Annotated in this window: 46 protein-coding genes (2 of these 46 only partly in view); 26 read left to right on the top strand and 20 right to left on the bottom strand. The window is 63.2% G+C overall.

The genetic code is table 11. The annotated features are described in order from the left end of the window. A protein-coding gene (leuA, locus tag CCICO_RS00725; RefSeq protein ID WP_018018531.1) for a 2-isopropylmalate synthase crosses the window boundary here: on the bottom strand, positions 1 to 312 show its beginning. Its footprint begins 1,506 nt before the window's first position; 312 of the gene's 1,818 nt are visible here — the first part of the coding sequence; its start codon is at positions 310 to 312; its stop codon lies beyond the left edge, outside the window. A gap of 269 nt (positions 313 to 581) precedes the next feature. After that, entirely contained in the window at positions 582 to 1,421 is an 840-nt protein-coding gene (locus CCICO_RS00730; protein WP_018018532.1) for a DMT family transporter, read from the bottom strand. A gap of 226 nt (positions 1,422 to 1,647) precedes the next feature. Between CCICO_RS00730 and CCICO_RS00735 the strand changes: the two genes are divergently transcribed. Then, positions 1,648 to 2,913, top strand: a complete 1,266-nt coding sequence (locus CCICO_RS00735; RefSeq protein ID WP_018018533.1) for an aspartate kinase — start codon at positions 1,648 to 1,650, stop codon at positions 2,911 to 2,913. 167 nt (positions 2,914 to 3,080) lie between these two features. Beyond that, on the top strand, positions 3,081 to 3,944 hold the full coding sequence (locus tag CCICO_RS00740) for a GDSL-type esterase/lipase family protein (RefSeq protein WP_018018534.1): 864 nt from the start codon (positions 3,081 to 3,083) through the stop codon (positions 3,942 to 3,944). A gap of 143 nt (positions 3,945 to 4,087) precedes the next feature. Here the strand turns inward: CCICO_RS00740 and CCICO_RS00745 are convergent, their stop codons facing one another. Then, positions 4,088 to 4,687, bottom strand: a complete 600-nt coding sequence (locus tag CCICO_RS00745; RefSeq protein WP_018018535.1) for a superoxide dismutase — start codon at positions 4,685 to 4,687, stop codon at positions 4,088 to 4,090. A 232-nt stretch (positions 4,688 to 4,919) separates the two neighbouring features. On the opposite strand from CCICO_RS00745, the gene msrA reads away from it, so the two are divergent. Then, complete coding sequence (gene msrA / locus CCICO_RS00750) at positions 4,920 to 5,573, top strand: peptide-methionine (S)-S-oxide reductase MsrA (protein WP_018018536.1); 654 nt, start codon at positions 4,920 to 4,922, stop codon at positions 5,571 to 5,573. On the opposite strand, the gene CCICO_RS00755 is transcribed toward msrA, so the two are convergent. Together CCICO_RS00755 and CCICO_RS00760 are read right to left on the bottom strand one after the other, a co-directional pair. Further along, a complete protein-coding gene (locus tag CCICO_RS00755) occupies positions 5,570 to 6,160 on the bottom strand; it encodes a phosphatase PAP2 family protein (protein WP_018018537.1) in 591 nt (196 codons plus the stop codon). The two genes, msrA and CCICO_RS00755, sit on opposite strands and share 4 nt — an antisense overlap. Further along, positions 6,153 to 6,821, bottom strand: coding sequence for an HAD family hydrolase (locus tag CCICO_RS00760; RefSeq protein ID WP_018018538.1), 669 nt, complete (start codon positions 6,819 to 6,821; stop codon positions 6,153 to 6,155). Before CCICO_RS00760 ends, CCICO_RS00755 begins: the two co-directional genes overlap by 8 nt. A gap of 135 nt (positions 6,822 to 6,956) precedes the next feature. Here CCICO_RS00760 and CCICO_RS00765 point away from each other — a divergent pair, with 135 nt between their 5' ends. The 3 genes from CCICO_RS00765 (at position 6,957) to CCICO_RS00775 (ending at position 9,704) form a co-directional block, all read left to right on the top strand. Then, positions 6,957 to 7,901, top strand: a complete 945-nt coding sequence (locus CCICO_RS00765; protein WP_018018539.1) for an L-lactate dehydrogenase — start codon at positions 6,957 to 6,959, stop codon at positions 7,899 to 7,901. A 128-nt stretch (positions 7,902 to 8,029) separates the two neighbouring features. Next, on the top strand, positions 8,030 to 8,755 hold the full coding sequence (locus tag CCICO_RS00770; RefSeq protein ID WP_018018540.1) for a glycerophosphodiester phosphodiesterase family protein: 726 nt from the start codon (positions 8,030 to 8,032) through the stop codon (positions 8,753 to 8,755). A 34-nt stretch (positions 8,756 to 8,789) separates the two neighbouring features. After that, positions 8,790 to 9,704: a DUF5926 family protein gene (locus CCICO_RS00775; RefSeq protein WP_018018541.1), complete on the top strand. Its 915-nt coding sequence runs from the start codon at positions 8,790 to 8,792 to the stop codon at positions 9,702 to 9,704. Positions 9,705 to 9,761: 57 nt separating this feature from the next. Here CCICO_RS00775 and CCICO_RS00780 read toward each other — a convergent pair whose 3' ends face one another. The 4 genes from CCICO_RS00780 to CCICO_RS00795 all read right to left on the bottom strand — a co-directional run bounded on the left by CCICO_RS00780 (position 9,762) and on the right by CCICO_RS00795 (position 14,568). Beyond that, on the bottom strand, positions 9,762 to 11,153 hold the full coding sequence (locus CCICO_RS00780; protein WP_018018542.1) for an HNH endonuclease signature motif containing protein: 1,392 nt from the start codon (positions 11,151 to 11,153) through the stop codon (positions 9,762 to 9,764). A 115-nt stretch (positions 11,154 to 11,268) separates the two neighbouring features. Continuing rightward, a complete protein-coding gene (locus CCICO_RS00785) occupies positions 11,269 to 12,642 on the bottom strand; it encodes an LCP family protein (protein WP_083878212.1) in 1,374 nt (457 codons plus the stop codon). Positions 12,643 to 12,660: 18 nt separating this feature from the next. After that, on the bottom strand, positions 12,661 to 13,374 hold the full coding sequence (locus tag CCICO_RS00790; RefSeq protein WP_018018545.1) for a CPBP family intramembrane glutamic endopeptidase: 714 nt from the start codon (positions 13,372 to 13,374) through the stop codon (positions 12,661 to 12,663). 3 nt (positions 13,375 to 13,377) lie between these two features. Next, positions 13,378 to 14,568, bottom strand: coding sequence for an amidase (locus tag CCICO_RS00795; RefSeq protein WP_018018546.1), 1,191 nt, complete (start codon positions 14,566 to 14,568; stop codon positions 13,378 to 13,380). 94 nt (positions 14,569 to 14,662) lie between these two features. On the opposite strand from CCICO_RS00795, the gene pheA reads away from it, so the two are divergent. Further along, complete coding sequence (gene pheA, locus CCICO_RS00800) at positions 14,663 to 15,589, top strand: prephenate dehydratase (protein ID WP_026161249.1); 927 nt, start codon at positions 14,663 to 14,665, stop codon at positions 15,587 to 15,589. Further along, complete coding sequence (locus CCICO_RS00805) at positions 15,586 to 16,266, top strand: histidine phosphatase family protein (RefSeq protein WP_018018548.1); 681 nt, start codon at positions 15,586 to 15,588, stop codon at positions 16,264 to 16,266. The genes pheA and CCICO_RS00805 overlap by 4 nt, the downstream gene beginning before the upstream one ends. Positions 16,267 to 16,278: 12 nt before the next feature. On the opposite strand, the gene CCICO_RS00810 is transcribed toward CCICO_RS00805, so the two are convergent. From CCICO_RS00810 to CCICO_RS00820, 3 genes are all read right to left on the bottom strand, one after another. Further along, positions 16,279 to 16,626 (bottom strand): metallopeptidase family protein, encoded by a 348-nt coding sequence (locus CCICO_RS00810; RefSeq protein ID WP_018018549.1) that lies wholly within the window; start codon positions 16,624 to 16,626, stop codon positions 16,279 to 16,281. Positions 16,627 to 16,636: 10 nt separating this feature from the next. Continuing rightward, entirely contained in the window at positions 16,637 to 17,650 is a 1,014-nt protein-coding gene (locus CCICO_RS00815) for a septum formation family protein (protein WP_018018550.1), read from the bottom strand. A gap of 76 nt (positions 17,651 to 17,726) precedes the next feature. After that, positions 17,727 to 18,470, bottom strand: coding sequence for a GntR family transcriptional regulator (locus tag CCICO_RS00820; protein WP_018018551.1), 744 nt, complete (start codon positions 18,468 to 18,470; stop codon positions 17,727 to 17,729). Between the two features lie 116 nt (positions 18,471 to 18,586). Here CCICO_RS00820 and serS point away from each other — a divergent pair, with 116 nt between their 5' ends. The 3 genes from serS to CCICO_RS00835 all read left to right on the top strand — a co-directional run bounded on the left by serS (position 18,587) and on the right by CCICO_RS00835 (position 21,689). Next, the gene (gene serS / locus CCICO_RS00825; protein ID WP_026161250.1) at positions 18,587 to 19,846 is read left to right on the top strand and encodes a serine--tRNA ligase; all 1,260 of its coding nucleotides are present in this window, start codon (positions 18,587 to 18,589) and stop codon (positions 19,844 to 19,846) included. Between the two features lie 70 nt (positions 19,847 to 19,916). After that, positions 19,917 to 20,822 (top strand): lysophospholipid acyltransferase family protein, encoded by a 906-nt coding sequence (locus CCICO_RS00830; protein WP_156809779.1) that lies wholly within the window; start codon positions 19,917 to 19,919, stop codon positions 20,820 to 20,822. A 3-nt stretch (positions 20,823 to 20,825) separates the two neighbouring features. Continuing rightward, positions 20,826 to 21,689, top strand: coding sequence for a Cof-type HAD-IIB family hydrolase (locus CCICO_RS00835; RefSeq protein WP_018018554.1), 864 nt, complete (start codon positions 20,826 to 20,828; stop codon positions 21,687 to 21,689). A 144-nt stretch (positions 21,690 to 21,833) separates the two neighbouring features. On the opposite strand, the gene CCICO_RS00840 is transcribed toward CCICO_RS00835, so the two are convergent. Next, positions 21,834 to 24,014, bottom strand: coding sequence for an N-acetylmuramoyl-L-alanine amidase (locus CCICO_RS00840; protein WP_244263960.1), 2,181 nt, complete (start codon positions 24,012 to 24,014; stop codon positions 21,834 to 21,836). Positions 24,015 to 24,298: 284 nt separating this feature from the next. On the opposite strand from CCICO_RS00840, the gene glf reads away from it, so the two are divergent. Then, positions 24,299 to 25,444 (top strand): UDP-galactopyranose mutase, encoded by a 1,146-nt coding sequence (gene glf / locus CCICO_RS00845; RefSeq protein WP_018018556.1) that lies wholly within the window; start codon positions 24,299 to 24,301, stop codon positions 25,442 to 25,444. 409 nt (positions 25,445 to 25,853) lie between these two features. After that, positions 25,854 to 27,221 (top strand): MFS transporter, encoded by a 1,368-nt coding sequence (locus CCICO_RS00850; protein WP_026161252.1) that lies wholly within the window; start codon positions 25,854 to 25,856, stop codon positions 27,219 to 27,221. Here CCICO_RS00850 and CCICO_RS00855 read toward each other — a convergent pair. After that, on the bottom strand, positions 27,218 to 28,072 hold the full coding sequence (locus tag CCICO_RS00855) for a mechanosensitive ion channel family protein (protein ID WP_018018558.1): 855 nt from the start codon (positions 28,070 to 28,072) through the stop codon (positions 27,218 to 27,220). The two genes, CCICO_RS00850 and CCICO_RS00855, sit on opposite strands and share 4 nt — an antisense overlap. A 46-nt stretch (positions 28,073 to 28,118) precedes the next feature. Continuing rightward, on the bottom strand, positions 28,119 to 29,276 hold the full coding sequence (locus tag CCICO_RS00860; RefSeq protein ID WP_018018559.1) for a saccharopine dehydrogenase family protein: 1,158 nt from the start codon (positions 29,274 to 29,276) through the stop codon (positions 28,119 to 28,121). A 73-nt stretch (positions 29,277 to 29,349) separates the two neighbouring features. Here CCICO_RS00860 and CCICO_RS00865 point away from each other — a divergent pair, with 73 nt between their 5' ends. From CCICO_RS00865 to CCICO_RS00915, 11 genes are all read left to right on the top strand, one after another. Beyond that, on the top strand, positions 29,350 to 31,164 hold the full coding sequence (locus CCICO_RS00865; protein ID WP_018018560.1) for an arabinofuranosyltransferase AftB family protein: 1,815 nt from the start codon (positions 29,350 to 29,352) through the stop codon (positions 31,162 to 31,164). A 166-nt stretch (positions 31,165 to 31,330) separates the two neighbouring features. Then, a complete protein-coding gene (locus tag CCICO_RS00870; RefSeq protein WP_018018561.1) occupies positions 31,331 to 33,304 on the top strand; it encodes a glycosyltransferase in 1,974 nt (657 codons plus the stop codon). Beyond that, positions 33,297 to 33,815: a phosphatase PAP2 family protein gene (locus tag CCICO_RS00875; RefSeq protein WP_018018562.1), complete on the top strand. Its 519-nt coding sequence runs from the start codon at positions 33,297 to 33,299 to the stop codon at positions 33,813 to 33,815. The genes CCICO_RS00870 and CCICO_RS00875 overlap by 8 nt, the downstream gene beginning before the upstream one ends. Beyond that, positions 33,812 to 34,822: a decaprenyl-phosphate phosphoribosyltransferase gene (locus CCICO_RS00880; RefSeq protein ID WP_018018563.1), complete on the top strand. Its 1,011-nt coding sequence runs from the start codon at positions 33,812 to 33,814 to the stop codon at positions 34,820 to 34,822. Before CCICO_RS00875 ends, CCICO_RS00880 begins: the two co-directional genes overlap by 4 nt. 311 nt (positions 34,823 to 35,133) lie before the next feature. Continuing rightward, positions 35,134 to 36,162 (top strand): alpha/beta hydrolase, encoded by a 1,029-nt coding sequence (locus CCICO_RS00885; RefSeq protein WP_018018564.1) that lies wholly within the window; start codon positions 35,134 to 35,136, stop codon positions 36,160 to 36,162. 335 nt (positions 36,163 to 36,497) lie between these two features. Continuing rightward, positions 36,498 to 38,423: an alpha/beta hydrolase-fold protein gene (locus CCICO_RS00890; RefSeq protein WP_018018565.1), complete on the top strand. Its 1,926-nt coding sequence runs from the start codon at positions 36,498 to 36,500 to the stop codon at positions 38,421 to 38,423. Between the two features lie 26 nt (positions 38,424 to 38,449). Then, on the top strand, positions 38,450 to 38,926 hold the full coding sequence (locus CCICO_RS00895) for a hypothetical protein (RefSeq protein ID WP_018018566.1): 477 nt from the start codon (positions 38,450 to 38,452) through the stop codon (positions 38,924 to 38,926). A 5-nt stretch (positions 38,927 to 38,931) separates the two neighbouring features. Then, on the top strand, positions 38,932 to 39,843 hold the full coding sequence (locus tag CCICO_RS00900; RefSeq protein ID WP_018018567.1) for a cutinase family protein: 912 nt from the start codon (positions 38,932 to 38,934) through the stop codon (positions 39,841 to 39,843). Between the two features lie 161 nt (positions 39,844 to 40,004). Then, positions 40,005 to 41,834, top strand: coding sequence for a FadD32-like long-chain-fatty-acid--AMP ligase (locus tag CCICO_RS00905; protein ID WP_018018568.1), 1,830 nt, complete (start codon positions 40,005 to 40,007; stop codon positions 41,832 to 41,834). 146 nt (positions 41,835 to 41,980) lie between these two features. Beyond that, positions 41,981 to 46,816 (top strand): type I polyketide synthase, encoded by a 4,836-nt coding sequence (locus CCICO_RS00910; RefSeq protein ID WP_018018569.1) that lies wholly within the window; start codon positions 41,981 to 41,983, stop codon positions 46,814 to 46,816. Positions 46,817 to 46,842: 26 nt separating this feature from the next. Then, a complete protein-coding gene (locus CCICO_RS00915; protein WP_018018570.1) occupies positions 46,843 to 48,384 on the top strand; it encodes an acyl-CoA carboxylase subunit beta in 1,542 nt (513 codons plus the stop codon). An 87-nt stretch (positions 48,385 to 48,471) separates the two neighbouring features. Here CCICO_RS00915 and CCICO_RS00920 read toward each other — a convergent pair whose 3' ends face one another. The 5 genes from CCICO_RS00920 to trmB are packed head-to-tail and all read right to left on the bottom strand — an operon-like array spanning position 48,472 to position 53,746. After that, positions 48,472 to 48,843, bottom strand: a complete 372-nt coding sequence (locus CCICO_RS00920) for a DUF3054 domain-containing protein (protein WP_018018571.1) — start codon at positions 48,841 to 48,843, stop codon at positions 48,472 to 48,474. A gap of 5 nt (positions 48,844 to 48,848) precedes the next feature. Then, entirely contained in the window at positions 48,849 to 49,919 is a 1,071-nt protein-coding gene (locus CCICO_RS00925; RefSeq protein ID WP_018018572.1) for a lysylphosphatidylglycerol synthase transmembrane domain-containing protein, read from the bottom strand. Then, the gene (locus tag CCICO_RS00930) at positions 49,919 to 52,273 is read right to left on the bottom strand and encodes an MMPL family transporter (protein WP_018018573.1); all 2,355 of its coding nucleotides are present in this window, start codon (positions 52,271 to 52,273) and stop codon (positions 49,919 to 49,921) included. The genes CCICO_RS00925 and CCICO_RS00930 overlap by 1 nt, the downstream gene beginning before the upstream one ends. A gap of 28 nt (positions 52,274 to 52,301) precedes the next feature. After that, complete coding sequence (locus CCICO_RS00935; protein WP_018018574.1) at positions 52,302 to 52,967, bottom strand: NYN domain-containing protein; 666 nt, start codon at positions 52,965 to 52,967, stop codon at positions 52,302 to 52,304. A 2-nt stretch (positions 52,968 to 52,969) separates the two neighbouring features. Next, a complete protein-coding gene (trmB, locus tag CCICO_RS00940) occupies positions 52,970 to 53,746 on the bottom strand; it encodes a tRNA (guanosine(46)-N7)-methyltransferase TrmB (protein ID WP_026161255.1) in 777 nt (258 codons plus the stop codon). A 365-nt stretch (positions 53,747 to 54,111) separates the two neighbouring features. Between trmB and CCICO_RS00945 the strand changes: the two genes are divergently transcribed. Beyond that, a complete protein-coding gene (locus tag CCICO_RS00945; protein WP_020384491.1) occupies positions 54,112 to 55,935 on the top strand; it encodes a phosphoenolpyruvate carboxykinase (GTP) in 1,824 nt (607 codons plus the stop codon). Between the two features lie 303 nt (positions 55,936 to 56,238). Continuing rightward, positions 56,239 to 57,671, top strand: the 5' portion of a protein-coding gene (locus tag CCICO_RS00950) for a glycosyltransferase family 87 protein (RefSeq protein ID WP_083878214.1). Its footprint extends 106 nt past the window's final position; only the first 1,433 of its 1,539 coding nucleotides appear in the window; the start codon lies at positions 56,239 to 56,241; its stop codon lies beyond the right edge, outside the window.

A 57,671-nucleotide genomic window follows, 5' to 3' on the forward strand; every position in this document is an offset into this window, starting at 1 on the left:
CTCCTTGTAGCCCATGCGTACCAACAGGTCGAACATGCGGCGCTTGCGCTCCGGGCTCATGGGGTCGATCAGGGCCTGGTTGCCGTCGCGCAGATCCACGGCGCACCACTGCGGGGCCACGGTCATCTTCTTGTCTGGCCAGGTGCGATCCGGCAGGGAGAAGTCTTCGACTTCCACGTGGTAGGGCTGGTAGCGGTTGCTCGGCATGGTCGAGTTGCGCTGCTTATTCCACGCGGGCTGGCCTTCGGGGCGCGGGCCGTTCGGGGTGGTGATTTCGGTGGGGGCGGAGATGAACGTGTCGTTCATAGTCATAACTATAAGGGTGCTTTCTCGCTGTAAGTGGGTGAAGATGTTGGCCGCGCCGGAAACTCCGCGACGGGGCGGCCAACGTTCAACTTAAGCGCTAACACCCGCCGCGGCGACTAAGGAGGAGGAAACCCCGACTACCGCGAATCATGTGAGATACATTACCGCACCGGCGTCCAAATTCGGGCGTCAGCGTTCCATCTCCTGGGAAATTCCAGCTCGGCTTTCCCCTAATTGGGGGCCTATGTGCGCTTATCGACGCTTCCTCGCCGCCATCAATCAATACCCAGCCGCGAGAGCTGGAAGGTGGAGCCGATCATCGCCAGCAGCGCCACGGCCATCCATGCCCACTGCCAGCCGCTGGCCTGGAAGGATTCGCCCAGTACCGCGTATCCCAGAATGAAAGCCACAATCGGCTCGGAGACTTTCATAGCCGGCAAGGAATTCTTCAAGGCGCCGGCATTGAAAGAAACCTGCTGCACGAGGGTGCCGATGACGGCGCAGGCAAGGAGGGCATAGAGTTCCCACGAGGTGGCGATGCCGCGGACTCCGCCGCCGTGGACGAAGATGTCGGCGATGGCCTTGGAAAGCACGGCCACATAGCCGAAGACGGCGCCGGTCACGATACCGAGGAGCAGGGCTTTCTCACGGCGAATCTGGCGTTGCGCCCAGCGGTCGAGTGCCACCAACGCGACAACCCCGATGCTGATGGCCAGCACCCAGCGGTGCAGGGAGGGGTCAGGATTGCCTGAGGCAGGGCGGCCGAGGATCACCAGCACCGAGACGGAGACAGTCAAAATTCCCGCCCAGAACATTTCACCGACCGTGAGACGGTGCTTGTCGTAGTATGCCGATAGCGGCAGGGTAAACATCAACGACAACACCAAAATGGGCTGCACCACGAGCAGGGTGCCGAAGCCGAGTGCCACCACCTGCAGACCATAGGCGCCTAGTGCAGATAATGACCCTGCCCACCACAGGGGGCGTCGCATTGCCGTGGCGATGGAGTGACCCTCCGGCGCTTCTGCGGCGATGTTGTGCCGCACGACCGTGCCCCACGCGATCGTCAGTGCGGACGCGGTGGCAAAAATAATGGCAAGCAGGGTATTAGGCACGCCACTTAGAGTATCTCTCGGGGTGGGGCAGGGGCGTGGTGGCACGCGGGTTGTGCACCACTTGCGTGGCGCGCTCCTCACCGTGGGGGTGAATGTGAACTCGATAGTGTCCCAGTGTGGGTGCCATGTACGATGAGTGCGGAAAAACCGATACTTCGGCAGAAATTGCCTCGCTGACCCACAGCAGCATGGTGCGGGGCCCTACGCCAAGGAAAGGACGGCACCTGTGGCACTTGTTGTGCAGAAATATGGTGGATCATCTCTGGAGAGCGCGGAGCGCATCCGCAGCGTCGCTGAACGTATTGTGGCCACCAAGAAGCAGGGCCACGATGTGGTGGTGGTGTGCTCCGCTATGGGCGATACCACCGACGAGTTCCTCGATTTAGCGGCGCAGGTCAACCCCGTTCCGCCGGCCCGAGAAATGGATATGCTGCTCACCGCCGGCGAGCGTATCTCCAACGCCTTGGTGGCCATGGCTATCGAAAGCTTCGGAGCGAAGGCCCAGTCCTTCACCGGCTCCCAGGCGGGTGTGCTCACCACGGAGCGCCACGGCAATGCCCGGATTCTCGAGGTCACTCCGGGGCGAGTGCAGGAGGCGCTCGCCGAGGGCAAAATCTGTCTGGTCGCTGGCTTCCAGGGTGTGAATAAGGAAACGCGCGATGTCACCACCTTGGGTCGTGGCGGCTCCGATACCACCGCGGTGGCGCTGGCAGCAGCGCTGGAGGCGGATGTGTGCGAGATCTACTCAGACGTGGATGGGGTGTATACCGCCGACCCGCGCATCGTGCCCAATGCCCGCAAACTAGACAAGATCTCTTTCGAGGAGATGCTCGAGCTGGCAGCCGTGGGATCGAAGATCTTGGTGCTGCGCAGCGTCGAGTACGCCCGCGCGTTCAACGTGCCGCTGCGCGTGCGTTCGTCCTACAGTAATGACATTGGCACCCTCGTCGACGGATCAATGGAGGATATTCCCGTGGAAGAAGCAGTACTCACTGGCGTGGCAACCGATAGCTCGGAAGCAAAGATCACCGTGTTGGGGATCTCGGACTTGCCGGGCGAGTCCGCCCGCATCTTCCGCGTGATCGCGGATGCAGAGATTAACATCGACATGGTTCTGCAGAACGTCTCCTCCCTCGAGGATGGCAAGACCGACATCACCTTCACCTGCCCGCGCGCCGATGGACCGCGCGCCATGGAGCTGCTGAAGAAAATGCAGGTCGATGCCGGTTATGAGAATGTGCTCTACGACGACCAGGTGGGCAAGGTCTCCTTGGTGGGTGCCGGAATGAAGTCCCACCCCGGTGTCACCGCAGACTTCTGCGAAGCTCTGCGTGATGTGGGAGTCAATATCGAGCTCATCTCCACCTCCGAGATCCGTATCTCTGTGCTGGTTCGCGAGGCTGACCTGCCCGAGGCCGTGCGCGCTCTGCACGAGCGTTTCGAGCTCGGTGGCGAGGAAGAAGCTGTCGTCTACGCAGGCACCGGCCGCTAGAGGATGTAGCTGCGTCTTTAACCCGTCCCACCGCCCGAGGCATGTACTGCCGCGGGCGGTTTTGTGTGAGGTGGGTTAAAAAGTTTTGTGGCCAAGTGGTTTTCAGGATATTCTCATACGCATTGCATCCAACTGGGGTGAGCTGCGTGAAAGGTGAAATATAGCTGATGAGAATCTCGAAAAGCCTGAAGAAGGTCACTGCCATCGTGCTGGGCGCTGCCGCGGCGGCGGTGACCGCCGTGAGTGTCAGCCCAGCGGCTGAGGCCGCCCCGAATGGCAACATCGCCTATTTTGGTGATTCCTACTCTGCCAACCCGGACCAGATTCTCAATGCCTTGCGCGGGGTTAATCCGCAGATCTATCACGACTACCCCTCCCGCGAGGGCTGCCTGCAGGCCCCGAATAATGCGCCGCGTCTGCTCGGCCAGATCGCTGGTGCGCCGATTTCTGACTGGTCCTGCACCGCAGAGACCTCTCGCGTAGCGACCCAGCGCGTCACCCGCGCCATTCAGGTCGGCGATATCCACAGCGGTACCCGTGCCGTGGTCCTGGCCGCTGGCATGAACAACTATGGCGGCTTCGGTATTCGCGATGGTGTCAATATTCTTGATAACCAGGCCGTGCACAACGCCTACCTGAAGGACATCCGCGATGCCGTGAAGCAGATCCGCCGCGTCTCTCCGCGTATCCAGATCATCATTCCTGGCATGCTGCAGGTCACCGAGCCCACCTCCGGAATGCTGTGTGCGGTCAATGTGGTGCCGAATGCTCCGATGGGTGTGCCCGTACCGCTGCTGCGTGACGTGGAAAATTGGAACCGCGATAACCAGATTGCGGCAGCCCGCGAGACCGGTGCCACCTTCGTGGATATCAAGTCCGGTTCCGCCGGTCACCACACCTGCGTGCCCGATATGCAGCGCTGGGTCTCCGGCAGCATCGATACCACCACCCCGAAGTACAATATGGGCTTGCACCCCAGCGAGGCTGGTTCCCGCTACGTGGCCCAGCGCATCGCCGCTGTGTTGCGTTAAGTGCCAGCCCCTGGGGCATAGTTCCACTGCACGCCGCTTTTGGCGTGCAGTTTTTTGATTCCCGCCTCTCCTCGTGGAGATACACCTGTGGCCCCACCCTCGTTCCTTGGGGTGGGGCCACAAATTTTGGCGCTTATTCAGCCTTAGTGGGCTGCCTTGGCGTAACGCTCAGCCACATCGTCCCAGTTGAAGACGTTCCACACGGCCTCAACGTAGTCTGCCTTGACGTTCTTGTACTGGAGGTAGAAGGCGTGCTCCCACATGTCCAGCATGAGCAGCGGGGTGAGGTTAGCGGAGATGTTGCCCTGCTGGTCGGTGAGCTGCTCGATTACGAGGCGGCCACCGATGTGGTCGTAGCCCAGCACTGCCCAACCGGAGCCCTGCAGGCCCAGAGCAGCTGCGGAGAAGTGGGACTTGAAGTTCTCAAAGGAACCGAACTCGGCGTTGATAGCCTCGGCCAGCTCGCCGGTGGGCTCGCCGCCACCGTTGGGGGAGAGGTTCTTCCAGAAGATGGAGTGGTTGGTGTGGCCACCCAAGTTGAATGCCAGATCCTTGGACAGGGCGGTAACCACGGAAGCGATCTCACCGTTCTCGCGAGCAGCGGCCAGCTTCTCGAGGGCGGTGTTGGCGCCCTTGACGTAGTTGGCGTGGTGCTTGGAGTGGTGCAGCTCCATAATCTCGGCGGCGATGTGCGGCTCGAGAGCGTCGTAGGAATAATCCAGCTCGGGAAGGGTGTAAGTCATAATAGAAAGCCTTTCGTGGTGTTTCTTGTGACGTTTGCTGTCACGGCACGCTGCCGCAACATCGATACCCATGATAGGGGAGAATGCGAATTTCGCAACAAAAAGGTTGATAAAACCATGCCGGGTAGGGGGCGGCTGAGCTTTGTGTGCGCGGGTACTACATTGGTTCGAGTTCCCCCACTCGTTGCCCCGAGTGGATATCACCATTACCGCTTGAGGAAGTGCTAGCACCATGGGTTTTCTTTTTTCCCGCACCCCAGAGATGGTCACCGCAGAGCAAGCCTTAAAGGGTGGATCCGCGCCAGTGCTCGAGCAGCCGAAGCCCCACGCGGTTCTCGGAACCCCGATCACTGGGCCGTGGAAACCGAGCCAGCGGCGCCTCATCATCGGTATGGGTTGTTTTTGGGGTGCAGAGAAGCTGCTGTGGCAGCTCGAGGGAGTGGAGTCCACCTCGGTCGGCTACGCCGGTGGCTTTACCCCCAATCCCACATATCGCGAGGTGTGCACGGGGCGCACTGGCCACACCGAGGTCGTAGAGGTGGTCTACGACCCCGCCCGTGTCAGTGCCAGGGAGATTATCGCCGCCACCCTTGAGGCGCACGATCCCACTCAGGGTTTCCGCCAAGGCAATGATGTGGGCACGCAGTACCGTTCTGCTTATTTCCTCGACACAGCCGAGGATGAAGAATTGGTGCGAGAGCTCATCGCCGACTACGAGCCAAAGCTCGCCGCGGCCGGCTATGGCCCTATCACCACCGAGGTTGCCCAGCTCAGCGCAACACCCACGGGCTCTTACTATCTGGCTGAGGACTATCACCAGCAGTATTTGTGGAAAAACCCTGCGGGCTATTGTCCCGTGCACTCCACTGGGGTTGCCTGCGGCTAGCGGGCTGGATGGGGCGCTGCGAGCGGCACTGGCAGGTGGCCGCCTCGCCGAGTCAGCCCCTCTACGAGCGCGAGTGCCGCCCCAGCGATGATCGCGCCGAAAACCCACCCCGCCAACACATCGGTGCTCCAGTGGTGGGCGAGAAATATGCGCGATACTCCCATGCACAGCGCATAGCAGAGCGCCGCGGCCCATATCAGTCCGCGCACCCACCGGCGCTGCACTGCTCTGGCGCAGAAGTAGCCCAGAACGAGGGCGAGAACAGTGGCGTTGAGGGTGTGCCCTGAGGGAAAAGAAAAGGAGTGCTCATAGGGTGGCACCGCGAGGGAGTGTTCTGGACGAGCGCGCCCTACCATCGCTTTGATGATGGTGGTGGTGCTCGTTGATACTGCTGCCGCCATCGCTACGGTGAGTACGGGGGACCAGCTACGCAGGATGGCGGTGAGGAGAAACGCCATGGGGGTGGCAAGTGGAAGACTCAGCGCGGTCGTGCCGATATTGGTGAAGGCAGTGACGGCCGCGTCGAGTGCCGGGGAGCGGTGCTCCAGCCCCCAATGGAGATATGTGGTGTCGATGGAGTTAAGCACCCTCACAGGCTACTAGAACCTCTGTGTGCAGCAGTTCTAGCAGCTTTGCGGGGTCGCTCAGGTGCGCGGCGTGGAGTCCGGCGGCTCGGGCTGCCTGCACATCGTTGATGTAGTTATCGCCGATCATCACCGCCCGCTCCGGGCGCACCCCCATGAGCGCTAGCGCCTCATGATAGGCCTGCGGATTCGGTTTCGCGCAGCTGAGCTCCGCGGTAGGGATGAGGCGTATCGACGCCGACTCGAGGCCCGTAGCAGCCAGCTTGCCCGCCTGCATGTCACGGGCACCGTTAGTCATGATCGCCACCTGCGCTCCAGACTGCTCTGCGGCGGTCAAAGCGGCGGCAGCGTCGGGGTAGGCACGCCAGTGTGCGCGGTAGGCGGAGGCAAAAACCTCGAAGCGCTGGCGGGACTCGTCATCGCTGAGCGGGGTATCGAAGAAGCGAGACATGCGATTAAGCCGCTGTTGGGCGTGGCTGATTTCGCCGCGCTCGAAGCGGCTGAACTCCTCGTGTTCGATGATGAACCAGCGTTCGATCAGTGCGTTTTCGTTCCCAGCGAGTCCATACTGGCGTATCAGGCTGGCGGCGGCCTGGTGGGCGGCAGAGTCGTGATCGACTAGGGTGCCGTCGAGATCAAAAAGGATGGCGTCATAGCGGGGCATGCTGCCACAGTATAGGCGGTGTGGGGTTTCCCACTTTTGGCCACAGAACCGCCCCGAGTGCTAGCGAAAACAAAAACAAACGGGCACAATGGGCTGCGGAAAGCGAAAAAACCAACATCGCGAGGGACGAAAACAATGAAGGATATTGTTGGCAACAAGGTCGTGCTCATCGGCGCCGGTGACGTGGGAGTGGCCTATGCCTACGCTCTGGTGAACCAGGGCACGGTGGACCACTTGGCCATCATCGACATCGATGAGAAGAAGCTGGCCGGCAACGTCATGGACCTCAACCACGGCGTCGTGTGGGCTAGCTCCCGCACCCGTGTCACCAAGGGCACCTACGCGGACTGTGAGGATGCCGCCATGGTGGTCATCTGCGCAGGCGCTGCCCAGAAGCCGGGCGAGACCCGCCTGCAGCTGGTGGACAAGAACATGAAGATCATGAAGTCCATCGTGGACGAGGTGATGGCCAACAACTTCGACGGCATCATGCTGGTGGCCTCCAACCCGGTGGATGTGCTCTCCTACGCAGCCTGGAAGTACTCCGGCCTGCCGTGGCAGCGTGTGATCGGCTCCGGAACGGTGCTGGATTCCGCTCGTTTCCGCTATATGCTCGGTGAGCTTTACGAGTGCTCGCCCACCTCCATCCACGCCTACATTGTGGGTGAGCACGGCGATAGCGAACTGCCGGTGCTCTCCTCCGCCACGATCGCGGGTGTGTCCATGCGCATGAAGCTGGCCAAGGAGCCGGGCCTGGAGGAGCGGCTGGAGAAGATCTTCGAGGAAACCCGCGACGCCGCCTATCACATCATCGATGCCAAGGGCTCCACCTCTTATGGCATCGGTATGGGCCTGGCCCGTATCACCCGCGCTGTGCTGCAAAACCAGGATGTGGCGCTGCCGGTCTCTGCACTGCTGCAGGGCGAGTACGGTCAAGAGGACATCTACATTGGCACCCCGGCCATTGTGAACCGCAAGGGCATCAACCGTGTGGTGGAGCTGGAGCTCAATGAGCACGAGATGCACCGCTTCACCAAGTCTGCAGATGCTCTGCGCGAGGTGCAGAACAACTTCTTCTAAGGTGTAGCCCCACCGCCGGCCCCTCCCGCATGTCACGTGGAATGTGCGGGGCGGGGCCGGTTGTGTGTTGGGCGGGCGGCGTATCCTGAGAGCGTCCAATCGGCAGCGATGAGAAGAGGTAGCGAGAGATGTTTGTGATTGCGCATCGCGGCGCATCCGCCGACTATCCGGAGCTGACGGCCACAGCCTTCACCGAGGCTTTTCTACAGGGCGCCGATGGGGTGGAGTGCGATGTTCGGCTCACTCGCTGCGGGGAGCTTGTCTGTATCCATGATCCCATCGTGGATCGAGTGTCCGATGGTCGTGGCCGAGTATCCACGCACACAGTTGAGCAGCTGCGCGAATACAATTTCGGCACCGAGGAGGCCCCCTCGGCACCGTGCACGCTGGACGAGTTGCTCGACATCATGGACGATCATCCGGATAAGCACCTCTTTATCGAAAGCAAACACCCAATGCGTTATGGGCGAATGCTGGAAGAGGAATTGGTAAAAACGCTGCGCTACCGCGGCTTATTGGCCGACCCCCACATTCACGTCATTTCTTTTTCGGGCTCGGCGATCCACCGTATCCAACAGCTGGCGCCGGCACTGGATCGGATCTATCTGCGTAACGATCCCAATGCGTGGTACCACCGCATCCGCGAGCTCACCATTCAGCCCACGGCGGTGGGCTTATCGATGCGCACCGCCCGCGAACACATTCGTGATCACACGCTGCCGCCGTCGAGCTATGTGTGGACTGTGGATGATCCGGAGGACATGACCCTATGCCGCGATAGCGGGGTGCAGTGGCTGGCTACCAATCTGCCTGCCCTCGCCCGCGAAGTGGTAGATCGCGGCACGGGCCACTAGCATCGCCCGGGTAGCGGGCGGGTATGTTTGTGCCATGGGCAAAAAGAAGAAGAATCGTGAGAACCTGCCGGAGGGCATGAGCCGCAAGCAGGCTAAATTGGCTGCCCGCGCCGCAGAGCGCGCCGCACTGATGGGCGAAAACCGCCCCTTCGAGGGGCTGGCTGCCGAGCCGCAGCTGGTGGCGCTGCAGGAGTTCATCCCCTCCGCCTACGCCAAGGTCGAGGTCGCTGGAAGTGAGCGCGAGGTCTACATTTGCACCGTGCTGCCGGGTGCAGTTGCCGCTCTCGTGCGCGATAATGAGGCCGGTGGCGAGGCATTCGTGGCCATGCAGACCCAGCACCGCACCAAGACCCAGGGCAAGGATTTGGCCTACGCCCTCAACTGGGCTATTTCCGCCGCTCCCGGTTCCACGCTGGCACCTGGTCACCAGGATGGTTCCCAGCCCGCACTCACCGAGTTGCTCAGCGCCGATTCCGAGCTAGATGTGCAGGCTTTCGACACCTTCGACTGGTGGGTGCCCGAGGGGCAGACCAGTGACGAGCAGACTGGGCGTATGCTGCAGATGGCCAATGACACCATCATCCCCTCGCAGCAGGTGCACGCATCGGTTCCGGGCGCCTTGTGGTGGGTGGATCCCGGCGAGAAGGCCCACATTCGTTGGGTGCGCCAAGACGATGAGGACAAGCTTCTTGCCGCGTTGGCTCGGATCGGAGCGGCCGGCAAGCTGCACTTGGGTGAGGACACCAAGTTCGCCGGCACTTTCCGTACCCACGGCCTCGTGGTTCCGGTGTTCGATCTCGATCCCACCATCACCGCGCAGGAGTTTGTGCCCGCCATCGAGGAGCTCAACGCCGTCATCGAGGCAGAGCTCAACAATGATGCGCAGCTCACCGCCGAGGAGCGCAAAGCACTCAATAACATCAAGTCGCGGCAGCTGACCATTCGCTAAAGCCATATCGCGCACAGATCCCGTGGCCGGCTGGGTACTCAACCCAGCTGGCCTTTTCTAATGTCCGGGTTCGGGTGGTGGTTGCGGCCAGGCTTGGCGGCGGATCTTTGCACCGGCGGAGTGTCTGGCCGCAGTCGAGGTATTTGGCACCGGATCGTTCGGCCGCTCGGCGGTGGCTGAACCCACCACACCGGTGTCGGGATGCCGGGCCGCATGGGTTTTGGCGGGATGCTCCCAGGTGTCATCGTTGTCGCTGTGATGTTCTGGGCAGCGCAGTGTGAGGTTCGCCAGGTCGGTTGGTCCGCCATCATTCCACGAGGTGATGTGGTGGATGTCGCAGCGGCTGACCGGCTCCGAGCAGCCTGGGTGTGAGCAGACGAGTTCGGAGGCGAAAAGCGCAAGCCGCTGGTAGAAGTTCGCCAGCCGCGTGGTGCGCCGCAAGTCGAGGGCCTGACCGGTGCGGGGATCGTGCACGCAGACGAAACCGTATTTGGCCTCGGTCAGGGCGAGAACATCGGCGACGGTGAGTTCATTGCCGGTGTTGGTGGGAAAGAGCATCCCAGCGGCAGCACGATCGGCATCGTCGAAATCCTTGGCCGATACCGAAAACACCAAGGTGGGTTTGCCGGGGCTGCCGTGATCGAGAGCAGCGTCGAGGGCATCGGCATAGCGCTGTTGGGTACTGCGCGGATCATCCTTATTGGGGGTGCGATCCACGAAGGGCTCGAGCCATGCCCGCAGTTTTGCGGTAATACGCTCGGGCAAGTAGCCGAAGAGCCGGCTGCCGCCGTCATTATCGGCATCGGTGATGGTGAAGGCGCGGTTGCGTTCCGCACGGGCGGGCTCGGGGCTGAGCTCGCTGTTCGCTTCGTTCACGAGACGTTTCACATAGGCGCGCGTGTCATCGCAGCTGGCCTCGTAGGCGTAGCGCACGGCGTTGTGGCGCAGTGTTTCACGTAGCAGAGCGTTCTTTGTGCGCAGCCCAAGCAGGGCCTTATCAATGGCAGTGCGGGTCTCGCCGGAAATGCGGTGATCGCGTAGCTGCTGGCGCGTCTGGCCGCGAAGCATCTCCGCGGTGTCCCGGTTGATCTCGTTTTCGGTTTCGCTCAGCTGCTCGTCGGGCTCGTCCTTGAGCGTGCCGTAGAGGCAGCTGGCTTGGCCGATGGTGGAATTCGCCCGCTGATTCGACCACCCGAGATGCTCCTTGAGGATGCGGCGCGGCTTGGAGGTGCCCACTGCATCCATGAGATCCTCGGTGCTGGCGTGGTGGGCGATAAGCACATCGAGGTGTGCCTTGAGCGCCATGTGTTGTTCTAGCTCCGCCAACTGGGGGAGGGTAGCGCCGAGCGAGGTGAACCCGCCCGTGTCCACGTCATAGAGCGCCACGAGCTGAGCGAGATCCTCGCCAATACGATCAACGATCTGCTGTACGTGGTCGGTGACAGACATTGGGCCCCTCCTTTCTGTGTGAACGCGTGGCGCACACACTAGAGCAGGAAGGGCCCAGCCGACTAGCGGGGGCTGTGCATAACCTAGCTAGCGCGGAAGGTTATGCACAGAAAAGCTAGCGAAGGGAGCTGAAGAGTTGCTCAGCTTCGGTTTCATCCCATAGCACCACGGAGCCCACATCCACGTTGTCCATGCCACCGACTGGCACCACCTCGGTGTTAAAGCCGCCGAGCATGTGCAGCGCCGCCCACATCAAATGCCAAGTGTGGTCGCCGGAGTCCACCGTGAGCGATCCCGCGACGCCGTTAACCAGTGGGAAAGACCGGAAAGGGTTGAGGAAGGTAGTCGGGGAGGCCACCTTCTTGGCGAGGGCGGTGAGGAACTGTCGCTGACGAGCCGCGCGGTCAATATCTCCCTGCGCGGTGGAGCGGGTGCGCACAAAGCTCAAGGCTTGGGCGCCATTGAATTCTTGGCAACCGGCCTCGAGGTGGAAGTTGATGACATCGTCGTGGATGGGTTCGTCCACGCAGAGATCCACCCCGCCAACGGCGTCGACTGCGTTGGCAAAGCCGCCGAAGCCGACCTCGGCGTAGTGGTCGATCTTGAGTCCCGTGCTCTGTTCGACGGTCTCGATGAGCAAAGGTGGGCCGCCGAAGGAGAAGGCGGCGTTGATCTTGTCCATGCCGTAGCCGGGAATCGGCACATAGCTATCGCGCGGGATAGACAGCAGCGTGGGCTTGCCGAAGGTGGGCACGTGCAGCACCATGATCGTGTCTGTGCGGTTGCCTCCCACATCACCACCGGTCATGAGCTCGTGGTTTTGCTCAGGGCTAAGCCCTTCGCGGGAATCCGAGCCCACCAGCAGCCAATTCGAGCCACGCGTGTTGGAGATCTGCTGGGCTGGCATCGCGTCTACTCGTTCGAATTTGGTGTCGGCCCACAGCATGCCCACTACCGCGATGGTGACGATGATCGCCACAGCCCAGCGGAACATGGAGAAACAGCCCATGCGTGGCAAGCGCAGAGCCCGCCACGGGGCACGACGCCGCGGCGCGGCCGCCGGGCGTGGTGGGGCAGCTGCATGCTGCCTCGGCGAATACTGGCCGTGCTGACCCGGCTGCTGCACAGGGGCGTAATACTGGCGGGGGCGCTGCTGCGACGAGCGGGCCGCCTCGGGGTGCTCGCGGTAATAGGCCCGCCGCTGCTCTTCATAGCTGGGCTGGCGGTGCCGGGCAGGTGTGTCGCTGTCACGCCGGTGCCGCTGCGGCCGCTGGGGTTCACGGGGAGATTCATGACGGGGTTCGCGACGCGGCTCACGCCGGGGTTCCCGGCGAGGTTCGCGCCGGGGTTGCGGCTCACGAGGGGGGTGAGGTTCGCGTCGAGAAGCGGGAGAGCCCCCCGACCGGGGCGGCTGAGGGCGCCGCCTCACGGGGCGGCCGTAGCGATCGCGCAGAATGCGGCCGTCTTTGTCTCTCGCGAAATCGTCCATGTCTGGTTACTTTAGTGCCTAAGACAATCCGAGCCTCGATACATCGAGGAACTGGTAGCCGAGAAAAGCGACGGCATCGATGAAGAAATGCGCGAATACCAGCGGCCACACCCGCCGAATCTTAAGATAGACGGCGGCGAAGACGATACCCATCACAATATTGCCCGCCCCGGCGCTCACGCCCTGGTACAGGTGGTAGGAGCCGCGCAGCACCGCGGAGGCGGCAATGATCGCCACCGGCGCCCACCGCAGCTGCGCGAGCCGGGTGCTGAGCCACCACACCACCACGGTTTCTTCGGCGAAGGCATTGGCGAAGCTCCACAGCAGCAGGATCACGCCCGCCCACAGCCCCGAGTGATAGGCGGAGACCACCACCTCTTTACTCCAGCCAGCGTGCAGCGCCACAAGATACAGACCGAGCCCAGGGACACCAATGATCGCGGCGAGCCCAGCCCCGATCAGTCCATCGCGCAGCCGCGGCCGCGGTAGCAGGATGCGGTCGCGGGCAAGCAGATAGACCACCAGCAGCCCCCAGCCGCACAGTGCAGCCGCCGAGATCAATTGCAGGCCCAGATCGAGCCACAGCGCTGAGGATTGCGGGGCGTTGAGCGTGGTGCTTTGCTCGTTGAGTGCCTCCGGCGCGAGCAGCGCATCAATGAGGCGGAGACTCGACCGCAGCCCCGAGGTGCCGAAGGTGATAAGAAGCACCACAATAATTTCCGCGAGGATCATGGCTTAATCCTTCTCTCCTGGTGTCTCCAGCTCCTCGGCCACCCCCAGCAGTGCGGCTGGGTCTGCGTGGATGCAGCCTAAATGCAGGCCCACCGGTGCCCGGCCTGGCAGCTGCCACGGCACCGAGATCGCAGCGCGGCCGGTGATATTAAAAAGACTGCCCCACGGGGTCCAACGGGTTTGTTCATCGAAATCGGCCTGTGGGTCGAGGGAGCTGAATGCGCCGATCGGCGGGGGATCATAGGCCAGGGTCGGGCTGAGCAGTAGGTCGCATCGCCAGCTATGGCGCACGTGGCGGTCCACGCCTGCAAGGACGTGGAGCGCCTCCTCGAGCGCGCCGGACGGGAGCTCAGCACCGCGCTGGCGCATGTACTCCACGATCGCTGAGGCCGGACCAGGGATGCGGCGGGACTTGCACCACATCAGGGTTTGGAAAGCGGCAAAGGGCTCCGGGCCGTAGGCGGGGTCCACGGCGATGATCTCGTGGCCGAGGCTGCGAAGGTGCGAGGTGGCGTCGTCAAGCGCGGAGAGCATGATGGGATCCACGTCCCCGTCGCCGTGCAGGGGCGCGCGAAGAACGCCGATGCGCAGCCGCGAGGGGCGGGGCGTGAGGCCGTGGAGGGCAGCGGCACGGCGGACGCTAGTGGTGAGGAAGCCTTGGGCGGTGAGTCGGCCCTCGCCGGGGGTGTGTGGCGGTTTGAAGCCCACGAGACCGCAGGCGGCAGCCGGTACCCGGATGGAGCCGCCGCCATCGGAGGCGTGGGCGGCGGGCACAATACCTCGAGCTACGAGCGCTGCGGCGCCCCCAGAAGAGCCGCCGGGGGTGCGCCCGGGCCACAGCGGATTCTGGGTGGGCGGCTGCCCTACGGGCTCGGTATAGGCTGTCATTCCCATCTCCGAGGTGGCGGTTTTACCGGCGATGGTGGCTCCCTGGCGCAGTAGCCATGCGCTGACATGATCGTGGCTGCGCGGCAGGTGGCGACGATGCACGGAGCCGTAGCTGGTGGGCATGCCGGCCACATCGGAGAGGTCTTTGACAAAGAGCACCATGCCGTCGAGGTGCCCGTGGCCGGTGGGGGCGATGGGGTGGGCGGTGCCATCGTGGATCACGCCGTGCTCGGCGGGGCTTAGCGCCGCCAGTGCGCGATGGATGCGGGCCAGCTCGGTCTCGATCGGCGGGGTGGGGTGCGGCATGAATGTTGATGGTAGACCGCCACCAGTGGCGGGGAAAGGCGGAGCTCTCGCTAGCCCGTGTGCGGGCGCCTGTGAGCCGCTACACTCGAAGATCATGACGACGACGGTGGCTTTTCTCGGTCCGCGCGGTACCTTCACGGAGATGGCGATGCAGGCCTTCGCTGAGCGCGGCTGCTTCGACAGCCCCGAGCCGGCTGGTCTGCCGGTGTCCTCCCCGGCGGAGGCGCTCGCCGCGGTGGTGGAGGGCAGGGCCGATTATGCCTGTGTGGCCATCGAAAATTCAGTGGACGGCGCCGTCACGCCGACCTTTGATGCTCTCGCTGCGGCGGAGGGGGTGCAGATCTATCACGAATTCGCCCTCGAGATCTCCTTCGCACTCATGCGTGGCGACGCCACCTCCAGCACCACTCCGCCGCGGTTGAGCACCCACCCCGTGGCGTGGCAACAGGTGAAGAACTCGGCCCAGCAGCTTGTAGGAGAGGTGGAATTTATCCCCGCCTCCTCAAATGCTGCGGCCGCGGAGGCTGTGGCCAAAGGAGAGGCCGACTATGCCGCCGCCCCGGAAGCCGCGGCTGCGCTGTGGGGGCTTGAGGTGGTGGCCAGCGACGTGGCGGATGTACCCGGTGCCCGCACCCAGTTTGTGGTGGTGGGCCCAGCGGGAATACCGACCGAGCGTACGGGCAACGATCGCACCTCGGTGGTGTTTACGCTGCCGAATGTGCCCGGCAGCCTGGTAGGTGCGTTGTCCGAGTTTTCGCTGCGCGGGGTAGATCTCACTCGGATTGAATCCCGCCCTACCCGCACTGGGCTGGGTACCTATCGTTTTCACGCGGATTTGGTGGGACATATCGACGATGCCATAGTGGCGGAGGCGCTGCGGGCGCTGCATATGCGCTGCGAGTCCGTGCAGTATTTAGGCTCGTGGCCGCACAGCTCCACCCCGCCGGAGCAGCCCGACCGCAGCACCGAACGCGAGGCAGCCACCGCCTGGGTGGCGGCGATGAGAGAAGGTAGGCGATGAGTACATCTCCCCGCACGGGTCGAATCATCTTGGCTCGGCACGGCCAGACCTATGCCAACAAAAACCTAGTGCTCGATACCCTCCCGCCGGGGGCTGAGCTCACCGAGCTCGGCCAGAGCCAGGCCCAGGAATTGGGGCAGAAGCTGGCCGAGTTCAGCGGCCCGCACCTGGGACGGATCTACAGCGGGGTGGCCATTCGCGCCCAGCAGACCGCGATGCGTGCAGCCGCGAGTTTCCGCGAGGACAGCGGCCTCCCCCTAGACCGGGTGCTGGTGCGTGAAGGGGTACACGAGATCAGCGCCGGTGATCTCGAGGGCAGTACCCGCCGGGAGGATGCGGAGCTTTATGTGGAGCACTTCGTCCGCCGGCTCCGCGGCGAGCAGGCCGCCCTGCCCGGTGGGGAATCGCTGCGCGCGATTGTGAGCCGTTATCTGCCGGTGTTGGTGGAGATGCTCAATGACCATGTTGATGCGGGCCGGGACGCGGTGCTGGTGAATCACGGGGCGATCAGTCGTACGGTGGCCACTCATGCGTGTGCGCTGGAGCCGGAGTTTGCGCGCGATCATCGTCTGGAGAACTGCGGGCTGATTGTACTGGAGCCGCGCGGGCGTATCTTCGGCCGCTGGACACTGACCCATTGGTCAGATACTCCCGTGGAGCAGCTTTGTGGGGACTGAACGGCCGGCAGGTTAACCCCAGCCGAGTTCGTGGAGCCGAGCGTCGTCAATGCCGAAATAGTGCGCGATCTCGTGCACTACGGTGATGCCCACCTGCTCGACGAGCTGCCTTTCGCTCACACAGTATTCTTTGAGCGATTCCTTGTAGATCGTAATGGTGTCGGGGAGGAATCCGCTGAACTCGTTGGTGCGGTCGGGCAGCGCGACGCCCTCGTAGAGTCCGAGGATGTCGGGGGAATCGGGGTTGCGATCCTCGATCCGGATGACCACGTTGGTCAGCCTGCTCAGCAGTTCCTCGGGGATGAGGTCGAGGCCCATGTCCACGAGTTCTTCGAAGCGTTCGTCGCTGATGGTCACCATCGCGCTGATCCTAACGTCGGACGTCCTCGCGCAACGGGTTGCGCTCCGGTTGTGGCGGAGGGGCGGCGCCGTCGATGGTGAACGGGCCGGTGGCGGTGCCCTTGAGTGTGGAGAAGCCGCCGTCCTCGCGGGCCTTGATGAGCGAGCAGTTCACAGACTTCGAGCCGCCCTGCCACGCATCGGCGGAGAGCGTGGTCCAGAAAGGCTGCAGTGTGGACTGGTAGAGGTTTTCCTCGTTGCCGAGATACTCCTCAGCTGCTTGGGTGCACACCTGGTTGAGCTTGTCGTTTTGCTGCTCTTCGGTGGGCACCGAGTCGGGGAAGAATTCCGTGAGGTTCACAACGCGAGTGACCTCGAGCATGTGGTCGGCATCGCAGGCCACGGTGTGCGGCACGTTCGCCCCGTCGATGCTCACGCAGGTGCCCGGTTCCTTGACTCGAGCTTGGTCCTGGTCGGCGACCTTGCCGGTAGTTTCTTGCGGCACACCATTGGGATCGGTGGACTGTAGGCCGCAGAGCATGGTGCGATCTCCGGCCTCCCAGGCGCTCGGCGGCGGCAGGACTGGCGCTATAGAGTAGCGGCCACGCGGATCGTAGGTGCCGTTGAGGTACGTGATGGTGGGTTGCTGGCACAGCTCCTCCCGCAGCTGCGCTTGCCGGGTGAGATCTGGGGCGGGGGCGTCGGGGCCGAACTCGGAGGAGGGGTAGGCGGCGAGGTTCTCTCGCGCGGTCACCTCGAAACGGTGGGGGCTGGCGCAGTCAGTTTGTTCGAAGTCGGCGACATCACCGGTGGGGGTGAACGACCAAGTCACACACGAGCCGGCGTCGGCTGTGGTGAAGGGCGCAACCTCTTCCACGGTGGAGGTAGTAGAGGAGGCGTTCGGGGTTTCCTCGGGGGCTTGGTTTTCCCGCACCATGTCGAAACTACCGATCGCCACGCCGCCGGCGAGGGCGGCAATTGCGCAGATCCGCAGCGCGGTGCCGCTGCGCCAGGTGGGTGTAGTCGTCGAGTTCACGTCCCCCATGCTAGCGACTTCCCTTCCCGCGCCGGCAAGCGGTAGGGGCCTGCCGTTGCGCGGGGTGCCACCAGCGTGGGGCTTTTTATGCTCGTTGCACGTGGGTTTTAAGGCTAAATCGATCGGGGTGGTACAAGGAGCGACACCACTCAACGGGCTTGTCGTGCGAGGTGGACAGCCGTGTGACGGCCAGGAGTGCGTCGTGGGGGCGCAGCCCGAGCAGCTCAGCATCGTCTGGGCTGGCGTTGGCGGCGGTGGCGGTTTGCTCCGCGTCGGTGACGGCCACGCCGTAGTCGCGATCCAAAATGGCGTAGACGGATTTGTACACGTCTGTCTCAAGCAGGTTCGGGGCGTAGCGGGAGTTGTACCAGCCATCGTCGATCGCATAGGGCTCGCCATTGCCCAGCCGCAGCCGCACGAGGTGGGTGTGCGGGGTGGAGGGGTCGGTGCCGAAGAACTCTGCCACGTCTGGCGGGGCAGGGGCCCAGGCGGAGGCCAAAATCTTGGAGCTGGCGGTCAGCTGCTGGGCTTCCATCTCGGAGGAGAAGGACGCCAAGTGGAGGCGGTTAACCAGCGGGTTGGGGGCTACGAAGGTGCCTTTGCCGCGGGCCCTTTTGAGTTTGCCGCTGGCCACCAAGTCACCGATAGCGCGGCGTACCGTGATGCGAGAGACCCCGAAGGTGTCTTCCAAGATGCGCTCACCGGGCAACATGTCACCCGGCTTGAGCTCGTGGGTGCAAATATCCTCGAGAACTTCCCGCAGCTGGGCATGCTTGGGCTTGCCGGTGTCGGCGAGCGGGCGCGCAGGAAATGACGGGGACGAGGACATACCTCCATAGTAGCGAACTGGTGATAACCGGAGCGTCGTGATGGATGTATCCTCTGCCACGCGCGAAGGTGGGAGACAGTCCCATTTTTCAGGCGCTGCGCGGTAGGCTGATGGATGTGATTGATCTTAAGTTCTTGCGTGAAAACCCAGATGTCGTTCGCCAGTCCCAGCTGAATCGGGGGGAGGATCCCGCGCTTGTCGACGCCCTGCTCGCCGCCGATGAACGCCGCCGTTCCGCGATTGTCGACGCGGACGCTCTGCGTAGCGAGCAGAAAGCCTTCGGTAAGAAGATTGGCCAGGCGGCCCCTGAGGATCGCCCGGCGCTGCTCGAGGGATCGAATGAGCTTAAGGCCAAGGTTAAGGCAGCCGATGCAGAGCAAAAGGCGGCCGAGGCCGAGGTGCAGGAGCTGCAGATGAAGCTCTCTAATGTGGTGGAGGGCGCTCCCGCCGGTGGCGAGGAGGACTTCGTTGAGGTGGACTATGTGGGCACCCCGCCTGAGTTCGACTTCGAGCCCCAGGACCACGCCGAGCTCGGCGAGAAACTCGGCCTCATTGACATGGAGCGCGGCGTGAAGGTCTCGGGTGCGCGCTTTTACTATCTCACCGGCTATGGCGCCCTGCTCGAGCTTGGCCTAATGAACCTCGCTGCTAAGAAGGCGATGGAGCACGGCTTTAAGCTCATGGTGCCGCCTGTGCTGGTGCGCCCCGACATTATGGCCGGCACCGGTTTCTTGGGCGAGCACGCCGACGAAATCTATTATCTTCCTGCCGACGACATGTACCTCGTGGGCACCTCCGAGGTGGCGCTGGCCGGGTATCACAAGGACGAGATCATCGACCTCAGCGATGGTCCGAAGAAGTATGCGGGCTGGTCCAGCTGCTTCCGTCGGGAAGCCGGCTCTTACGGTAAGGACACCCGCGGCATCATCCGCGTCCACCAGTTCAACAAGCTGGAGATGTTCGTCTACGCCAAGCCCGAGGACGCCGAGCAGGAGCACCAGAATCTCCTGAACATGGAGCGCGACATGCTCTCCGCTATCGAGGTACCCTACCGCGTGATCGATATTGCCGGCGGGGATCTGGGACAGTCTGCGGCCCGCAAGTTCGATACCGAGGCGTGGGTGCCCACCCAAAACACTTATCGCGAGCTCACCTCCACCTCGAATTGCACCACCTTCCAGGCCCGCCGCCTGCAGACTCGCTATCGCGATGAGCAGGGCCGCGCCCAGGTGTGTGCCACCCTCAACGGCACTCTCGCCACCACCCGCTGGCTGGTGGCCTTGCTGGAGAACCACCAGCGCAAGGACGGTTCCGTGGTGGTCCCCGAGCAGCTGCGCCCCTACGTGGGTGTCGAGGTGCTGGAGCCGAAGAACTAGCACCTCAACACGCCCCGCCAACCCCGGCTGCCCCCAAGGCCGATAACGACCCTGTAAGAGGACACCGTCAATGTGGAGAAAGAAGAACCAGCGCTTTAGGAAGGTATCCGGCTTCCTCGTGCCCGCCGATGAGCCGAGGACCCGCGGCTCGCATCCCGCTGAGCTGAAGGAGCCGGTGTATCGCCTCGGAATTGGCCTAGCGCGGCTGGTGATGAAACTCCAAGGAGTGCGCGCGGTGGCCCAAGGTGCAGAGCACATTCCCGCCGATGGGGCGGCGGTGATCGCGGTTAACCACACCGGCTACATGGACTTCATCTTCGCCGGCATCCCCGCCCACCTGCGGGGGCGGCGGCTGGTGCGGTTTATGACCAAGAAGGAGATTTTCTCCGCGCCTTTCCCCGTGGGCTGGGTGATGCGTGCCATGAAGCACGTGCCGGTGGACCGGGAGGCTGGGCGCGATGCGCTCGAGGCTGCGGTTGAGCACTGCGCTGCGGGGCATCTGGTGGGTATCTTCCCCGAGGGCACGATTTCTCGCTCCTTCGAGCTCAAGGAATTCAAAACGGGGGCGGCCCGCATCGCCCAACGCTCTGAGGTTCCGCTCATCCCACTGATCGTGTGGGGATCCCAACGCTTCTGGACAAAGGACCTCCCCAAGAACCTCGGCCGGAAACGCCTGCCGCTGTGGGTGCGCGCCGGCGCGCCGATCTCTACCGAAGGCTCCCCCGAGGACGTCACCGCCAGGCTGCGGGAACGCATGACGGTGATGCTGGAGGAGGTGCGCCGCGATTACGACGCCCAATTCGGCCCCTTCGACGGCAATGAGCCGTGGATACCGGCGAGCTTGGGCGGCACCGCGCCGAATCAGGAGCGGGCGGACCTGCTTGATCGGGCGGAGAAAGAGCGTCGACAAGCGAAAAAAGCTCGCAAGGCCGAGCAGGCACAGGCGAAAGCCGCTAAGAAAATGAAAGAGAACTAAACGATGACCTCGTCACCTTCGCCCACGGGCGGCGCCGATACGCGCCCACTGCTGATCGCCACCGACGTGGACGGCACTCTCATCGACGACGCCGAGCGTATCCCGCCCCGCGTGGTCAGCGTCCTCCAGCAGGCCGTGCGTGAGGGAACGAAAGTGGTGCTCGCCACCGGCCGCCCCCCGCGCTGGATCTTTCCGATCCTCGAGCAGCTCGGCATCAACCCGCTGTGCGTGTGCGCCAATGGCGCGATCGTTTACGACTCCGCCCAAGACAGCATCATCCACAGCGCCGCGCTAAAGCCCGACACCCTGCGCACCGTCGCCCGCATCGCCACCGAGGTCCTCGACCCCGTGGGTGGAGTACATTTCGCGGTCGAGCGCGCCGGGCGTTCCGCTTTCGACCCCACCCATGAGCTCTTCGCGGTGGCCCCCGACTACTCGCACGCCTGGGAGTCGCAGGAATACGGGGTAGAGGAGCACAAGCAGCTCTTCGCCAGTTCCGCGGTGAAGCTTCTGGTCCGCAGCGAACACCTCAGTTCGGAGAAGATCGCCGAGCTGCTGCGCGCTCAGGTCCCCACCGAGATGGCGCATGTGACCTTCTCCATGTCCGGCGGCCTCGTGGAGGTGTGCGCGCCGGGTGTGAATAAGGCGGTGAGTTTGGCGCAGGTGGCCAACTACTACGGCATCGATGCCGCCGATGTGATGAGCTTCGGCGACATGCCCAATGACTGCGAAATGCTCCGCTGGTCCGGCCGGTCCTATGCCATGGGCAACGCCGCCGAGGAGGTACAGGCTGCCGCGAATGCCACCATTGGGGATAACAATGCAGGCGCCATCGCCGATGTGCTGGAGCCGCTCTTTTTCGCTTAACGACGCCACCCACCACGCCACCACCCGCCCAGTCGCAGGTGGTGGCTTTTGTCATGCTCGCCTGGATACAACAAACCGCCCCTCCAGCAGTGATACTGCTCGAGGGGCGGTGACAGGGGAGAGCCTGCAGGCCTCGCTGTGGATCTAGCGGGCGATGATCTCCAGGCTGCCGTCCTTCGGGTTGTAGCTAATGTGGCCGCCGACGAAGTCCACGCGGTAGCCATCATCGGTGGCGTACTGGTCGCTGGTGGGCAGACCCAGGATGCCGGCATCAAGGCCGGTGGAGGCCCAGGCATCGGCGATCTCGCCCCACAGGGCGTGCGTGCCGTCCGGGGAGCTAACGATCACACCATCGGTGAAGGGCACATAGCGCAGCTCGCCGGTAGCGGCCGAGGGGGATGCATAGTGCACGCCGCCGCGCGGGGTGCCCAGCACCGGGCCGAAGCGGTTGTCGATCTCGTTGAACTTCTCAGACTCGACGCTGTCTTCGGTCTTCGTGATTTTCTTCGGCACAAATACTGGCAGATCCGCGATGCTGAGATCCTCGATCACCGGCACATCGCCCACCTCGTTCACGGCGATGTTCTGAATGCTCTGGCTGCTTTCGGAGCCCAGCACCAGCGCCAGAATGGAGCCAACGATGTCCAGGATTTCCGAAACCTCCACGGTGCGGCCCTGGGTGTGATCGATGATGGCGTCCAGGGCGCGGCTAAACAGCTTCGCTGCCTCGCTGTCAGCCCGGCCGGTGAGATCCACATCGGCGTCCGGCTTCTGAGCGGGCTCCTTGGCCGGCTCTTTGCTTGCGGGTTCTTTGCTTGCGGGTTCCTTCTCTGCGGGCGAGCTGGTGGTCGCCGGAGTCGGCTCCTTCTCGCTCGTGGTCTCCGAGGTGCTGGGAGTGGAAGTCTCGGAGGTCTCAGAAGAAGAGGTCTCAGAAGTAGTGGTCTCGGAGGTCTTGGGCGCCTCCGTGGTGGTGGAGGTGCTGGTCTCTGCGGTTTCAGAGGTAGAGGTCTCGCTCGGAGATTCTGCGGTCGAGCTCTCCGAGGTGGTCTCGGTGGTGGTCTCTGAGGTGGTCTCCGAGGTCGTTTCTGAGGTGCTGGTGCTCTCTGAGGTTGAGCTTTCCGAGGTGCTGTCGGCACCCACCTTGCCGGCCTTGATGGCGTCATAGGTCTTCTTGGCAATGCTGCGGATCTTGCCCATCTGGGCGTAGCCGGCATCGCCTGGACAGGTGGTATTACCCACGTCGCGGTGGGCGAAGATATTCGGCAGCTTCACTGCGGTACCCAGCGGGTACTTGGTGTAGTGGCTTCCTTCGGAGTAGTGGGTGTTGGATCCGGTGGGGTCGAGGCCCTCGACTGCGGTGCGCCAACCGATGGCCTTACCCATGGATTCGATGGTTGCCGCAGGTGGGGTCTTGGTGGAGTAGTCACCGATCATGGAGATACCCCAGGTGTTCTTGTTGAAACCACCGGCGTGCGCACCCTGGACGGCCTTGTTCAGGCCGCCGGCGCGACCCTCGTAGATGTTGCCGTACTTGTCCACCAGGGCGTTGTAGCCGATGTCGCACCAGCCGAGGGTGACGGCGTGGTAGTGGTAGATGCCACGCACCTGGGCGGCCGCTTGGGCCTCGGTGTAGTTGTTGCTGCCGGCGGTGTGGTGCACGGTGATGCCCGAAACGTGGTCGTCGTAGTCGGGGCTCATGCAGCGCTTGGACTCATCGGCTCCCCAACCGGCACGGGAGACCATGGTGGGCATCCCATCGGAGTCGGCGGCGAGGTCGATTCCGGCCTGCGGGGCCGAGGAAGCGTTGCCGTCGATGAACACGGCGTCCAGGTTGGTGGGTGCGCCGGAGACCAAATCGAGGTTGGTCACCGATACCTGCACCGAGTTGGTGGGGGCGAGGTAGATCAGCTCGGTGCCGTCCTTCTCGCCGCCGCCGGAGGTTTCGTTCAGCGGTTCGGCCTCGTACCACGGGCCCCAGTTTCCAGCGTCGTCCTTAGCGCGGAAGTGGGCGACAAAGTCCTTCGCGCCGTCCCAGGTGAGCGCGAACATGGAAAATTCCTCGTCGCGGCTGAATTCCTTGACGGTGCGTTCGCCGCCCTCTTCACCTTGGCTGCCTACTGCTGGGTCGTCGACCACCACGTTATCGCCGCTGTCGAAGGAGACAGAGGATTCGCTGGCGCTGATGGGATCGGCGGCAACCGAGTCGGTGCGCTGGATAGTGTCCGAATTGATGGCTACTACTGAGCCGGTGATCAGGGCTGCCGCCGCCACGATGGCAGTGAGCGGCCGCCCAGTTCGGCCCATGATCCGTCGTCGTTGCTGCACTATGAATAGCTCCCTGAGGGTTGGTGCTGGAGAAAAGAAAATGAACGTCTGTAGAGCTTAGTATAAAACTGTGAAATTTGATACGCCTGTGGCGAGCGTGCAGGTTGTGTGCATCCGTATATTGCTGATGTGTCCACACAATCCCCAGCGCACGCCGCTCTCGGCTCATCCGGCTGAGGTGGGGTAGTTACCTGAGAGTGCTCTTATCTGGCTCACCCCTTCCGGCCCGCGCTGCGGCCCTGCCGCCACCCTTTGCTCGGCGGGCTCGGTTAAGCTTCTAGGGCATGACTGACTATGACCTCATCGTTGTGGGCTCGGGCCTGTTCGGACTGACGGTTGCGGAGCGGGCAGCCTCGCAACTGGGCAAGCGGGTACTGATCGTCGAAAAGCGCGAGCACCTCGGTGGCAATGCCTATTCGGAGAAGGAACCGGAGACAGGTATCGAGGTGCACCGCTATGGCGCGCACCTCTTCCACACCTCCAACAAGCGCGTGTGGGAGTACGTGAACCAGTTCACCTCCTTCACCGGCTATCAGCACCGCGTGTTCGCGATGCATGATGGGCAGGCCTATCAGTTCCCGATGGGGCTCGGTCTGATCGCCCAGTTCTTCGGCAAGTACTACAGCCCCGAGGAAGCCAAGGCGCTGATCGAGGAGCAGGCCGCCGAGGTGGACACCGACAATGCCCAGAACCTCGAGGAAAAGGCCATCTCCCTGGTGGGGCGCCCGCTTTATGAGGCCTTCATCCGTGATTACACGGCCAAGCAGTGGCAAACCGATCCGAAGGAGCTGCCGGCCTCCAATATCACCCGTCTGCCGGTGCGCTACACCTTCGACAATCGCTACTTCAACGACACCTACGAGGGCCTGCCGGTCGATGGCTACGCTGCCTGGCTGGAGAAGATGGCCGAGCACGAGCTCATCGAGGTGCAGCTCAACACCGATTGGTTCGAGGTGCGCGACCGCTACGCTGGTGTGCCCGTGGTCTACACCGGTCCCATGGACCGCTACTTCGACTACTCCGAGGGCCGTCTCGGTTGGCGCACCCTCGACTTCGAGCTCGAGGTGCTGCCGGTGGGCGACTTTCAGGGAACCTCGGTGATGAACTACAACGATGCGGACGTGCCCTACACCCGCATTCACGAGTTCCGTCACTTCCACCCCGAGCGCGACAGCTATCCCAGCGACAAAACCGTGATCATGAAGGAGTACTCCCGCTTCGCCGAGGGTGAAGACGAGGTGTATTACCCGATCAACACGCCTGAGGACCGCGAGATTCTCGGCCGCTATCGCGCGCTCGCCAAGGCGGAGGAGGAGCAGAAGCAGGTGTTCTTCGGTGGCCGTCTCGGCACCTACCAATACCTGGATATGCACATGGCCATCGCCTCCGCGCTGAGCATGTTCGATAACAGGCTGCGCGATATCCTCTAGCCTTTCGCTTGTCGACGCCACCCCGAGGCGTCCCACCCCTTTCTCCCCAGGGCCCACGCTGCTGCGGCGGCGTTGGCCCTGTTTCTTTATGCCCGAGTTCCTCAGCGCTGCGCATGATCCGCCCCGAACGGGTGGGGTAGTGCTGGGAAGGCGCAGGGTTATGTGGAGATAATTGTCACAAGTCGTGGGGGTTTATGGGGGAGTTGGGCGGGCTGAGCTGGGGCAAGTCCCATGTCTGACCAACCGTTCGGTTGTCTACCGCGCCGGTGGTCACAGCGGTGTTCTTAGGTGGCGTTAATCTAAATCGAGGTGTGCTTAGGGTGCCTGACGCCACACTGTGAGGATCATGCCCGCGGACACCACCCTAACCAGAGAGATTCAACAAAGTAGAAGGAGCTCGGAAGAGATCATGAGTATGTCATGGCTCGCCGCCCCGCCGGCGGCACCCCGAAAGAGTTCTGAGGAGATCAGTCGCCTCTATCCGCGTCTGCGGCTCCAAGTGTTCATGGGTATTTTCATCGGCTACGCCGGTTTCTACCTCGTGCGCAACAACATCTCGGCGGTTGCGCCGCTCTTGACTAAGGACAGCGGTATCGATGTGGTCGGTGTCGGCGTGATCGCCAATGCCGTGCTCTTTGCCTATGGTCTGTCCAAGTTCTTCTCGGCCATGGTCTCGGACCGCTCCAATGCCCGCTACTTCATGCCGCTGGGCCTGGCGCTCTCGGCGATCGTGAACCTCTTCATCGCCTTCGTGCCCTGGGTGTCTGCCTCGGTGACGGTGTTCGCCACCGTGATGTTCATCAACGGCTGGGTGCAGGGTATGGGTTGGCCGCCCTGCGGCCGCGTCCTCGTCCACTGGTTCTCCACCAATGAGCGTGGCTTCAAAACCTCCCTGTGGAACACCGCCCACAATGTCGGCGGTGCTGCCCTGCCCGCGCTGATCGCCTTGGGCCTGTGGATGTTCCCCGACACCTGGGAGGTGGCCTTCTGGGTGCCGGCCGTGGTGGCACTGCTCGTGGCCGCTATCGGCTTCCTGCTGGTGCGCGATCGGCCGGAGGCCGAGGGCCTGCCGCCGATCGAGGAGTACCGCAACGATCCCGCCAAGGTGGAAGCCTCCGATGATGATGGCATGAGCACCATGCAGCGGGTGTTCAAGCACGTGCTTACTAACCGCACCATCGTGATGCTGGCCGTGGCCAACGTCTTCGTCTACGCCCTGCGCTACGGCGTGCTCAACTGGATCACCGTGTTCTTGCACGATAAGCACCACGCCGAGATCGGCAGCGGCCTGGTGGGCTTCGCCACCTTCGAGCTCGCCGGCATCGTGGGCACTATCCTCTGCGGCCTCGTCTCGGACAAGCTCTTTAAGGGCTATCGCTCCGGCGCCGGCATGCTCTTCAGCGCCGGCGTGGTAGTGTGCATCCTCTTCTACTGGCTGCTGCCGGTGGGCACTCCGATGTGGCTGCTCATCCTGCTGGTGGGCATGATCGGCGGTCTCATCTACGGTCCCGTCATGCTCATCGGCCTGCAAGCTATCGACCTCTCCCCGCACAATGTGGCCGGCACCGCCGCGGGCTTTACTGGCCTGTTCGGCTACCTGTTGGGCGCCACGCTGGCCTCCACCGGTGTGGGCGTGGTGGTGAAAAACTTCGGCTGGGATGCCGCCTTCACCATCTTCATTGTCTTCGGCGTGATCACCGTGCTGCTATTCGCACTGGTGGGGCGCGATGAGCGGGCGCTGATGAAGGCCCACGCGGATAAGGTGAAGAACGCCTAGTTATTCTCCATCTCCACCACGGTGGTCGGGCCGATCTTGATGTCATTGGCCTCGAGGGCCTTGATCACCGCTACGATCGCCGCGTCCATGGACGCGACGGTCTCCATCTGCCGGGAGCCGGACCAGAAACGAATCTCCATGGTGGCCATTCCACCCACCACATCGCGAAGTACGGCCACCGGTTCCGGCTCATTGAGCACTGCGGGCTCGGCGTTGAGCGCCTCGATGGCGATCACCCGGGCCCGTTCATAGTCTTTGGGGTCGCGGATCTCTACATCGAAGGCGGTGCGCACCCACTCGTTGTGGGTTTGCACCGTGACCACCGAGGTGTGCACCGTGCCATTGGGGATGAGCACCTGGCGGCCATTGAAGGTGCGCACCGTGGTGGTGGAGAGATTAATGTCCGTGACGGTGCCGGAGATATCCTCGATCGCAATCTGATCGCCCACCACCGGCTTTTCCCGCATGAGAATCACTAGGCCTGCGAACATATTGCCCAGCACGGTCTGGAAGGCAATACCGGCGGCGATCGAGACCACGCCCAGGCCGCCGATGATATTCACCGGCTTGATCGAGGGGAAGGTGTAGGTGATGGCCACGCCAAACATTGCGATAATGACCGCCCAGCAGGCGATCTGGGCGAAAGCCCGCGCCGAGGTAGGCGCACGCCCTACGGTGATCAGCAATGGCTTTGCCAGCTTCAACACCACCCAGCCGAGCACGCAGCCGGCTAGGAAAATGAGGGTGCCAATGCCCACCTTCTCCCAGGTGAGCATGCGAACTGCTTCTTGAACTTGATCGGCGGTGACTCCGCCGCTGTCGGGTTGTTGCGCCACAATATCCGCAAGCATGGGTGCTAAACAGTCTTTCCTTGTAATCGATCGACGCCTGGTGGTTCTACGAGGCCTGCCGTGGGGGTGTGCTGATCTCCATACCGGCAGCAGCGAGGCGGCGCACAGCGGCAGCGCCGCCGCCGGTGGCGGGAGTAAGCACGCCGGCGGTGGCGGGGGAATCAGGATCCAGTAGCGAGAGCGCGATCTCGCTGATCATCAGCGCGGTGCCGGCGTAGCCTGGATCGCGGTCTAAGTGAATGCGCACACTGCTGCCGCCAGCACGCTCGGTGGTGGTGACGGTGAAACGCCCCGCGGCCTGCTGTGTATCGCTCGGGCCTTCACCGGGGGCGGGGAAGATGCGCTCCACTATCCGCTGGCCCCAGTCCCGTTGTGCGAGATAGCCGATGGTGCCCAGCACGGCCGTAAAGGCGAGGGCTCGCGGCCGCGAACCCAGATCGTGCACCTCGCTATAGCGAAAATCCGGGCCATAGCCCATGAGCCAGGCAGAGCGGCGCACCAGCCGCACGTTATAGCCGGCCATAAAGAAGGGGGCGAGGCTCTGGCCGCGCCCTAAGCGTGGGCGGGACGACGCCTCCTGCTCGGGGGATGGGCCGAAGAGCTCATTGTTCAATGCATAGGGGTGGCGGGCCGCGGGCCGCCCCGTGCGCAGGGAGTTGAGCATAGAGGCGATGGTGCCGCCAGAAACTCCGCCCACCAGATCCGAGACCACCATCTCTACGTGGCCCAACTGGCCGCCGCAGTGCTCGGCGAGGAGCCAGCAGGCAAGGTCGGAGGGGACGGAATCGAAGCCGCAGGAGTGCATGATCTTCGCCCCGCTTGCGGCCGCTACGTCATCGAGCTCGCACACGCTGTCCTGTACAAACTCGGCTTCGCCGGAGAGGTCTAGATAGTGGGTGCCGGCCTCCGCACAGGCGCGCACCAACTCCCAGCCATAGCGGGCGTAAGGGCCGACGGTCGTGATCACCACCCGCGCACTGCGGGCAAGTTCGGCCATGGATGCCGGGTCGCTGGCATCGGCGATACGCAGCGGCACCGAGCACTCGCCGTACAATGCGGCCAGCTTCGGCGCGGAGCGGCCGGCGAAACAGAGACGCCGATGAGAGGCGTGCTCGAGAAGATACTGGGCGACGAGTTTTCCTACAAAACTAGTGGCGCCAAAGAGAAGGATATCGCATTCTCGGGGCGGATTAGTGCTGCTCATAGTGTTTTTAGCTTATCAGCAGGGGTCGATAAAAAGGCGGAGAAATCGCCATTGGCTGATAGGATGGACACCCATGAGCCGACACCGGCACCGCCGTACAACCTTGACCCGACGCTCGCCGCTGGCGCTGTCCACGGCCGCGTCGGCGCTGTTGATTGGTGTCATCGCCCTCGTGGGCGGGTGGATGCGGCGCTGGATCAGCGATGATGGACTGATCGTTTTGCGCACCGTGCGCAATCTGCAGGCCGGGCACGGCCCGGTGTTCAATATCGGCGAACGAGTAGAAGCTAATACCTCCACGCTGTGGCAATACCTTATATATGCCGGCGCGCAACTTAGCCATGCCCGTCTCGAAATGGTGGCGCTGGTTCTAGCTCTAGGGCTGAGCGTGTGCGCTGGAGTGATCGGGGTGCTGGCCTCGGCGCGTTTTTATCGCGATCCCAACGTGATCCTGCTGCCAGTGGGCATGCTGGTGTATTTCGCGCTGCCACCGGCGCGCGATTTTTCCACCTCGGGGCTGGAGTGGGGGCTATCCATTTGCTATCTCGCGGTGCTGTGGTGGGCGGTGCTGCGCTGGGCCTTCGGCGAGCGTTCCGCTCCGCTCGTCGGTTTCATTGCCGGCGTGAGTTGGCTGGTGCGCCCCGAGTTGGCCCTGTACGGCGGGCTCGTGGGCCTAGTGTTGCTCGTGGCCTCGCGCGGCTGGCGAACCCGAGCCTGGGTGCTGGCCGCGGCGTTGCCGGTGCCGCTAGGCTACGAGATCTTCCGCATGGGCTACTACGGGGTGCTCGTGCCGCAGACCGCAGTGGCAAAATCCGCCAGTGGTGCCGAATGGGCCTCGGGGCTGAATTATCTGCGCGACTTCAGCCACCCCTATGTGCTGCCGGTGGCTCTGGCGGTGGTGGTGCTCATGGCCGGCACAGCCGCGGTGGGGGCCACCGCCCAGCGCCGGCCGCTGGTGGTTACTGCAGTCTTTATCGGCTGCGCGTTGCTTCATGTGCTTTATGTCCTGCGCGTGGGTGGCGACTTCATGCATGGCCGGATGCTGCTGCTTCCGCTCTTCGCCTTGCTATTGCCGGCGGCAGTGCTGCCATTGCGCCTTGAGCGCAGCCGCATCGCACTGGCGCTGGCGGTGCAGACGCTGCTGGTTGTGGGCTGGTCCGGCACCATTGCCTATCGCGGCCACCCCTGGGTGATTCCCGATAACAATACCCAGCTGGGCATCGTGGATGAGCGCGGCTTTTATTACAAGACCACCGGCCGCGACCCCAAAACCGAGCCGCTGCTAGTGGCGGAGAACTTTCTCACCTTTCCTAATATGGATGGCTTTGCCGAGGCGCTCCAGCTCTCCGAGCATGGGCAGGCGGCTGTGATTGGCTTCGCCATCGATCCGGACACAGATGAGCGCTACTGGGTGGCCTATCCCCGCACGGTGGGGCAGGGGGACTTCGATCGCTTCGCCCCAACCGTGAACTATGTGAACCTCGGCATGACCAGTATGAATTCCCCCTTGAGCGTGCGGGTGCTTGAGCCGGTGGGCCTCGCCACCCCTGTAGCGGCTCGCTCGCCGCGATTGGCAGGCGAGCGCATTGGCCACGATAAGTTGCTCGCACTGCCTTGGATCCTGGCGGAGTCCTCGGTGGACATTAAGCGGCTGCCACCGGAGGTGGATCGCGAGTCCGTGGAGGCTGCTCGGCACGCGCTGCGCACCCCTGAGTTCCAGGAGCTGGCAGCGAGCTATCGCGAGCCGATGAGCGTGCACCGATTCCTCGCCAATATCCGCTATTCCCTCAGCGGGGGGCGTACGTTTACGGTGGATGCGGATCCTTCTAAGTACAGCAATAAGCCCCTCAGCGATCAGCCCATCACGTGGGATCGGCCGCGCTCCTAGGGGATTGATGCGGCGGCAGGTGGGCGTCGATAAGTGCAGGCGTAGGTATTGATGCCCCTCACATTTTGTGCCCCGCCACGGGTGTGCGGCGGCGGAGGGCTGCGGTGGCGGCTATCGTTGATGCAGATAAACGTGCCCGAAGAATCGGAAGGCCTAAGAACTTTTTATGAGTGCTGAAACCAAGTCCCTCGCAGTGGAACAGCTGCAACGTGTGCTGCTGCCCAAGCGCGGCGAGCCGCGCGATGTGCGGATGCTCTACCTGATCGAATCGGAGCAAAACCCCGCCCGCGCCCGCTGGGACAGCCGCACCGCCGTGACGATCCCCGAGGGCTGCGAGGTCTCCTTCCAGACCTACTTCAATGCCTTCCCCGCCAGCTATTGGCGGCGCTGGTCGCAGCTGGATTCCGTGGTACTGCGCCTGGAGATGGATGGCGATGCCCGCATCGATGTCTACCGTTCGAAGATCGATGGTGCCCGTATCGCTGTCGATGGCGGGCTCAGCGAGGGCGGCGTGATCGAGCTTGAATGCTCCCTCGCCCCCTTCGAGGACGGCGGCTGGCTGTGGTTCGACGTCACCAGCGACAGCGAGGTGACCATCACCAAGGCTGGCTGGTACGCTCCCTGCGCCCCGCAGCCGCAGGTCATGCCCGATGGCAGCACCGTGGGCCCCTTCGAGCCGCGCGTGACCGTGGGCATTCCCACCTTCAACCGCCCCGCCGATGCGGTGGCTGCCCTCGAGGCGCTGGCCAGCGATCCGGACGTGGATGCGGTGATCGACACCGTCATCATGCCCGATCAGGGCTCTCAGCACCCGGCGGATGAACCCGGCTATGCCGATGCCGTGGCCGCCTTTGGTGATCGCTTCTTTGAGTTCCGCCAGGGCAATCTTGGCGGCTCCGGCGGGTACTCCCGCATCATGTACGAAGCCCTGGGCGGGGCCGATGGCACTGGTGCCGCCGGCGAGAAGAAATCGCCCTACATCGTCTACATGGATGATGACATTGCGATTGAGCCCGACTCGGTGCTGCGCGCATTGCAGGTGGCGCGCTACGCCACCTCCCCGATTCTGGTGGGCGGGCAGATGCTCAACCTGCAGGAGCGCTCCCATCTGCACTCCATGGGCGAGGTGATCGACCGTTCCATTTTCATGTGGACCTCCGCTCCCTTCGTGCACTATGACCACGATTTCGCGAAAAACCCGCTGAGCGATCGCGGTAGCTTCGGCGATAAGCCCGGCACCCCGAACTCCTGTGACCTGCACCGTCGCATCGACGTGGACTACAACGGCTGGTGGATGTGCATGATCCCGCGGGTGGTAGCCGAGGAGATCGGCCAGCCGTTGCCGCTGTTCATCAAGTGGGACGACGCCGAGTTCGGCCTGCGTGCCGGCAATCACGGCTATCCCACCGCCACCTGGCCAGGCGTGGCCATCTGGCACATGGCCTGGTCCGATAAGGACGATGCCATCGATTGGCAGGCTTATTTCCACCTGCGCAACCGGCTGATTGTGGCTGCCCTCAACCACGAGGGGTCCGTGGACGGCATCATCAAGTCCATGCGCAAGGCCACCCTTAAGCACCTCATGTGCTTGGAGTATTCCACCGTGGCCATCCAGAACGAGGCCATGAAGGACTTCTTGGCCGGCCCAGAGCGGCTCTTCGATATCCTCGAGTCCTCGCTGCCGCGCATTCAGAAGATCCGCAAGGACTACCCAGACGCGGTGGTACTACCCACCGCCGCTGAGCTACCCAAGGCCACCGGCATTCCTGGGGTTCCCACTCGCGACATCGGTGGCCGTCTCGCCCCGTTGAAGAAGGCGGTGTGGCTGGCCAAGGGCATCAAGCACTCGCTGTCGAAGGAGGACGACACCCACCACGAGGTGCCGCAGGCTAATCTCTCGCCGATTGAGGCCCGTTGGTTCTCCCTCTCGCGGGTGGATGGAGCCACCGTGACCACCGCCGATGGCAGGGGAGTGGTCTACCGCAAGCGCGACCGTGCCAAGGCTAAGGCCCTGCTCGATGAATCCCGCAGCCTGCAGAAGGAAGTGGCCGAGCGCTTCGATGAACTGCGTAGCCTCTACCGGGAGCACCACGAGGTGCTCACCTCTCGCGAGGCATGGGGGCAGATCTTCGATGAGTAAGGTCGAAGCAGACATTCTGGTGGCTATCCAGAAGCGGCTTTTCGACGCTCCCCTGGTGCTTCCCCTCGCCCGTGGCATGTCCCTTTTCGGCGAGCATGCCGCCGGTTGGATGGGCTCGGGGCTAGTCCTGGCCGCCGTGGATCAACGCCGCCGCGGCCGGTGGCTGGGGCTGAGTACCGCCGCTTTCTGCTCCCATGCTGCCAGTGTGATTATTAAGCGCATTGTGCGCCGCCGCCGGCCGCATGATGATCGGATCCGAATTGGCGTGGGCACCCCCTCGCGCTTAAGCTTCCCCTCGTCGCATTCGACCTCCACCACCGCCGCGCTGGCCTATGCCGCCCACGTCACGGGCTCGCCCGCGCCGCTGGTCGGGGTGCCGCTCATGATGGCCTCGCGACTCGTCCTAGGGGTGCACTATCCCACGGACGTGGCCGCTGGTGCCGCCTTGGGGTGGCTCAGTGCGGAGCTGGTGGAGACGCTGCTAGAGGACAAGCTGAAGGAGATAGTATGACGAGCGCCGAGGCCCACGAAGCTGGTCCCGCAGACCAGGACACCGGCCTAATCGGCTCAGAACCACACACCCGCGGCTTGGACGTGGGCTCCCAGCACCAGCCGCCCCGCAATCTGCTGGACGGCATGATCAAGGCGCTGCGCCCAAAGCAGTGGGTGAAAAACGTGCTCGTGGTGGCCGCCCCCTTGGCCGCCGGAGTGGAGGCCTTCAATGCGACCACCTTGTGCGATATCGTGATCGCTTTCGCCGTGTTCTGCATGGCTGCCTCCTCGATTTACTTGGTGAATGACGCCCGCGATGTGGAGGCCGACCGCGAGCACCCCGTCAAGCGTTTCCGCCCGATCGCCGCCGGCGTCCTGCCGGTGGGCGTGGCCTATGGCATGGCGCTGGCGCTCATTCTCGGCGCGGTGGGGGTCTCGCTGCTGGCGACCTCGGGCGCAAACCTCGCCGTGGTGGTGGCCGTCTACATTGTGCTGCAGCTGGGCTACTGCTTCGGTTGGAAGCACCAGCCGGTCATCGATATCGCGCTGGTGTCCTCTGGGTTCATGCTGCGTGCTATGGCCGGCGGTGTGGCCGCCAATATCGCCTTGTCCCAGTGGTTCTTGCTGGTGGCGGCCTTCGGCTCGCTCTTCATGGCCGGCGGTAAGCGCTATGCCGAGTACCTGCTGGCCCAAGAGACCGGGGCGAAGATTCGCAAGTCGCTGCAGGGCTACACCCCCACCTATCTACGTTTCGTGTGGCAGATGGCGGCCACGGCTGTGATTATCTGCTACGCCCTCTGGGGATTCCAGATGGCGCAGGCCTCTGATGGTGATGGTTCGGTGTGGTATCAGATCTCGATGGTGCCGTTCACAGTTGCCATCATGCGCTATGCCTCCGATATTGACCGCGGTGAGGGCGGCGCCCCTGATGAGGTGGCGTTGCGGGACCGGCCGCTGCAAACCCTGGCCGTGCTGTGGATCCTGTGCATTGTTTTGGCTGTCTACTTAGCCCCTGGAACCCTCTAAGGCGTGGGATTCCGCATACTCTTTTCACTTAAGAGGAGCTGAGTTGAATCTCAGCTTTCGGGCAGGATATGCGCAGTATCTGCGCTTTTAACTTACGGTTCCCTCGGCTTCCGGCGGCACTTTTCTTGTGGACGACCTGCTTTTCTATGGTGTAGCGTCTAGCTGTGTAACAAATGTGTCACGGTAATCGATTCATTCTGTGGACGCGCTACCCCTATGCCCATCGTGCTGTGGGGACGTAGGACGCCTAGCTGCCAGATGACGGGCTGGGTGCACGACTGACAGTGAGTTAAGACTTTTCTAGGAGAACCATGAATATTGCAGCCTCGCTGCGACGCAGTGGACGCACCATCGTCGCTGTGTTGTTGGCCCTCTGCACTGCGCTTGGTGTCATGGTGGCAACCAGCTCGAACGCCCAGGCCGGCAACCGTGACTGGTTGCGCCCCGACAGTACCGGGCACTGCGTATGGGATGGCGCCAAGCACTGGATTCAGCGGTGCGATGTCTACTCCTCGGCCATGGGCCGAAACGTTCCAGTGCAGATTCAGCCCGCGGGCCGTGGCGGCAACGCTGGCCTGTACATGCTTGATGGCATGCGTGCCCTTGATACGGACAATGCGTGGGTCTTCGAGACCGGCGCGCCGAAGCTCTTTCTTAATGACAACATCACTCTCGTGATGCCGGTGGGTGGCGCAGGCTCCTTCTATACCGACTGGCACGGCGATGCCACCATTGATCCCACCAAGTACGTGAACTACAAGTGGGACACCTTCCTCTCTCAGGAGCTGCCCAACTACTTGGCTGCTCACTTTGGTGTGGCTCGGAACAACAACGCCGTGATTGGCCTGTCCATGGGGGGCACTGCCGCCATGAACCTGGCTGCTAATCACCCCGATCGCTTCCGTCAGGTGGCATCGTTCTCCGGCTACCTGACTCAGACCATGCCGGGCATGGACATTCTGCTGGGTCTGGCCCTGCTGGATGTGGGCGGCTACAACATCATGAACATGTACTCCTCCTTGGTGGACCCCCGCCGCATGGCCGAGGACCCCTTCCTCAACATGGATAGGCTCCGCGCGAACGGCACCAATGTCTACATTTCGGCCGCCACCGGTATTCCGGATATTCGCCGCGGCTTGCCGCCGAATGTGATTGCCGCCGGCGGTTTGCTGGAGGCCAGTGCGCTGGCATCCACCCGCATGTGGGAGGCCAAGGCTCGTGCCTCTGGTTTGAACTTCACCACAAATTTCCCGCTCATTGGTATTCACGATTGGGCCCAGTGGAACTTCCAGCTGCACCAGTCTGAGGGCTGGATCTTGGACGGCATGCGCGCCCGCTAGCCCGCATCCGCACCGTGACACCACCCGCCTTCTGTGTTCGAGAGAGGCTCGGCCGCAGGAGGCGGGTTTTTTATGCCTAGCGTGCACTTTTTCCGCAGCGGTGGCGTGTCGCTGAACTTAAAGTCTAAAGTTATACTTAAACTAACTTCTCAATGCGCACCGAGCGTGCGCCGGAAGAGGGGAACTTCCGGCTCCGCCAGGTGGAGAGATCTGGGCCGATCGACACTGCCGCCCGTTTCTCGCATACACTAAGTCCACATTGCGTGCTCGCACCGTCTATCGCGGGCTGTCCACCATTAGCACTAGGTTTCACCACGCCGCTTAAAGGAAAGCACATGTTCAACTCGACTTCTGCTCCTCGCACTGGCACGTCGCGACGTTCCCTCAAGATTGCGCTCGCAGCCATCCCTACTTCGATTGCTCTTGCCGTCACCGTGCTGCCTGCCCCGCAGGCTCAGGCGCAGACGCCCGGCTCGAGCCTGAGCTCCTCCGGTTTTACCGATTCCTTGCGTCCCGAGGGCACTCCGCCGCGCACTCCGGTGCGCACCGAGTTCCCCGAGATCAACGGCCTGCCCGAGGGCGTGAGCGTGGACAAGGTGGAGTACCTGAGCGATCGTCACATCAAGATGTACATCAACTCCGCCGCAATGCCCGGCAAGCCGATCCCGGTGCAGGTACTGCTGGCTCGCGATTGGTATGCCAACCCGGATGCCACCTTTCCCTCCTTGTGGGCGCTCGACGGCATGCGCGCTCGCGATGATGAGTCCGGCTGGACCATCGAAACCGACATCGAGCAGTTCTACGCCGACAAGAACGTGAATGTGGTGATGCCGGTGGGCGGCGAGTCCTCCTTCTACTCGGACTGGCAGCAGCCGGACAACGGCAAGCACTACATGTGGGAAACCTTCCTCACCCAAGAGATGGCCGCAGTGCTCAAGGAGGGTTTCCGCACCAATGACCAGCGTGCCGTGGTGGGCCTGTCCATGGGCGGCACCGCCGCGTTCAACCTGGCACAGCACCGCCCGGACCTCTTCCGCTTCGCCGGTTCTTTCTCGGGCTACCTCGACACCACCACCATCGGTATGCCGGAGGCCATTACCGCCGCACTCGTGGATGCCGGCGGCTATAACGCCACCAAGATGTGGGGCCCTTTCTATAGCCAGGATTGGATCGACCACGATCCTAAGCTGGGTATCGAGGCCATGAAGGACATGAAGGTCTACGTCTCCGCTGGTTCGGGTCGGGCCACCACCGCCGCCGATCAGCAGAACTACGCCGGCCAGGGGCTGGAGGTCCTCTCCCGCCTGAGCTCTCAGACCTTCGTGAACAAGGCCAAGCAGGCCAATGTGGATGTGATCACCAAGTTCCGTGACTCCGGTGTGCACGCTTGGCCCTACTGGCAGTTCGAGATGAAAAACGCGTGGCCGCAGATTGCGGACGCTCTCGGCATGTCCAAGGACGATCGTGGCATTGAGTGCATCACCCAAGGTGCGATCGGCGAAGTGACCAAGTCGGGTCGCTGGGGCGATTGCGTGACCAACGAATACCCTGTGGCCGGCGGCGTGGCCCAGGACTTCCGTGACGGCCGTGCCTACTGGTCCGAGAAGACTGGTGCATGGGTGCTTAATGGCCGCATCAGCGCTCGCTATTCCGAGATCGGTGGCCCGAGCTCCTGGCTCGGCTTCCCGAAGACCCACGAGCTCCCCACCCCTGACAAGGTGGGCCGCTTCAACCACTTTGAGAATGGCTCCATCTACTGGACGCCGAAGACCGGCGCCGTGGCCGTGCCCGCCGATATTGTGCGCGAGTGGGGCAAGGGCGGCTACGAGACCGGCCGTCTGGGCTACCCGGTGGCAGAGCCTGTGGCCGTGGGCGATGGCCTGATGCAGCAGTTCGAGGGTGGCGTCATCGCCCGTACCCCGGACAATCGCACCGTCACCGTGATCGGTGCGATCGCCCAGAAGCTCAAGGATGCCGGACTGGGCGATGCCGGTATCGGCACCCCCACCGCCCCGGAGCGTCTCATTCCCGGTGGCGCCCTGCAGGAGTTCACCGGTGGCGTGATCTACTGGAGCCCCAAGACCGGCGCGCACATTATCAAGAACGGCCCCATTCGGGATCACTGGTCCCAGCAGAATTGGGAGACCGGCCCGCTCGGGTGGCCTACCGGTGACACCGAGGACATTCCGGCCGGTGGCCAGCGCCAGACCTTCGAGGGCGGCACCCTCGAGGCTGTCAACGGCACCGTGGTGAAGAAGTAAGCGACGAGGGAAAGGGCGACTACACCATGCTGAAACGTGCGGTTGTATGCCTCGCGGCACTGAGCGTGCTCGCCGGATGTGGCTCCTCCACCTCCGAGGCGCCGGATGACACCAAGGTGGAGTCCTTGCATCGCGAGCAGTCCACGGACGATAAGGACGCGGGCAAGGATAAGGATAGGAGCAAGGACGGAAAGTCGAGCGAGCCGAGCTCTCCCAGCGAGGAGGCTCCCGCTGACCAGAGTGCCCGCGAAATCGAGTCCATCCCCGGCGCCGAGCCGGGCGATCCCAAGGAGGTTGAGTTCTTCGAGGAGCTCAAGGGCATCGATGTTGAGGGGGTCGAGGATCAACTGGTGGCTACCGCCCAAGAGGTGTGCTCTGATGGTCGCGACTCGGTGCTGCTCAATGCTGTGGCCGGGCAGTTGGACCAGCAGGATCGTAGCGACCTCAACGTGGAGCAGCTGGCGGATCGCATTGCGGAAGCCGCTGAGAAGGCGTACTGCTAGAGCCCATGAAGAAGCTCCTCACAATCCTCGCCGTCGTCGTTGTGCTCGGCGTCATCTTGGTGGGCGTTGGCAATTGGCTCAGCGGCGACCACCAGGAGCCAGGGCAGCAGTCGCCTACCGCTGACTCCGCGAAGCCCGCCGATCCCGATGGCTGCCCCAGTGTGGAGTTCATCTCCGCCCCCGGCACGTGGGAATCGCGTGCGGACGATGATCCCGCGCATCCCAGCGCCAATGACATGTCCTTCATGCTCAACATCTCCAGGCCTCTCGATGAGGCTTACGAGGATTCGGATGTGAAGGTGTGGACCTTGCCCTACACGGCACAGTTCCGCAACATTAACGCGCTCACTGAGATGAGCTATGACGACTCTCGGACAGAGGGGATCGACCGGCTCAATGCCGAGCTCGTGGCCACCCATGAGAAGTGCCCGAACACGGAGTTCATCCTGGCTGGCTTTTCCCAGGGGGCGGTGATCGTGGGCGATATCGTCTCCGATATCGGCAATGGCCGCGGAGTGATCCCGGCTGATCGCATCAAGGGCGCGGCGCTCATTGCCGATGGGCGTCGGGAGCCTGGGGTGGGTGTGGTGCCCGGCACTCAGGTTGGTGGTGTGGGCGCGGAGATCGCCCTGCACCCGCTCAACGCTGTGGTGCAACCGGTGGTGCCAGGCGCCACGATGCGCGGTAGTCGTGCCGGCGGTTTCGGGGTGCTCAATGATCGCGTGATGGACGTGTGTGCCCCTGATGATCCGGTGTGCGATGCTCCGCGCGATGTGCGCAATGCGCTCGAGCGAGCTCGGGCGATGATCGAGGTCAATGGGGTGCATGCGTGGTACGCACAAAACGAATACGTGGTGCCCGGGACCACCGCCGATCAGTGGGCGGTGCAGTGGGCTAAGGATCTTATCGGCCACTGATAGCGCGCAGCTCCGCACAGCGGCGGCAGGGCAGGAACACGCCGAGCCGCCGCTTTTTGAATTTTTGCAACAAAAAGTAATAGTGTGGAAGCGGTAATCGACAATAACCACAGGAGCATCACGCGTTTATCGCGCGTGCATCATCGACAGGGGTAAGGCCAATGGATCTCAACGCCGTCTTGGGCAAGTTTTTTGATAATGAGGGCAATATCGTGTTGCCTCCCATGCTGAGTCTCGCGGGACTGGCTGAGATGTCCTACCAAGCGGGGGCCGCCCAAGGTGATGGCGATCGCGTGTGCCTGAGCTATTGGGACTTTAGCTCCAGCCGCGAGGGCGAGCTGATCACCTACACTCGGGCCCAGATCAACACCCGCATTAAGGCGGTGGCAGCGAGGCTGCAGCAGGTCGGTGGCCTAGGGGATCGCGTGGCCATCATGGCCAATAACAGTCCCGAGTACATTTTCGGCTTCCTCGGGGCGCTGTATGCGGGCACGGTGCCCGTGCCGCTCTACGATCCCACCGAGCCTGGCCACGCGGAGCATCTGCGGGCGGTGTTTGCCGACTGCGCACCGAGTATCGTGCTCACCAACAAGCGCACTGCGGCCGCTGTGCGCGGCTTCTTCGCGGAGCTACCCGGCGCCGAGCGTCCGCGCGTACTCACCGTGGATGCCCTGCCGGATTCCACGGCGGAGAAGTTCACTAATCCGATGGCCGATCCTCAGGCCATGGCCTCTCGGGCGGTGCTGCCGCTGGATATGCCGGCCTTCCTGCAGTACACCTCCGGCTCCACCCGCACACCTGCGGGCGTGGTGTTGAGCAACCGCTCGATCATCACCAACGTGCTGCAGATCTTCCGCGCTGTGGACATCAAGTTCCCGCTGCGCCTGTCCACCTGGTTGCCGCTGCACCATGACATGGGAATCATTTTGGCGATCTTCGTCACCATTCTGGGCCTGCCCCAGGAGCTGATGTCGCCCCGTGATTTTGTGCAGCAGCCTTCCCGCTGGATCAATCAGCTCAACCGCCGCGAGGGAGACCAGCACATCTATACCGTGGCCCCCAACTTCGCCCTTGAGCTGGCGGCCCGATACACCGATCAGGCGCAGGAGCTGGATCTCTCCGCCGTGGAGGGGCTGATCTGTGGCTCCGAGCCGGTCACTGAGGCCGCAGTGGAGTCCTTCCTCGCCGCTTTCGAGCCGCGCGGCTTCCGTCGCACCGCGCTGCGCCCCTCCTATGGTCTGGCCGAGGCTTCGCTCATGGTGTCTACCCCGCAGAGCGAGAACCGTCCGGTGATCAGTCATTTCGACCGCGCAGCATTGGCTGAGGGGCGTGCCGAGATTGCCGAGAAGTCGGATGCCACGGTGGCCTTTGCCTCCAATGGTGCGGCAGTACCTACTCAGCTGTGCACGATCGTTGATCCCGAGACCCGCACCGAGCTGCCCGATGGGGTAGTGGGCGAGATCTGGGCGCATGGTGACAACATGGCGCAGGGCTATCTGGATCGTCCCGAGGAGACAGTGGCTACCTTCCGCAATAGGTTGGCTGGGAAGATGGATAACTCCCGAGTACCCACCGCCCCGGAGGACGGCTATTGGATGGCCACGGGGGATCTGGGTGTGATGTTTGACGGCGAACTCTACATCACCGGTCGTTTGAAGGACCTCATCGTGATCGCCGGCCGCAACCACTATCCGCAGGACATTGAGTACACGGTGGCGTCGGCAAGCGAGCATGTGCGCCCCAACTGCGTGGCTGCCTTCGCCATCGACGGTGATGATGTGGAGAAGTTGGTGATCCTCGCCGAGCGTGACCTGCAGGCGCAGGCCGACGGCGATGAACAGGCCATTCGTGATATCCGGGCGGCCGTGGTGCAGGCCCACGGGGTGCAGCCGCACGAGGTGCGGATCCTCGCTCCCGAGGGCATCGCTCGTTCCTCCAGTGGAAAGATCGCGCGCAAGGTGAGCCAGCGCGAGTATCTAGCAACTATTTAGTAACATAACGGTAACGGCCGCATTCTGGCGGCTTCTCTCCGCGCCTGTCGCGGCGAACGCTGTTACTGTGGCCCTCCACCGGGATTCAGTGTGTTCCACCGGATCACGGCTGTGAGGGCCGTTTTCTGTCGTAGTTAAGGTGAGTTGTGAACGTGAACCAGGGTCAAGGTCCTATCTCCGTCAACGAGCTGTCGGCGTGGCTGACACGCTGGGTGGCGGAGAACACCGAGCTATCCGTAGACGAGGTGGACGTGGATACGCCCATGCAATCGTTCGGGCTCTCCTCCCGCGACGTGGTGGTGCTTTCTGGGGAACTGGAAAACCTCACCGGGGTGCAGCTTGATGCCACGGTGGCCTATCAGTATCCCACCATCCGGGCGCTGGCAGAGTTCGTCTGCTCCGGTGGCGCCACGTCCCAAGCTGGGGCTACTGCGGGGGGTGCGTCGGCCCATGATGCGCCTCGAGGCGGGGCGCTAAGCCGTGGTGCGCACGATATCGCCATTGTGGGCGTGGCCGCCCGCATGCCGGGCGCGCCCACTGCGGCGGCGATGTGGGAGCGCGTGATCGACGGTGAGGTGATGACGGGCGATCTGCCGCTGGGCCGCTGGTCCGAATACGCCGCCGATGAGGTCACCCAGTCTCGGCTGAGCAAGGTGCCCACCACAGGCGGCTATCTGGAGGATATCCAGAGCTTTGATGCCGAGTTTTTCGGCCTGTCTCCCGTGGAGGCAGCCAATATGGACCCGCAGCAGCGGTTGAGCCTCGAGCTCACTTGGGAGGCTCTCGAGCATGCCGGCATTCCGGCGAACACCCTGCGCGGCACCCGCACCGGGGTGTACATGGGTTCGTCCAATAATGATTACGGGATGCTGGTTGCGGCGGATCCGAACGAGATGCATCCTTATGCGCTCACCGGCACCGCCAGCTCGATCGTGCCGAACCGTATCTCCTATGCATTCGATTTCCGCGGCCCCTCGGTGAATGTGGATACCGCCTGTTCCTCCTCCTTGGTGGCGGTGCACCAGGCGGTGCGCGATTTGCGCACCGGCGATGCCGATACCGCTATCGCTGGTGGCGTGAATGTGCTGGCCTCGCCGTTTGTCTCTATTGCCTTCGGCGAGTTGGGGGTGATCTCGGAAGAGGGGATCAAGGCCTTTTCTGATGACGCCAAGGGCATCGTGCGTTCCGATGGCGCCGGGGTGCTTGTGCTCAAGCGTGTCGACGATGCCCTCGCTGCCGGTGACAACATCCTGGCGGTGATCAAGGGCTCTGCGGTGAACTCCGATGGACGCTCCAATGGGCTCACCGCACCGAACCCGGACGCACAAGTGGATGTGCTGCGCCGCGCCTATGCCGACGCCCAGGTAGACCCAGCGGCCGTGGACTATGTGGAAGCCCATGGCACCGGCACGATCTTGGGTGATCCCATCGAGGCCCAAGCCCTGGGCACGGTGCTCGGTGCCGGTCGCAGTGGCGCTGATCCGCTGCTGCTGGGCTCTGCGAAGACCAACTTTGGCCACAGCGAATCCGCGGCGGGTGCCGCAGGCATGATCAAGGTGGTGCTGAGCATGGTTCATGACACCGTGCCGCCGCTGGCCGGGTTCACCGCCCCCAATCGCTATATCAACTTCGAGGCCGATCACCTGGAGGCCGTGGAGGATCCCCGGGAGTGGCCCGAGTACTCCGGCCATAAGCTGGCCGGTGTGTCCGGATTCGGTTTCGGTGGCACCAACGCCCACGTGGTGGTCTCTGAGTTTGTCGCCGCCGACTATGAGCAGGAGCAGCTCTCGCAGCAGCCGCAGCTCGCCGGTGAGGGTGGGCTGGTAACGGTCTCTGGTTTGGTGCCCTCGCGCCGCAAGGCCGCAGCCGCCGCCCTGGTGGAATGGATGGATGCCCACCCAGAGGCCACCCCGGCGGAGGTGGCGCGGGCCACCGCCAAGCGCAATCATGGCCGTTCCCGTGCCGCGGTGGTGGCCGCCGATCACGAGGAGCTGCGCAAGCGGCTGGCTCTTGTGGCGGAGGGGAAGAAGTCGCACGGTATCGCCGTGGCGGATTCCCCTGCCCAGAACGGGCCTGTGTTCGTCTACTCCGGTTTCGGTTCTCAGCACCGCAAGATGGCGAAGGATCTGTTCAGCTCCTCGTCGCTTTTTGCCGAGCGGATCCGCGAGTTGGATCGGATTATTGCCTTCGAATCCGGCTGGTCCTTGGAGGAGCGCATCCTCAACGATGAGCTCAGCTATGACACCGAGACCGCGCAGGTGGGCATCACCGCCATCCAGATCGCACTCACGGACTACCTGGCCCAGCTGGGCGTGACCCCGGCGGCGGTGCTGGGCATGTCCATGGGTGAGATCGCTGCGGCCTATGCCGCAGGTGGTGTGAACGCGCACGATGCCATGGTGATTGCCTGCCACCGCTCGCGGCTTATGGGTGAGGGCGAGCGCTCCCTGCCCGAGGATGAGCTGGGCGCCATGGCGCTGGTGGAGACCGCCTCGGAGGATCTGCCCGAAGGTATCGAAGCTGCCGTGTACGCCGGTCCTGGCATGACCACGGTGGGTGGCCCGCGTGAGGCTGTTACCGCCTTTGTGGAGCAGCTGGAGTCCGAGGGGAAGTTCGCCCGCTTGCTCAACGTCAAGGGCGCTGGGCACACCAGTGCGTTGGATCCGATTTTGGGTGAGCTCTACGCAGAAACGGCCCATATTGAGCCGAAGCCGCTGACTATCCCGCTGTTCAGTTCGGTGGAGCGCGGCCGAGTCTTCGCTCCTGGCGAGGTGGTGCACGGTACTGACTATTGGGTCACCTGTACCCGGCATTCGGTGTGGTTCCAAGATGCCACTGAGCAGGCTTTTGCACATGGCTACGACACCTTGGTGGAGATCTCTCCGAATCCGGTGGCGCTCATGCCGATGATGAATACCGCCTTCACGGTCGGCAAGCCGGATGCGCAGCTGCTCTTTGTGCTTAAGCGCAAGGTTCCGGCGGAGGATTCGGTGCGCGAGACCCTCGCGAAGCTGTACGCCCAAGGCCAGCCGGTGAATGTTCGCGCGCTCTATGGCGATGGTCCCTGTGCGGAGATCCCCACCATGCGGTGGAAGAAGCAGCGTTATTGGACGGCGGCCCGCCCAGCCGGCGGCTCCCCGCAGCTGCCTGGCGCCAAGGTAGTTCTGCCTGACGGCTCGGTCGCTTTTTCCACCCAAGCGGACCTCGTTCCCAGCTCTCATGCGCTTATCGACGCCGCCGCCCAGGCTCTTCTACCCGGTGCCCGCGTGGTGGCCGTCGAGGACCGCAGCCCGCTGGCACCGTCCGGCGAGATCACCACCACGGCATCGACCTCTCTCGGTGGTGTGGATGTGCGGGTCTACGCCGTCGACGGTGGGGCCAGCACACTGGTGGCCGAGGGCTTTGCCGCCTCGCCGAGTATCGCCGGCGCGGCCGGTGAGACCGCCCAGGCGACGGCACCGGCCGCGCCCTCCCAGCCCCAGCGCCCCGGGGTGGAGGAAGCGGAGGTGGATGCCCAGGTGTGGGATCCGGCTTCTGGCGAAACCGTGGAAGAACGCCTCCGCATGATTGTCTCCGAGTCCATGGGTTATGACCTTGAAGATCTACCCGCGGAGTTGCCGCTGATTGACCTTGGTCTGGATTCGCTCATGGGCATGCGTATCAAAAACCGCATCGAGCACGACTTCCAGATTCCGCCCCTGCAGGTGCAGGCGCTGCGCGATGCCTCGGTGGCGGATGTGGTGCAGATCGTCAGCGATAAGGTGGCTGCTCGCGATAACGGCGCCGATGCCGTGGCCCAGCCAGTCCCGGCTGTGGCCGATTCCCCAGCCACGGAATCCGCGCCGGCAGCAGCGCCTACCCAGCAGGAGGGTGGCGTCGATAGGCCTGCGAGTGCTGAGAGCACCGGGGTGGGCGTGGCCCCGCGTGATGCCTCGGAGCGGCTGGTCTTTGCCACATGGGCCACTATCACGGGACGGGCGGCCCGCGGTGTGACGAGCCCGCTGCCGGAGATCAGCGAGGAGCAGGCCGAGCAGATGGCGGCCCGGTTGACCGAGCGCGGTGGGGTGGACGTGTCTGCCGATGCGGTGCGCGCAGCTGAGACTCTTGAGCCTTTGGCCAATATCGTGCGCGAGGGGCTCGAAACCGAGGTAGAGGGCAATATTCGCGTGTTGCGGGAGCGTCCCGAAGGCTCTGCGGCGCCGGCATTGTTCATGTTCCACCCGGCTGGCGGTTCCTCGGTGGTGTACCAGCCGTTGATGCGGCGCCTGCCAGAGGAGATCCCAGTGTATGGCGTGGAGCGGCTCGAGGGGAGTTTCACGGAGCGCGCCGCTCACTATGTGGACGATATTGTGGCCCGCGCCGATGGACATCCGATTGTGCTCGGCGGCTGGAGCTTTGGTGGCGCCTTGGCCATGGAAGTCGCCCGGCAGCTGCAGGGCAGTGCGAACGAGCCGAAACTGGTGGCGCTGCTGGACACGGTGCAGCCTTCGGAGAAGGCGCCGGACACCATGGAGGAAACGAAGGCCCGTTGGGGCCGCTATGCCGCCTTTGCGTCTAAAACCTATGGCATCGATTTCCCAGTGCCTTATGAGCTCTTGGAATCGGCGGGCGAGGAGGCGCTCCTGGGAATGCTCACAGAGTTCCTCGCCACCACCGATGCCAGCGAACACGGCTTGAGTGCTGGGGTGTTGGAGCATCAGCGCGCCAGTTTCGTGGATAACCGCATCCTCGATCAGGTGGATTTCCACACGTGGGCGGAGGTGAGCTGCCCGGTGGTGCTGTTCCGTGCGGAGCGCATGCATGAGGGCGCGATCGAGCTGGAACCGCGTTATGCTTCGATTGACGAAGATGGCGGGTGGTCGAGTATCGTGGACGAGTTAGAGATTGTGCACCTCAAGGGCGATCACCTCGCAGTGGTGGATGAGCCCGAGATTGCAAAGGTGGGCGCGCACCTAACCCGCCGTATAGATGAACTCGAGTAGCAAGAGGATAAACAATAGTGAATCCGATGACCACGGCTGAGAAGCTCGCTGATCTGCGCCAACGTCTTCAAACGGCGCAGGATCCAGGCAGTGAGCGTTCTCGCCGTAAGCGCGACGAGGCGGGGCTGACCACGCCGCGGCAGCGCATCAACCGGCTGCTCGATGCCGGCTCCTTCGTGGAGGTCGGCGCGCTGGGGCGCACCCCAGACGAGGCGGATGCCCCGTACTCGGATGGTGTGGTCACCGGTTATGGCCGCATCGACGGGCGCACCGTGGCCATCTACGCCCACGATAAGACGGTCTATGGCGGCTCGGTGGGCGTCACCTTCGGCCGCAAGGTGTGCGAGATCATGGACATGGCCATCAAAATTGGCTGCCCGGTTATCGGTATCCAGGATTCCGGCGGCGCCCGCATCCAGGATGCGGTGACCTCGCTGGCCATGTACTCCGAGATTGCCCGCCGCCAGATGCCGCTATCGGGGCGGTCCCCGCAGATCTCCATCATGATGGGCAAATGCGCCGGCGGCGCCGTCTATGCCCCTGTGACCACCGACTTCGTGGTGGCGGTGGAAGACCGCGCCGAAATGTATGTCACCGGCCCGGCCGTGATCAAGGAGGTTACTGGCGAGGAGATCACCTCCGCCGAGCTGGGTGGTGCCCGCGAGCAGGAGCTCAACGGCAATGTCTCCTATGTGGCGTCCTCCGAAGATGAGGCCTTCGCCTATGTGCAGGACCTCATGGCGCACCTGCCGCTCACCTGCTTCGATGAGGCCCCTGAGTTTTGGGCGCCCAACGATGAGGATGTGGCCCAGGCCAGCGAGCTCGATCTGTTCATGCCGGATGATACGAATGCCGGCTATAACATGCAGGATCTGCTGCCGAAGCTGCTCGATAGCGATGATGTGCTGGAGATCCAAGAGAACTTCGCGCCCAATATCATCACCGCTTTTGGCCGTATCGATGGCAAGTCGGTGGGCATTGTGGCCAATAATCCGCTGCACTACGCCGGCTGTATTGATGCTGACGCCTCCGATAAGGCTACCCGCTTCATCCGGATTTGCGATGCGTACAACATCCCGCTGCTCTTCGTGGTGGATACCCCCGGCTATCTGCCAGGCGTGCAGCAGGAGAAGGTGGGTCTGATCCACCGCGGCGCGAAGCTGCCCTTTGCTTTGGTGGAGGCCAGCGTGCCGAAGGTGTCGTTGATCGTGCGTAAGGCCTATGGCGGCGCTTATGCGGCGATGGGCTCAAAGAACCTCTCCGGCGATATCAACTTGGCGTGGCCCACCGCCCAAATCGCGGTGATGGGTGCTGCCGCGGCGGCGGTGATGATTCAGGGCAAGAAGCTGGCGCAGATGCCCGAGGAGCAGCGCGCCTACATGAAGAAGCTGTTCATGGACTTCTATGACGAGAACATGACCAGCCCCTATGTGGCCGCCGAGCGTGGTTATGTAGACGCCATGATCGAGCCCAACAACACCCGCGTGGCGCTGCGCCAGGCCTTCCGCCAGCTCGCCACGAAGCAGGTGGAGGATCTGCCGAAGAAGCACACCATCATGCCGATGTAGGGCACGGCCCCTAAACGCCAGCTCGCACCCCATCTCCCGCCATGGTCGCAGGAGGTGGGGTGCGAGCTGTGCTGGTCCCAGTGGGGCCTAAATGGTGGTGTCGTTCTTCTGGAACTTCAGCGCCACACCTCGCCACCCCAGCAGCAGGAGCAGCGAGACAAGCGATGCCACGAGGATGAAGGACCAGTGCGGCATCTCGCCGTGGCGGAGCCCCCAGATGCCGAGCCCGGCGATCACGCTGCATAGCCACACGCTGATTCCGGCGGGGGCGATGCGCCAAGGCTCGAGGGCCGCGAGATAGATGATGCCCCAGGCCACTAGGGTGCCGATGAGGAAGGGCCAGGCGGTGTCAGCCACCCCAGCGGCGCTGAAGGGCATGGTATCGCTCTGGTGGGCGATGCGGGCGAGCAGGGCAAAGAGGACGATGGCGAGGACATCACCAAGAAAATAACGAGCCATAGGCTCTAATCTACTGACTCACCGGTAGAGGTGGTACGTCCCTCGCGGGTGACGGGCTCTTCATGCTCTTTGATCTCAGGTTGGGGGCGGATGCCGCGGCTGGAAAAGCCGAAGAAGTACACGATCCATCCGAGAATGGTGATGAGTCCGAGACTGATCAGGCGGTAGATAAACACCGCAGAGAAGGCCTGGGCGGCGGTCATGCCGGTGGCCACGAGGGTGCCCATCATGGCGGCCTCGACGGGGCCGAGCCCGCCGGGGGTGACCTGTACGGTGCCGGCGATCTTCGCGGTCACGAACGCTAGGGCGATGCCGGCAATGGTGGTTTTGTTCTCCCCGCCGTAGATATCGGGCAACTGATAGGTCACTGCCCACACCGCGCCCACCAGGGTGACGATGTCGAACACCCAGTTGAGAAAGGACATCGCGGCCGCGTAGAGGAAGGTGCCGAAGCCCATGTGGGCGGCTTTGAGCTGATCGATGTGATGGTTAATCGAGCCCGTGGTGCGGGAGGTGATGGGTTTCAGCAGCCGTTTGAGGGTGTCGGGATTATTGGAGGCCCAATAGGTGAGCGCCGATAACGCCAACAGCACCGCTAGGGTCAGCAGTAGCGAGCCGAGGGAGAGCGAGGCGCCGAGGAAGATGATGGCGATCACGCCGAGAGCCACCAGCCACAGCGTGGACAGGGTGGAGGAGAGCACCAAAAACCAGGTGCTGATGGCGGGGCCTGCGCCCCAGCGATTCATGATTTGATACTGCAACACCGTGGCGAAGGCCGGTCCGCCGGGAAAGGAGGTGGACCACGCATTAGAACCGAAGGTGAGGGCATTGGCCTGGAGGCGGGAGACCTTGACCTTCCCGGCCCGCATGAACACGTACATCACTTCGGCCATGGCCACGAGCGCCAGAATGGAGCTGATGATGGCCAGAGCCATGCCCCGTCCGGCCATGTCGTCGAGCTCCATGAAACCTTCGGCGATAAAGGGCAGGTTATCGCGGAAGATGAAGAGCACAATCCCGAGCACCACTAGCGGGAAGAGCCAGCGCACCCAGGGGTTGCGCAAGAATTGCAGCATCAGTCTCCCTTCGTCGCGGACCCGCGACCATGCTCGCCCTGTTGTTCACTCTGGAGGCGGGCCATGAGGGCATGGAAGGGGATGAGTTGGTTATCGTCCTCGGCGGGGGTGCCACTACGTACCGTGAGATCTTCGGGGTACACCTCAACATTGCCGGGCTCTGTAGCCTCAGCGTAGTCGTTTCGCCCCGCAGTGGTGGGTGCCACGGCGGCGGGCAGCGGCTCTTTGCCGTGGCCCACGTAGTTTGATGCACGCTTGACCCAGCTCGGGGCCCACCAGCTGTCCTCGCGCAGTAGGTGCATCACGGCCGGCACGAGGAACATGCGTACGATGGTGGCGTCGAGAAGCAATGCGGCGATCATGCCGAAGGCGATGTATTTCATCATCACAATGTCGGAGAATCCGAAGGCGCCGCAGACCACGATCATGATCAGTGCCGCGGCGGTGATGATAGAGCCGGTGTGGGCGGTGCCATAACGGATCGCTTGGTCGGTGGTGGCGCCGCGGGCCCGGGATTCCACCATGCGGGAGACCAGGAAGACCTCGTAGTCGGTGGACAGGCCGTAGACGATGGCCGAGATGAGCACCAGAATCGGGCTCATCAGTGGGCCGGGGGTGAAGTTGAAGAGGCTGGCGCCGAGGCCATCCACGAACATCCAGGTGAGCACACCCAAGGTGGTGCCGAGGGTGAGGATGGTCATGATCACGGCCTTGGCGGGCAGGATGATCGAGCCGAAGACGATGCTCATGAGGATGAAGGTGGCGGCGATGATGTACAGCGCCATCCACGGCAGCCGGTCGAAGAGCGCCTCGATGGATTCAATCTCGAGGGCAGGGGTGCCGCCAATGTAGAGCTCCACACCATCCGGGGTGTCGATGTCTCGGAGCTGATCCACCACGGCTTTGTTCTGCGAGCGGTCCTCAATACCGGCCGAGAGGACAGTGGTGCCGTTCTCGGTGGGGGAGGAGGGAGTGAAGCGCCCGGTGAGGCCATCGATCTGGCTAGCCTGCTGGTAGATGCTGACAAGCCCGGCATTATCGGCGCCCGTGACCACCAGCTTGATGGGCTCGGTGCGGTATTGGGGGAAGTTTTTGTCGAAGCTTGCCTGGGTCTGGCGCACGTCATTAGTGGGCGGCAGGTACGTTTCATTGATTCCGCCGAAGCTCACCCCGCCCAAGGGGATGGTCAGGGCGATGAGCAGCCCGGTAACGCCGAGGGTGACGGCCTTGGCGTGGCGCATGGACCAACCGGCCAGTCGTGCCCACAGGGAGCTATCGATGTCTTCTTTCTTCTTCGACACCGAGCGCACCCGCAGCTTGTTGATGTTTGGGCCCAGCATGCCAAAGAGAGAGGGCAGCACCGTGATGGACAAGATCGCCGCCAGGCCCACCGCGGAGATCGCCCCATAGGCGATGGACTTGAGGAAGGCTTGGGGAAACACCAGCAAACCGGAGAGGGCCACGGCCACCATGGCAGCCGAGAAGACCACGGTTTGGCCCGCGGTGGCGGTGGTGATGGCCACCGCGTCACGCACGTCGCGGCCGGAGTCCATCTCTTCGCGGAAGCGGGAGACCATGAACAGCCCGTAGTCGATAGCCAGGCCTAGGCCGAGGAGCGTGACCACTGACATGGCGAAAACGTTGACCTGGGTGATACCGGCGAGCACGCTGAGCACGCCGAGAGATCCAAGAATGGAGAGAATGCCCACGATCAGCGGCATCACGGCGGCCACCAAGGAGCCGAAGACGATGAGCAGCAGCACGCCCACTAGGGGAAGGGCCACCAGTTCGGCGCGTTTGATATCGCTCGACATGCCCTTGTCGAGTGCATCGGCGATGGCGGTGGCACCGGCCACCTCTACCTTCACGTCTTCGCCGAGCATGTGCTCCGGCGGGGTGAAATCATCGCCTACCGCGCGGAAGTCCTTGAGGGTTTGTTCCCCATCGCCCTTCAGCCCCACCGCGGCGAAGGCGAGATGCTTATCGGCGGTGGCCAGCTGATCGTTGCGATTGTCGAAGTAGCTGTTGATGTGGGAGATCTGCTCGGGGTGCTGCTCCTGCAGCTGAGTGAGGAAGCTGCGGGCCTTGTCCACGGTGGCAGGATCGTCCAAGGGGCGATCCGAGGTGGATTCGAATAGCAGAATCACGTCGCCGTTGTTATCGCGGCCGAAGGTGTCCAGCTCGATCTGGGCAGCCTTGGTCGAGCTGGAACCTGGATCGTCCCAGCCCTCTTGGCTCATGCGATCTTCCAGCTTGGTGCCGGCCAGCGCGTAGAGCGCCAGAATCACCAGCACGATCACCGCCGGAACGATGCGCCGGAAACGGTAGGACAGCAGTCCCCACTTGTAGAACATGGTGTAGCTCCTCGTCTATCCCCGTGGCCTAGTGCGGCTTGGAATTCAGCAGCGCACGCAGCGGACGGAAGGGCAGCAGCCAAGCGCCGTCTGCGGGCAGGTTGTCCAGGGTGACCCGCGGCAGCGGCTCGAGGAAGACGCCGTCAATATCCTCGAGGTCAACAAAGCGCAGCGACTCCGAGGCGGTGGCCCACGAGCAGTGCTCGTGGAAGCCGAGCACGGTCACAGGCACCCCGGTGGCGGCGATGCGTTCGAGGGTCTCCTGGAAGTTACGGCCATCGGCGCTGGCCACCACGAGCCCCTTGAGTACGCCCTCCGCTTCTCGACGCTCAATATGGCGGATCATATCGGGATCCACATCGGAATCCTCCGCCGTCTTGGGCTTGGCGAACACCGCGAAACCCATATTGCGCATGGCATCGACCCAGGGGCGTACTGCCTCGGCGGCGTCGGGGGAGACATTGGTAAAGACCGTGGCCTCGGGATCGATCTCTGGGTCGATGGAGGCGGCCTCATGGATCAGCCAGCGGCCCACCGCGTCGAAGCGTGGGCGCTGGGAGCCGGAGGGTCGGCCACCCAGTAGCGCGCCGAGGCCCATGTCTAGGTTCGGGCCGTCCCACACCAGGAGCATGTTGGCGGGGCCGACGCGCCCCGAATCGTCATAGCGGTGGTGCAGCTCCACGAAATCATTCATGGCTAGTTCTCCTTCGCGGTGGGCTCGTCGCGCTTGCGCCAGAGATATTCCCGAATCACGTGGCTTTTATCGAGGCCCTTGCCTTCGAACTTAGTAATAACCTGCCGGTCGGTGAGTTGGGGGCACTCGGGCCACGGCCAGCCCATGTACTCGAGCGCGGGTTCGACATCAACGAGCTCATCGATCCATTCGGCGTAGTCGGCGTGATCGGTGGCCACATGCAGCACCCCGCCCGGCTTAAGCCGAGAGGCGATCAGGCGCAGCGGCCCCGATTGGATGATGCGGCGCTTATGGTGGCGCGCCTTGGGCCAGGGATCGGGGAAGTAGATGCGTACCCCGTCGAGGGAGGCGGGGGCGATCATGCGGTTGAGAACCTCGATGCCATCGCCGCGGACCATGCGGATGTTGTCGATGCCTTCGCGCACGACGCTGCCTAGCAGCTTCGCCAGCCCGGGCTTGTAGAGCTCCACGGCGATGATGTTGGTGTCCGCCTCCTTGGGGGCCATCGCGGCGGTGGAGGTGCCGGTGCCGGAGCCGATCTCCACGATGGTGGGGGCCTGCCGGCCGAACCACTCGGCGGGGTCGATGCGTTCATCGGAGAGCACGGTGCCCAAGCGGGGCCAGTGCTGCTCCATGAGGGCCTGTTGATTATCGGTGAGGGTGCCGCGGCGGAAGCTCACCGAGCCCAGGCGCGGATAATCCAGCCCATCATCGAATTCGGACTGGAGGGGCCGCCCGCCCGGAAGGTCTCCCACGGTACGTTCCGTGGGGGTGTGTATGTGCGGGGCGGGGGAAGAGGGGGACGCCGCAGAGGGGGTGCGGCCGCCCGCAGAGAGAGAATCAGGGTTATCAGTAGTAGACACTCGACACATTCTGCCAAGTAGTGAGGTAAAAGTTCAATAATAGCCAGTGTCCGTATGGTCATCTTCTGGGGGAGCTATATCGAGCAAATACCCCCAAAGTGGGGCAGGGTGGCAGCTGTCAAAGTGTGACTTAGGCCCGAAACGCCGCGCAGGAGCTCACCAATCCAGCGAATATACGTACCTTTTGGCGAACGCGATCCAAAACACGGCTTCATCTCTTGGGCACCTAACTAATCTTGGTAGTGGAAGTCTGTCGAGTGACGCACATGTCTGGAGAAGCGATGACCGCTATTAAGGGCCTAGAGGGCCCCGCACCCACCAAGAATGAAGAACTGCTCACCTGGATTGCCGAGGCTGTGGACCTCTTCCAGCCGGATCGGGTGGAGTTCTCTGATGGCTCCCAGGAAGAATGGGACCGACTCGGCGCAGAGCTCGTGGAGGCGGGCACCCTGATCAAGCTGAACGAGGAGAAGCGGCCCAATAGCTTCCTCGCTCGCTCGAACCCCGCGGACGTTGCTCGCGTGGAATCCCGCACCTTCATCTGCTCCCACACCGAGGAGGGCGCCGGCCCCACCAACAACTGGGCCGACCCGGTGAAGATGCGCGAGGAAATGCTGGAGCAGTACAAGGGCTCCATGAAGGGCCGCACCATGTACGTAGTGCCCTTCTGCATGGGCCCGATCGATGATCCCAGTCCGAAGCTGGGTGTGCAGCTCACCGACTCCGCCTATGTGGTCATGTCCATGCGCATCATGACCCGCATGGGGCAGGAGGCTCTGGACAAGATCGGCGAGGACGGCGATTTCGTGCACTGCCTGCACTCCGTTGGTGCGCCCCTGGAGGAGGGCCAGGAGGATGTTCCGTGGCCCTGCAATGACACCAAGTACATCACCCAGTTCCCGGAGACCAAGGAGATTTGGTCCTATGGCTCCGGCTACGGCGGAAACGCCATCTTGGCCAAGAAGTGCTATGCCCTGCGTATCGCCTCGGTGATGGCGCAGGAAGAGGGCTGGATGGCTGAGCACATGCTCATCCTCAAGCTCAACTCCCCGCAAGGGAAGTCCTACTACATGGCCGCTGCTTTCCCCTCCGCCTGCGGTAAGACCAACCTAGCGATGCTCGAGCCCACCTTGGAGGGCTGGACCGCCGAGGTGGTGGGCGATGATATCGCCTGGCTGCACTTTGGCGAGGATGGTCGCCTCTACGCCGTGAACCCGGAGAATGGTTTCTTCGGTGTGGCCCCAGGCACCAACTACTCCTCTAACCCGAACGCCATGCGCACCATGGAGCCGGGCAACACCCTGTTCACCAACGTGGCACTCACCGATGACGGCGATGTCTGGTGGGAGGGCCTGGAGAACAAGCCTGAGCACGCCATTGACTGGTTGGGCAATGAGTGGACCCCGGATTCGGGACAGCCGGCCGCCCACCCGAACTCCCGCTACTGCGTGCCGATCGCGCAGTGCCCAGTGGCTGCCGAGGAGTTCAATGACTGGAAGGGTGTGCCGATCGACGCCATCCTCTTCGGTGGTCGCCGCCCCGACACGGTGCCGTTGGTGACCCAGGCACACGATTGGAACCACGCCACCATGATCGGCGCGCTGCTTGCCTCCGGCCAGACCGCCGCCTCCGCCGAGGCCAAGGTCGGCTCGTTGCGCCATGATCCGATGGCCATGCTTCCTTTCATCGGCTACAACGCTGGTGACTATCTGCAGCACTGGATCGACATGGGCAACAAGGGCGGCGAGAAGATGCCGGCCGTGTTCTTGGTCAACTGGTTCCGCCGCGGCGAGGACGGCCGCTTCCTGTGGCCGGGCTTCGGTGAGAACTCCCGTGTGCTCAAGTGGATCATCGACCGCATCGAGGGCCGCGTGGGCGCCACCGAGACCGTGGTGGGATACACCGCCAAGGTAGAAGACATCGACCTCACCGGTTTGGACACCCCGGTGGCCGATGTGGAGGAGGCCCTGACCGCCCCCGCTGAGCAGTGGGAGGGCGATGTGGCCGATAACCAGGCGTGGCTGGAGAAGCTTGGCCCCAAGGTTCCCGCCGAGGTGCATGAGCAATTCGCCGCGCTGAAGAAGCGCATCGAGGACGCCAAGTAACCTCAACCTTCCAGACAGACCCTCCCTGCCCGGTTCCCGCACCGCGCTGGCATATGAACTCACTCGCCGTGAGAAGCCAGCGCGGCGCGGGGGCCGGGCAGCGTGCGTATCGAGCATGAGTGCCTACGGGCGGCTCTCGCGACCGAGCAGCCCCAGCGACCGAGCAGCCGTGGTGTGCGAGCGGGCACAGCCGACCGAGCTGGCCGCGTGCCGCCTGCCGTGGGGTGTATTCCTTCGCTAAACTATCCCAGTGAATTTAATGTCGCGTGGATAAATCGCGGATGAACACGGAAACGGACGTGCATGAGGGATATGCCAAGCGCTCAGCGGGGGACAGGCTCACACCACGGCCAGTACACGGCAGTATCGACTGCGGCGGACGCGCCCACAGATAGCTCCGCGGCAGAGTGGGAGCGCGCCCTCAAGGGGCCTCCGGCAGGCCGGCACTCCCGCGCAGCGCGCACCGGGGCGGGGGTGCTATTTCCGGCGCGAGTGTGGGTGCTGGCCATGGTGTTCGCGGCGCTGACTATGTGGCTGTTTCGGCGCTCCGGTTTTCCCGATGATCTCGCCTCCTGGTGGATCGCGGGCTCGCTGGTGGCTGATGGCCAGGCGCACGAGATATATGCGGTTGATACTTCAGACTTTGCGGCATTCGATAGCCAGGCCTGGGCTGAGCAGGCGGCACTCATTCGTGATGTATCGCCCTATCCGCACCCGTATGTGCACATTCCTTTGGTGGCCTATGTGCTGGCCCCGCTTACCCAGATAATGTCCTTTTCCTTCTTCGCCACGCTGGGTGCGGGGATCAGCGGGGCCTGCGTGGTGCTGATCGTGGCCTCTGGGATTGGGCTTTTTACTCGCTCGGCGCCGTCCACCACGGCGTTGTGGATTGGCAGTGTGCTGCTGTGGCTGTGCGCGGCCAATCAGATGAGTATCACCCTGGGGCAGTCTTCGCCGTTTATCTACGCCACCATCGCCGTGGCCTTGGCGCTTTCGGAACGCCGCCCGGTGATCGCCGGTGTACTCATAGGTATCGCGGCGCTGATCAAGATCACCCCGATCGCGCTGATTGTGGTGTTGGTGGGCTTCGGCTCGCGGCGTCGCGCCGGGCTGGTGGGCTTGGGGGTGGTGTCCGCTGGGGCGGTGCTCACCTTGCTGCTGGTGGATTCGGCGGTGATCTCGGCGTGGCGGGAGACGATCTCGTGGATGAGTTCCCACACCTTGGCGGTACCGATTAATGCCTCTCTCGATTCGCTGTTCGCCACCCGCACCAATATGGATGTCCAGGTGGAGGCGATTGCTGGCACGCCGGCCGCGGCGATCGTGATTAATGGCATATACGTGCTGCTGGTGGGGCTTGGCTTGGTGCTGCTCATGGGCACCCAGTCGCGCCATAAGTTTGAGATCTCGGCCGTGGCGATCTTGCTGGTGGCCACCTCGGTCTCCGGGGTGGTGTGGCTGCACTATGGCCTAGTGGCGTTTTTGCCGCTGGTAGGGGTGCTCATTCTGCACCGCCGCTACTGGGTGCTGGGGGTGGTGCTCTTCGCCTTCCCGCCGCTGGGCGGGCATTTCATGGATATGGAGACCACCCCGGGGGCGGTGCCCTGGGCGCCGCTGGCGCTCATGGTGATTCCCACCTTGTTGTTGGTGGCCGGTGAGGTTATCGGCACCCAGGGGTTGTCCTTCCGCTCGGTGTGGCGCGGCATTCTGCACGAGATAGGGGCCCAGCCGGCCCC

It is taken from the genome of Corynebacterium ciconiae DSM 44920, from assembly GCF_030440575.1.
In the GTDB taxonomy this organism is placed as follows: Bacteria; Actinomycetota; Actinomycetes; order Mycobacteriales; family Mycobacteriaceae; genus Corynebacterium; species Corynebacterium ciconiae.

Bases quoted from the DNA above. Each gene is read 5' to 3' on its own strand.
- CCICO_RS00905 (WP_018018568.1), top strand. From the start codon at position 40,005: ATGGATCTCAACGCCGTCTTGGGCAAGTTTTTTGATAATGAGGGCAAT.
- CCICO_RS00775 (WP_018018541.1), top strand. From the start codon at position 8,790: ATGGGCAAAAAGAAGAAGAATCGTGAGAACCTGCCGGAGGGCATGAGC.
- CCICO_RS00785 (WP_083878212.1), bottom strand. From the start codon at position 12,642: ATGGACGATTTCGCGAGAGACAAAGACGGCCGCATTCTGCGCGATCGC.
- CCICO_RS00745 (WP_018018535.1), bottom strand. From the start codon at position 4,687: ATGACTTACACCCTTCCCGAGCTGGATTATTCCTACGACGCTCTCGAG.
- CCICO_RS00915 (WP_018018570.1), top strand. From the start codon at position 46,843: ATGACCACGGCTGAGAAGCTCGCTGATCTGCGCCAACGTCTTCAAACG.
- CCICO_RS00805 (WP_018018548.1), top strand. From the start codon at position 15,586: ATGAGTACATCTCCCCGCACGGGTCGAATCATCTTGGCTCGGCACGGC.
- CCICO_RS00870 (WP_018018561.1), top strand. From the start codon at position 31,331: ATGAGTGCTGAAACCAAGTCCCTCGCAGTGGAACAGCTGCAACGTGTG.
- glf (WP_018018556.1), top strand. From the start codon at position 24,299: ATGACTGACTATGACCTCATCGTTGTGGGCTCGGGCCTGTTCGGACTG.
- CCICO_RS00835 (WP_018018554.1), top strand. From the start codon at position 20,826: ATGACCTCGTCACCTTCGCCCACGGGCGGCGCCGATACGCGCCCACTG.
- CCICO_RS00740 (WP_018018534.1), top strand. From the start codon at position 3,081: ATGAGAATCTCGAAAAGCCTGAAGAAGGTCACTGCCATCGTGCTGGGC.
- msrA (WP_018018536.1), top strand. From the start codon at position 4,920: ATGGGTTTTCTTTTTTCCCGCACCCCAGAGATGGTCACCGCAGAGCAA.
- CCICO_RS00930 (WP_018018573.1), bottom strand. From the start codon at position 52,273: ATGTTCTACAAGTGGGGACTGCTGTCCTACCGTTTCCGGCGCATCGTT.
- pheA (WP_026161249.1), top strand. From the start codon at position 14,663: ATGACGACGACGGTGGCTTTTCTCGGTCCGCGCGGTACCTTCACGGAG.
- CCICO_RS00880 (WP_018018563.1), top strand. From the start codon at position 33,812: ATGACGAGCGCCGAGGCCCACGAAGCTGGTCCCGCAGACCAGGACACC.
- CCICO_RS00765 (WP_018018539.1), top strand. From the start codon at position 6,957: ATGAAGGATATTGTTGGCAACAAGGTCGTGCTCATCGGCGCCGGTGAC.
- CCICO_RS00865 (WP_018018560.1), top strand. From the start codon at position 29,350: ATGAGCCGACACCGGCACCGCCGTACAACCTTGACCCGACGCTCGCCG.
- CCICO_RS00920 (WP_018018571.1), bottom strand. From the start codon at position 48,843: ATGGCTCGTTATTTTCTTGGTGATGTCCTCGCCATCGTCCTCTTTGCC.
- CCICO_RS00780 (WP_018018542.1), bottom strand. From the start codon at position 11,153: ATGTCTGTCACCGACCACGTACAGCAGATCGTTGATCGTATTGGCGAG.
- CCICO_RS00925 (WP_018018572.1), bottom strand. From the start codon at position 49,919: ATGCTGCAATTCTTGCGCAACCCCTGGGTGCGCTGGCTCTTCCCGCTA.
- CCICO_RS00855 (WP_018018558.1), bottom strand. From the start codon at position 28,072: ATGCTTGCGGATATTGTGGCGCAACAACCCGACAGCGGCGGAGTCACC.
- CCICO_RS00875 (WP_018018562.1), top strand. From the start codon at position 33,297: ATGAGTAAGGTCGAAGCAGACATTCTGGTGGCTATCCAGAAGCGGCTT.
- CCICO_RS00770 (WP_018018540.1), top strand. From the start codon at position 8,030: ATGTTTGTGATTGCGCATCGCGGCGCATCCGCCGACTATCCGGAGCTG.
- CCICO_RS00935 (WP_018018574.1), bottom strand. From the start codon at position 52,967: ATGAATGATTTCGTGGAGCTGCACCACCGCTATGACGATTCGGGGCGC.
- CCICO_RS00850 (WP_026161252.1), top strand. From the start codon at position 25,854: ATGAGTATGTCATGGCTCGCCGCCCCGCCGGCGGCACCCCGAAAGAGT.
- CCICO_RS00900 (WP_018018567.1), top strand. From the start codon at position 38,932: ATGAAGAAGCTCCTCACAATCCTCGCCGTCGTCGTTGTGCTCGGCGTC.
- CCICO_RS00885 (WP_018018564.1), top strand. From the start codon at position 35,134: ATGAATATTGCAGCCTCGCTGCGACGCAGTGGACGCACCATCGTCGCT.
- CCICO_RS00890 (WP_018018565.1), top strand. From the start codon at position 36,498: ATGTTCAACTCGACTTCTGCTCCTCGCACTGGCACGTCGCGACGTTCC.
- CCICO_RS00760 (WP_018018538.1), bottom strand. From the start codon at position 6,821: ATGCCCCGCTATGACGCCATCCTTTTTGATCTCGACGGCACCCTAGTC.
- CCICO_RS00830 (WP_156809779.1), top strand. From the start codon at position 19,917: ATGTGGAGAAAGAAGAACCAGCGCTTTAGGAAGGTATCCGGCTTCCTC.
- CCICO_RS00790 (WP_018018545.1), bottom strand. From the start codon at position 13,374: ATGATCCTCGCGGAAATTATTGTGGTGCTTCTTATCACCTTCGGCACC.
- CCICO_RS00795 (WP_018018546.1), bottom strand. From the start codon at position 14,568: ATGCCGCACCCCACCCCGCCGATCGAGACCGAGCTGGCCCGCATCCAT.
- CCICO_RS00860 (WP_018018559.1), bottom strand. From the start codon at position 29,276: ATGAGCAGCACTAATCCGCCCCGAGAATGCGATATCCTTCTCTTTGGC.
- CCICO_RS00820 (WP_018018551.1), bottom strand. From the start codon at position 18,470: ATGTCCTCGTCCCCGTCATTTCCTGCGCGCCCGCTCGCCGACACCGGC.
- CCICO_RS00810 (WP_018018549.1), bottom strand. From the start codon at position 16,626: ATGGTGACCATCAGCGACGAACGCTTCGAAGAACTCGTGGACATGGGC.
- CCICO_RS00945 (WP_020384491.1), top strand. From the start codon at position 54,112: ATGACCGCTATTAAGGGCCTAGAGGGCCCCGCACCCACCAAGAATGAA.
- CCICO_RS00815 (WP_018018550.1), bottom strand. From the start codon at position 17,650: ATGGGGGACGTGAACTCGACGACTACACCCACCTGGCGCAGCGGCACC.
- CCICO_RS00895 (WP_018018566.1), top strand. From the start codon at position 38,450: ATGCTGAAACGTGCGGTTGTATGCCTCGCGGCACTGAGCGTGCTCGCC.